The organism is uncultured Turicimonas sp. (assembly GCF_902477955.1).
Taxonomy (GTDB): domain Bacteria; phylum Pseudomonadota; class Gammaproteobacteria; order Burkholderiales; family Burkholderiaceae_F; genus Turicimonas.
This window is the reverse complement of the sequence record NZ_CABSJB010000011.1, coordinates 1-57,671: the sequence shown is the minus strand read 5'-3', so window position 1 is coordinate 57,671 and position 57,671 is coordinate 1. Positions and strand designations below refer to the sequence as shown.

At 42.4% G+C, this 57,671-nt stretch carries 49 protein-coding genes, 5 tRNA genes, 1 pseudogene and 2 CRISPR repeat arrays; of the genes and pseudogenes, 33 read left to right on the top strand and 22 right to left on the bottom strand.

Annotated features, from left to right (window positions below; genetic code table 11):
* Positions 1-73: 73 nt before the first annotated feature.
* The 6 genes from cas9 to RDK53_RS04840 all read left to right on the top strand — a co-directional run bounded on the left by cas9 (position 74) and on the right by RDK53_RS04840 (position 9,294).
* A complete protein-coding gene (cas9, locus tag RDK53_RS04865) occupies positions 74-3,298 on the top strand; it encodes a type II-B CRISPR-associated RNA-guided endonuclease Cas9/Csx12 (protein WP_308513543.1) in 3,225 nt (1,074 codons plus the stop codon).
* The gene (locus tag RDK53_RS04860) at positions 3,237-4,346 is read left to right on the top strand and encodes a hypothetical protein (RefSeq protein WP_308513542.1); all 1,110 of its coding nucleotides are present in this window, start codon (positions 3,237-3,239) and stop codon (positions 4,344-4,346) included. The genes cas9 and RDK53_RS04860 overlap by 62 nt, the downstream gene beginning before the upstream one ends.
* A gap of 61 nt (positions 4,347-4,407) precedes the next feature.
* Positions 4,408-5,814: direct repeats of the CRISPR family, unit length 37 nt; unit sequence GTTTCAGTTGAAGGATGTAAGTTTGTAGAATTGAAAC.
* Between the two features lie 388 nt (positions 5,815-6,202).
* Complete coding sequence (locus RDK53_RS04855; protein WP_066592701.1) at positions 6,203-6,466, top strand: FeoA family protein; 264 nt, start codon at positions 6,203-6,205, stop codon at positions 6,464-6,466.
* Positions 6,456-6,683 carry a FeoA family protein gene (locus tag RDK53_RS04850; RefSeq protein WP_066592699.1) on the top strand — a complete coding sequence of 76 codons (228 nt, stop codon included), beginning with the start codon at positions 6,456-6,458 and terminating at the stop codon, positions 6,681-6,683. Before RDK53_RS04855 ends, RDK53_RS04850 begins: the two co-directional genes overlap by 11 nt.
* A gap of 7 nt (positions 6,684-6,690) precedes the next feature.
* Positions 6,691-9,039: a Fe(2+) transporter permease subunit FeoB gene (feoB, locus tag RDK53_RS04845; RefSeq protein WP_308513541.1), complete on the top strand. Its 2,349-nt coding sequence runs from the start codon at positions 6,691-6,693 to the stop codon at positions 9,037-9,039.
* A 6-nt stretch (positions 9,040-9,045) separates the two neighbouring features.
* On the top strand, positions 9,046-9,294 hold the full coding sequence (locus tag RDK53_RS04840; RefSeq protein WP_308513540.1) for a FeoC-like transcriptional regulator: 249 nt from the start codon (positions 9,046-9,048) through the stop codon (positions 9,292-9,294).
* 87 nt (positions 9,295-9,381) lie between these two features.
* On the opposite strand, the gene RDK53_RS04835 is transcribed toward RDK53_RS04840, so the two are convergent.
* Positions 9,382-10,296, bottom strand: coding sequence for a folate-binding protein (locus RDK53_RS04835; protein ID WP_308513538.1), 915 nt, complete (start codon positions 10,294-10,296; stop codon positions 9,382-9,384).
* 235 nt (positions 10,297-10,531) lie between these two features.
* Between RDK53_RS04835 and mltG the strand changes: the two genes are divergently transcribed.
* The 3 genes from mltG to RDK53_RS04820 are packed head-to-tail and all read left to right on the top strand — an operon-like array spanning position 10,532 to position 13,187.
* Positions 10,532-11,542 carry an endolytic transglycosylase MltG gene (mltG, locus tag RDK53_RS04830; protein WP_308513537.1) on the top strand — a complete coding sequence of 337 codons (1,011 nt, stop codon included), beginning with the start codon at positions 10,532-10,534 and terminating at the stop codon, positions 11,540-11,542.
* Between the two features lie 2 nt (positions 11,543-11,544).
* Entirely contained in the window at positions 11,545-12,159 is a 615-nt protein-coding gene (gene tmk, locus RDK53_RS04825; RefSeq protein WP_308513536.1) for a dTMP kinase, read from the top strand.
* Positions 12,150-13,187, top strand: coding sequence for a DNA polymerase III subunit delta' (locus RDK53_RS04820; RefSeq protein WP_308513535.1), 1,038 nt, complete (start codon positions 12,150-12,152; stop codon positions 13,185-13,187). Before tmk ends, RDK53_RS04820 begins: the two co-directional genes overlap by 10 nt.
* Positions 13,188-13,191: 4 nt before the next feature.
* Here RDK53_RS04820 and RDK53_RS04815 read toward each other — a convergent pair whose 3' ends face one another.
* The 4 genes from RDK53_RS04815 to RDK53_RS04800 all read right to left on the bottom strand — a co-directional run bounded on the left by RDK53_RS04815 (position 13,192) and on the right by RDK53_RS04800 (position 17,100).
* Positions 13,192-14,757 (bottom strand): tyrosine-type recombinase/integrase, encoded by a 1,566-nt coding sequence (locus RDK53_RS04815; protein WP_066592676.1) that lies wholly within the window; start codon positions 14,755-14,757, stop codon positions 13,192-13,194.
* 529 nt (positions 14,758-15,286) lie between these two features.
* Positions 15,287-16,246 carry an Abi family protein gene (locus tag RDK53_RS04810; RefSeq protein WP_308513534.1) on the bottom strand — a complete coding sequence of 320 codons (960 nt, stop codon included), beginning with the start codon at positions 16,244-16,246 and terminating at the stop codon, positions 15,287-15,289.
* Positions 16,247-16,406: 160 nt separating this feature from the next.
* Positions 16,407-16,490, bottom strand: a tRNA-Leu gene (locus tag RDK53_RS04805).
* A gap of 52 nt (positions 16,491-16,542) precedes the next feature.
* Positions 16,543-17,100, bottom strand: a complete 558-nt coding sequence (locus RDK53_RS04800; RefSeq protein WP_308513533.1) for an NUDIX hydrolase — start codon at positions 17,098-17,100, stop codon at positions 16,543-16,545.
* Between the two features lie 178 nt (positions 17,101-17,278).
* On the opposite strand from RDK53_RS04800, the gene RDK53_RS04795 reads away from it, so the two are divergent.
* On the top strand, positions 17,279-17,512 hold the full coding sequence (locus RDK53_RS04795; protein ID WP_236578504.1) for a hypothetical protein: 234 nt from the start codon (positions 17,279-17,281) through the stop codon (positions 17,510-17,512).
* 317 nt (positions 17,513-17,829) lie between these two features.
* Here the strand turns inward: RDK53_RS04795 and RDK53_RS04790 are convergent, their stop codons facing one another.
* Positions 17,830-18,459 (bottom strand): Spy/CpxP family protein refolding chaperone, encoded by a 630-nt coding sequence (locus RDK53_RS04790; protein ID WP_308513532.1) that lies wholly within the window; start codon positions 18,457-18,459, stop codon positions 17,830-17,832.
* A 234-nt stretch (positions 18,460-18,693) separates the two neighbouring features.
* A complete protein-coding gene (locus RDK53_RS04785; protein ID WP_066592663.1) occupies positions 18,694-19,101 on the bottom strand; it encodes a DUF4332 domain-containing protein in 408 nt (135 codons plus the stop codon).
* A gap of 132 nt (positions 19,102-19,233) precedes the next feature.
* On the opposite strand from RDK53_RS04785, the gene RDK53_RS04780 reads away from it, so the two are divergent.
* Genes RDK53_RS04780 through RDK53_RS04770 form a run of 3 tightly spaced genes read left to right on the top strand, consistent with a single transcriptional unit; the run spans position 19,234 to position 21,159 of the window.
* The gene (locus tag RDK53_RS04780; RefSeq protein WP_308513531.1) at positions 19,234-20,136 is read left to right on the top strand and encodes a DMT family transporter; all 903 of its coding nucleotides are present in this window, start codon (positions 19,234-19,236) and stop codon (positions 20,134-20,136) included.
* 2 nt (positions 20,137-20,138) lie between these two features.
* Complete coding sequence (locus RDK53_RS04775) at positions 20,139-20,840, top strand: AzlC family ABC transporter permease (RefSeq protein WP_308513530.1); 702 nt, start codon at positions 20,139-20,141, stop codon at positions 20,838-20,840.
* Positions 20,833-21,159, top strand: coding sequence for a branched-chain amino acid transporter permease (locus RDK53_RS04770; RefSeq protein WP_066592655.1), 327 nt, complete (start codon positions 20,833-20,835; stop codon positions 21,157-21,159). Before RDK53_RS04775 ends, RDK53_RS04770 begins: the two co-directional genes overlap by 8 nt.
* 51 nt (positions 21,160-21,210) lie before the next feature.
* Here the strand turns inward: RDK53_RS04770 and pckA are convergent, their stop codons facing one another.
* Both pckA and RDK53_RS04760 read right to left on the bottom strand, forming a co-directional pair.
* The gene (gene pckA, locus RDK53_RS04765) at positions 21,211-22,827 is read right to left on the bottom strand and encodes a phosphoenolpyruvate carboxykinase (ATP) (protein WP_308513529.1); all 1,617 of its coding nucleotides are present in this window, start codon (positions 22,825-22,827) and stop codon (positions 21,211-21,213) included.
* Between the two features lie 196 nt (positions 22,828-23,023).
* A complete protein-coding gene (locus tag RDK53_RS04760) occupies positions 23,024-23,344 on the bottom strand; it encodes a hypothetical protein (protein ID WP_308513528.1) in 321 nt (106 codons plus the stop codon).
* 127 nt (positions 23,345-23,471) lie between these two features.
* Between RDK53_RS04760 and RDK53_RS04755 the strand changes: the two genes are divergently transcribed.
* Positions 23,472-23,900 (top strand): PaaI family thioesterase, encoded by a 429-nt coding sequence (locus RDK53_RS04755; RefSeq protein ID WP_308513527.1) that lies wholly within the window; start codon positions 23,472-23,474, stop codon positions 23,898-23,900.
* 380 nt (positions 23,901-24,280) lie between these two features.
* Positions 24,281-24,916: direct repeats of the CRISPR family, unit length 37 nt; unit sequence GTTTCAATTGTACAAACTTACATCCTTCAACTGAAAC.
* A gap of 11 nt (positions 24,917-24,927) precedes the next feature.
* Here the strand turns inward: RDK53_RS04755 and RDK53_RS04750 are convergent.
* From RDK53_RS04750 to RDK53_RS04740, 3 genes are all read right to left on the bottom strand, one after another.
* Complete coding sequence (locus RDK53_RS04750; RefSeq protein ID WP_308513526.1) at positions 24,928-26,220, bottom strand: TRAP transporter large permease; 1,293 nt, start codon at positions 26,218-26,220, stop codon at positions 24,928-24,930.
* A gap of 9 nt (positions 26,221-26,229) precedes the next feature.
* Positions 26,230-26,700, bottom strand: coding sequence for a TRAP transporter small permease (locus RDK53_RS04745; RefSeq protein WP_308513525.1), 471 nt, complete (start codon positions 26,698-26,700; stop codon positions 26,230-26,232).
* Positions 26,701-26,761: 61 nt separating this feature from the next.
* Positions 26,762-27,835 (bottom strand): DctP family TRAP transporter solute-binding subunit, encoded by a 1,074-nt coding sequence (locus RDK53_RS04740; RefSeq protein WP_277037572.1) that lies wholly within the window; start codon positions 27,833-27,835, stop codon positions 26,762-26,764.
* 441 nt (positions 27,836-28,276) lie between these two features.
* Between RDK53_RS04740 and RDK53_RS04735 the strand changes: the two genes are divergently transcribed.
* The 12 genes from RDK53_RS04735 (at position 28,277) to RDK53_RS04680 (ending at position 38,691) form a co-directional block, all read left to right on the top strand.
* Positions 28,277-28,858 carry a phosphoribosyltransferase family protein gene (locus tag RDK53_RS04735; RefSeq protein ID WP_308513524.1) on the top strand — a complete coding sequence of 194 codons (582 nt, stop codon included), beginning with the start codon at positions 28,277-28,279 and terminating at the stop codon, positions 28,856-28,858.
* Between the two features lie 13 nt (positions 28,859-28,871).
* Positions 28,872-29,564, top strand: coding sequence for a 5'-methylthioadenosine/adenosylhomocysteine nucleosidase (locus RDK53_RS04730; protein WP_308513523.1), 693 nt, complete (start codon positions 28,872-28,874; stop codon positions 29,562-29,564).
* Positions 29,565-29,686: 122 nt separating this feature from the next.
* Positions 29,687-30,781 (top strand): threonine synthase, encoded by a 1,095-nt coding sequence (locus tag RDK53_RS04725; RefSeq protein ID WP_308513522.1) that lies wholly within the window; start codon positions 29,687-29,689, stop codon positions 30,779-30,781.
* A gap of 126 nt (positions 30,782-30,907) precedes the next feature.
* Complete coding sequence (locus tag RDK53_RS04720) at positions 30,908-31,054, top strand: hypothetical protein (protein ID WP_308513521.1); 147 nt, start codon at positions 30,908-30,910, stop codon at positions 31,052-31,054.
* A 51-nt stretch (positions 31,055-31,105) separates the two neighbouring features.
* A tRNA-Gln gene (locus RDK53_RS04715) sits at positions 31,106-31,182 on the top strand.
* 335 nt (positions 31,183-31,517) lie between these two features.
* Complete coding sequence (gene tig, locus RDK53_RS04710) at positions 31,518-32,912, top strand: trigger factor (protein WP_308513520.1); 1,395 nt, start codon at positions 31,518-31,520, stop codon at positions 32,910-32,912.
* A gap of 75 nt (positions 32,913-32,987) precedes the next feature.
* Positions 32,988-33,623 carry an ATP-dependent Clp endopeptidase proteolytic subunit ClpP gene (gene clpP, locus RDK53_RS04705; protein ID WP_272894033.1) on the top strand — a complete coding sequence of 212 codons (636 nt, stop codon included), beginning with the start codon at positions 32,988-32,990 and terminating at the stop codon, positions 33,621-33,623.
* 15 nt (positions 33,624-33,638) lie between these two features.
* Positions 33,639-34,988 (top strand): ATP-dependent Clp protease ATP-binding subunit ClpX, encoded by a 1,350-nt coding sequence (gene clpX / locus RDK53_RS04700; protein WP_308513519.1) that lies wholly within the window; start codon positions 33,639-33,641, stop codon positions 34,986-34,988.
* A gap of 331 nt (positions 34,989-35,319) precedes the next feature.
* Positions 35,320-37,722, top strand: a complete 2,403-nt coding sequence (lon, locus tag RDK53_RS04695; protein WP_308513518.1) for an endopeptidase La — start codon at positions 35,320-35,322, stop codon at positions 37,720-37,722.
* A gap of 502 nt (positions 37,723-38,224) precedes the next feature.
* The gene (locus RDK53_RS04690; protein WP_277037551.1) at positions 38,225-38,497 is read left to right on the top strand and encodes an HU family DNA-binding protein; all 273 of its coding nucleotides are present in this window, start codon (positions 38,225-38,227) and stop codon (positions 38,495-38,497) included.
* A 38-nt stretch (positions 38,498-38,535) separates the two neighbouring features.
* Positions 38,536-38,611 (top strand) — tRNA-Val (locus RDK53_RS04685).
* 3 nt (positions 38,612-38,614) lie between these two features.
* Positions 38,615-38,691, top strand: a tRNA-Asp gene (locus tag RDK53_RS04680).
* 615 nt (positions 38,692-39,306) lie between these two features.
* Here the strand turns inward: RDK53_RS04680 and RDK53_RS04675 are convergent.
* Both RDK53_RS04675 and RDK53_RS12265 read right to left on the bottom strand, forming a co-directional pair.
* A complete protein-coding gene (locus RDK53_RS04675) occupies positions 39,307-40,542 on the bottom strand; it encodes a PLP-dependent aminotransferase family protein (RefSeq protein WP_308513517.1) in 1,236 nt (411 codons plus the stop codon).
* A gap of 39 nt (positions 40,543-40,581) precedes the next feature.
* Positions 40,582-40,827 (bottom strand): annotated as a pseudogene (locus RDK53_RS12265) (GntR family transcriptional regulator); the annotation flags it as partial.
* Positions 40,828-41,010: 183 nt separating this feature from the next.
* Here RDK53_RS12265 and ccmI point away from each other — a divergent pair.
* Positions 41,011-41,829 carry a c-type cytochrome biogenesis protein CcmI gene (gene ccmI, locus RDK53_RS04670; protein ID WP_308513516.1) on the top strand — a complete coding sequence of 273 codons (819 nt, stop codon included), beginning with the start codon at positions 41,011-41,013 and terminating at the stop codon, positions 41,827-41,829.
* A gap of 139 nt (positions 41,830-41,968) precedes the next feature.
* A complete protein-coding gene (locus tag RDK53_RS04665; protein ID WP_308513515.1) occupies positions 41,969-43,693 on the top strand; it encodes an ammonia-forming cytochrome c nitrite reductase subunit c552 in 1,725 nt (574 codons plus the stop codon).
* Between the two features lie 564 nt (positions 43,694-44,257).
* Here RDK53_RS04665 and RDK53_RS04660 read toward each other — a convergent pair.
* Together RDK53_RS04660 and RDK53_RS04655 are read right to left on the bottom strand one after the other, a co-directional pair.
* Positions 44,258-45,496 (bottom strand): YihY family inner membrane protein, encoded by a 1,239-nt coding sequence (locus tag RDK53_RS04660; protein ID WP_308513514.1) that lies wholly within the window; start codon positions 45,494-45,496, stop codon positions 44,258-44,260.
* Positions 45,497-45,526: 30 nt separating this feature from the next.
* Complete coding sequence (locus RDK53_RS04655) at positions 45,527-46,924, bottom strand: L-serine ammonia-lyase (RefSeq protein ID WP_308513513.1); 1,398 nt, start codon at positions 46,922-46,924, stop codon at positions 45,527-45,529.
* A gap of 145 nt (positions 46,925-47,069) precedes the next feature.
* On the opposite strand from RDK53_RS04655, the gene RDK53_RS04650 reads away from it, so the two are divergent.
* Positions 47,070-47,399 (top strand): hypothetical protein, encoded by a 330-nt coding sequence (locus RDK53_RS04650; protein WP_308513512.1) that lies wholly within the window; start codon positions 47,070-47,072, stop codon positions 47,397-47,399.
* A gap of 157 nt (positions 47,400-47,556) precedes the next feature.
* Here the strand turns inward: RDK53_RS04650 and RDK53_RS04645 are convergent, their stop codons facing one another.
* Genes RDK53_RS04645 through RDK53_RS04635 form a run of 3 tightly spaced genes read right to left on the bottom strand, consistent with a single transcriptional unit; the run spans position 47,557 to position 50,596 of the window.
* On the bottom strand, positions 47,557-47,880 hold the full coding sequence (locus RDK53_RS04645) for a hypothetical protein (protein ID WP_308513511.1): 324 nt from the start codon (positions 47,878-47,880) through the stop codon (positions 47,557-47,559).
* Between the two features lie 40 nt (positions 47,881-47,920).
* Positions 47,921-49,252, bottom strand: a complete 1,332-nt coding sequence (locus RDK53_RS04640; RefSeq protein WP_308513510.1) for a sodium-dependent transporter — start codon at positions 49,250-49,252, stop codon at positions 47,921-47,923.
* A 12-nt stretch (positions 49,253-49,264) separates the two neighbouring features.
* Positions 49,265-50,596, bottom strand: a complete 1,332-nt coding sequence (locus tag RDK53_RS04635) for a sodium-dependent transporter (protein WP_066595754.1) — start codon at positions 50,594-50,596, stop codon at positions 49,265-49,267.
* Between the two features lie 187 nt (positions 50,597-50,783).
* On the opposite strand from RDK53_RS04635, the gene RDK53_RS04630 reads away from it, so the two are divergent.
* Both RDK53_RS04630 and RDK53_RS04625 read left to right on the top strand, forming a co-directional pair.
* A complete protein-coding gene (locus RDK53_RS04630; RefSeq protein ID WP_374041564.1) occupies positions 50,784-51,011 on the top strand; it encodes a sulfurtransferase TusA family protein in 228 nt (75 codons plus the stop codon).
* A gap of 16 nt (positions 51,012-51,027) precedes the next feature.
* Positions 51,028-52,347 carry a M20/M25/M40 family metallo-hydrolase gene (locus tag RDK53_RS04625; protein WP_308513508.1) on the top strand — a complete coding sequence of 440 codons (1,320 nt, stop codon included), beginning with the start codon at positions 51,028-51,030 and terminating at the stop codon, positions 52,345-52,347.
* On the opposite strand, the gene RDK53_RS04620 is transcribed toward RDK53_RS04625, so the two are convergent.
* Both RDK53_RS04620 and RDK53_RS04615 read right to left on the bottom strand, forming a co-directional pair.
* Positions 52,348-53,184: a hypothetical protein gene (locus RDK53_RS04620; protein ID WP_308513507.1), complete on the bottom strand. Its 837-nt coding sequence runs from the start codon at positions 53,182-53,184 to the stop codon at positions 52,348-52,350.
* Between the two features lie 60 nt (positions 53,185-53,244).
* Positions 53,245-54,654 (bottom strand): anion permease, encoded by a 1,410-nt coding sequence (locus RDK53_RS04615; RefSeq protein ID WP_308513506.1) that lies wholly within the window; start codon positions 54,652-54,654, stop codon positions 53,245-53,247.
* Between the two features lie 441 nt (positions 54,655-55,095).
* On the opposite strand from RDK53_RS04615, the gene RDK53_RS04610 reads away from it, so the two are divergent.
* Both RDK53_RS04610 and RDK53_RS12260 read left to right on the top strand, forming a co-directional pair.
* Positions 55,096-55,392, top strand: a complete 297-nt coding sequence (locus RDK53_RS04610) for a hypothetical protein (protein ID WP_308513505.1) — start codon at positions 55,096-55,098, stop codon at positions 55,390-55,392.
* 629 nt (positions 55,393-56,021) lie between these two features.
* Positions 56,022-57,107 carry a hypothetical protein gene (locus RDK53_RS12260; RefSeq protein WP_374041563.1) on the top strand — a complete coding sequence of 362 codons (1,086 nt, stop codon included), beginning with the start codon at positions 56,022-56,024 and terminating at the stop codon, positions 57,105-57,107.
* 203 nt (positions 57,108-57,310) lie between these two features.
* Here RDK53_RS12260 and RDK53_RS04600 read toward each other — a convergent pair.
* A tRNA-Asp gene (locus RDK53_RS04600) sits at positions 57,311-57,387 on the bottom strand.
* Positions 57,388-57,671 lie beyond the last annotated feature (284 nt).

Genomic DNA, 57,671 nt, shown 5'->3' with positions numbered 1-57,671 from the left:
ATTTGATCCTGGGGGGTTCTTTTTTTTCTCTCCGACAGATGTCGCTATATAAAACTCATAACAAGGAGAAAAAATGGAATCTTCTAAGTATATTTTCCCTGTGGGAATCGATATGGGCGCAAAGTATACCGGCGTCTTCATGATTTCTCATCTCGACGGCGTCCTCCCAACCGCAGCTGACGCGACAGCAATGACGATTGTGAACTCCGATAAGATTCACTACTCTATGAAACATAGAACTGCGGTGCGGCACAGAGTCCGATCAAAAAAGAGATTTGTTCTGGCTCGTAGACTGCTTAATCTTATTGTTGACCATCAGTTAATGAAAGCAGGTCTTGTCCTTAGCGCTCAGGAAAAATCTCAGCTGACAGAAGCTTTGTCAGGATATTTAAAGAGAAGAGGGTATTCACGAATCGAGACAGAAATCGACCTTGATAGCTTGAATGATGTAGATCCTCTTGTTTTTGCCATGTGTCCTGGGTTTGAAGATTTCTTTAGTTCCGATATTGAACTTTTAACTCAGTGGAACTCTCTCACAGCCGATTTGTCCGAAGTAAATAAAATAAATTCAAATAAAAAAATTCCGGATGCAAGAACCTTTAAAAAATACGTCAAGGATAATTTTCCTGACTACAGTTCAAAAGAAAGTTTAGAAAGATATCTTGAAGCAAGAAAAACAATTATTGAGGCAGCTCGACAAATTTCTGAATTGACTTCTCTCGGCCATCTGCATAGAGAAAAATATTTAGATAATATTCTTCACGATATGGGCCGCGATTCTCGGCTGAAAAAGATTGAAGAAGCTTTCGGAGGCATAGGTAGGTTTTGGAACTTAATAGGAAATTTGTCAAATCTCCAGCTGAGAGCGCTTCGCTGGTATTTTAACGATCCTTGGATTGAGAAAGTTAAGCCTGTGAAGCCTGAAAACTCTCAGCCCTTGAATGAGCAAAAACTCAAGGATATCTGGGTTAGAGCTTATAAGTACTTTCATCCGGATCCTGAAAACAAGGCAAGAATTTCAGATGTGATTGGAACTCTTTCCAAAGCTGATGACATAATTGACTGCTTGTGTGAATTAGATTGCAAGAGCACAATTCCGCCGTATGAGGACCAAAATAATCGCAGACCTCCTCTTGACTACACTCTTTACCTTAACCCTGCTAAGCTCACTGAGGTCTATGGCGACTCATGGAGGAGCTGGGCTTCTCGTTTGGTTAACGCAGATTCTGATTTGCAAGACAATTTAGATGTTATTTTGCAAAATCTTGATAGGAAATCTAGGAGAACAACTCAAGACTCTTTGGATTTTCGACTTTCTTACATTCTTCAAAGAGCTTTAGACCGCTCCAAAGTAAATGATATTTTCGAAATAAGAAAGATACTTTCTAGCCCTACACTTTATTCTGATGCTGCCGCAAGAAATTTGCTGTTGTTTAAGACGTTGGAAGAGCAAAATTTTGGACCATTTTTGGATTTTGCCAGAAGATATTTCTACGAAGTAGCAAAGGCACAGAAAGGGTTGTGGAATGAGAAAGAATCCATTCTGGAAAGATCTGATTTGCATCCAAAACAGAAGAAAAAAGTTTTAGATCGTCTTGTAGCTAATGTCCTAAGAGTTGACGAAGAGACAGCAAAAAGATTTATTGCTGACGTTTGGAACGGAAAGGTCAAAGGCAACAGTACGGTAAAAAGTATTTGTACTCGCATAGAGCAATTAAGAAAAGATCGAGGTTCTGCTTTTAACTTAGAGTACCAAAGTGCCTTGACCAAAGCCGCCCTTGGTAATGAAAAATTAGATTCAGAAGAAAAAGAATATGTGAAGCTGAAGCAGGATGTTTTGTTGACAGCGGCTTTTATTGGAGAGAAGTTGGGACTGTCAGATGAACAAAAAACAAAATTTACGAATCCCTTCTCATTAGCACAACTTTATACGATTATCGAGACAGAAAGATCGGGCTTTACCAAAATCACTACTGCTGCTTTATTGGAAAACGCGTGGAGATTAACGTTTAAGAATGGTGCCGCCCAATGCGGACCACTACCCGCTGACTCAGTAAGACCGTTTGACGGGTATATGAGAAGAGTTTTAGAGAGAAATGCTCGCGAAGTAGGTAAACGTCTGATAGAAAAAATCAAGAGGGACACTCAAGATCAAGGCGCCGAGATAGTAGTACCGATTTTAGTTGAAGAGAATAAGTTCAATTTTACTGCCTCCTTGCTGGAACTTAAACGGTTAGAGTTATCGGATTCAAGACTTAAAAAGAAACAAGAAAAAATCGAAAAAGCCGGAGAGGTTCAGAAAAAGAAATGGCTTTCTAAAGAAGAAAGAATCAAAGATGATGCCAAGGGGATCTGCGCATACACGGGTACACCTCTGAATAGTGAAGGGGAAATAGACCATATTATTCCCAGAAGCAAAACTATCAAAAATTCTTCTTCAATTTTTAATTCCGAGGTTAATCTCATTTTCGTATCTAGGCAGGGAAATGCGGCTAAAAAGGAAAACCTCTACTTCCTTAAACAACTTAACCCATCTTATTTGACTGCAGTTTTCGGAACATCTGACTTTTCCGCTATTGAGAGCAAGATAGAATCAACTGTTCGACATCTAAACGAAAATAAACGACTTGGGTATTTAGATTTGTTAAGTCAAGAGGAAAGAAATTGTGTGCGTCACGCCCTATTTCTGAATCCTGGAAGCGATGCCAGAAAAGAGGTGCTCTCAGTTTTGGGAGCTCGCAGAAAAACAGTAGTGAATGGTTCCCAAGCTTGGTTTATACGATCTCTTAGAAGCTACTTAGAAAATGGCTTGCAGAATTGGCTAACAGAGACCGGCAACAAGTTATCTTTTGATGCATTTTCGATTCCAGCCGCCACTGTGAGTGCGTTACGTTCAAAGCTCGAGGAGCTTGAAAACTCCATGTTTAAAGAAGATATTCAATCCGTGTCCTCTCATAGTGTTGATGCAATGTGCGTTTATGCTGCTGCATGCGGGGATGCAAAAGCCGAATCTATTCTTCATGGTGATGTGTTATTGGCAGATCCGGATAGTTCTGAGAGTGTTAGACTCCTTAGGGATTTATACCCAGAATGCTGTAATGTTGAGCATATAACTCCAAGACCTTTCTCTAAGAAAGACAAGTTGAGTAATGTAGCTATTTTTAAAGATACCGTGTATAGCGAAAGGTTTTTAAATATTTATACAAAAGGGGAGAAAATATTTATTGGGTTTGACAATGAGAAAAGAGATTCGGAAAAAAAATCAGACTCAAGTCGAAGTCACTGGCAGAGATCCTAAGATACTACTAAAAATTTTAGAACCGTTTTTAGAAAAAACTATTTCTGTTAACCGAGAAGAAGCAACTTATAGAATCGAAAAACACAGAGCTTTCTCTTTTTTAGGCAAAACAACGTTAAGTGACTCATCCAAGCCGGAAGACCTTCAGAAGAAAATTCTTAAAAGTCTTCGTTACGTGACGCTAAAACAAGAATTTCTAAGTGAAATTTTTAACTTCAAATCTAAGAAATTTAGGCTAGATGAAGTCATCGGAGCAAAATTTCAAAAAAGGTTTGAGATAAATTTGACACTTACAGATAAAAAGAGAAGATTTTCTGCGAAAGGGACCCTTCTTTACCCTGCTTTTACGGAGTGGATGCGGCTTTCTAAACATATCCAGTTATTTATGAAAGAAAATCCTGAGGCTGGAATAAATGAAGTCACAGAAAAGTTGTTTTCTTTATGGAGTATTCCAGAAAAACATAGCATTAAACATAAAAAAACGAAAAGGGTATTGAGTTTGCCCATATTGGCTAAAATGTCCGGAGGAATGCGCATAAAGAGGAGGAGTTTTACTAACTCGATTCTGTACCAAGCTGTGGACACTAATCAGTTATATTATGGTTTTAATAAAAAGGATGGAGTGGTTGATTTCAATTCTCCTCTTGTCCATCCATGTCTTCTTAGCAAAAATCTTCATGTTCTCAGCGACTCTCATGAGCTTTCTTCCGATTTTATCAAGATGCACGAATGGGAAATCCAATATCAAAACGGAGAGATAAAGGTTGAGCGTGCGCCTGGAACTGGAAACCGCCGTTATATCCGTGCCACCATTCCTTTTTCTATTTATTTAAGCTGGGACAAAGAGTTGAGAAAAGCCAAAGATAAAAGTTCTTTAACTCTCCCAAGCAAAGTTATACGTGCGACAAAAGACTTTTTTGAGGAGGGCATTTATAAGAACGAAGAACTTAAACCGTTCTTTCCAAAACCTAGGGAAAATAAAAAGAAATTTACGCTGAATATTGAGCTTGTCGGAAGTACGGTTAAATTCTCTTACGTGACTGCATAAGTTATGAGACATCTAACAATTTCTGTGATAGGAAGCTTTGTAGGCTTGAATGGAAATTTACTTGACAATCATCGGATGTAAGTTTTTAAAATTGAAACCTCTTAACTTTTTTATGTCTTACTCTGCTCTTTTCGTTTCAGTTGAAGGATGTAAGTTTGTAGAATTGAAACGCTCAAAGAGCTCTTGAAACTTATACCGGCACTAAGTTTCAGTTGAAGGATGTAAGTTTGTAGAATTGAAACCGGTTTCCTCCTTAAAGGATGCGTAACTTGACGCTGTTTCAGTTGAAGGATGTAAGTTTGTAGAATTGAAACTGAATTTTTATTATTTAATCCCAAAACTTTTCTTTCGTTTCAGTTGAAGGATGTAGGTTTGTAGAATTGAAACCAACAATAAGAACCTAGCTGATTTGATGAAAAAGTTGTTTCAGTTGAAGGATGTAAGTTTGTAGAATTGAAACCCGGAGGTTCTGATTTGCAGATTCAAGGCAATGTGTTTCAGTTGAAGGATGTAAGTTTGTAGAATTGAAACTTTGAAGTCGCCGAAGCGTGTTTAGCTCATGTGGTGTTTCAGTTGAAGGATGTAAGTTTGTAGAATTGAAACTTCTGAGAAATCTTTTCCCAATCGCGTTTTTCTACAGTTTCAGTTGAAGGATGTAAGTTTGTAGAATTAAAACAACGGCTTCCTGAAGGCTACCAACAAGGTAATGAGTTTCAGTTGAAGGATGTAAGTTTGTAGAATTGAAACTAGTAGATGTTCAAAAACGTTGTAGTAGTTGTAGTAAGTTTCAGTTGAAGGATGTAAGTTTGTAGAATTGAAACTGTATAGGCTTCTTTCAAGTGTTCTCTGATCTCTTTGTTTCAGTTGAAGGATGTAAGTTTGTAGAATTGAAACAGTTTTGCCAGTTCTGCTTGCCTAAGCTGTTCTTGTTTCAGTTGAAGGATGTAAGTTTGTAGAATTGAAACCTTCCGAGCGCTCTGTAATGAGCTGTATCAAGACAGTTTCAGTTGAAGGATGTAAGTTTGTAGAATTGAAACGAAAAAATCAGTTTCTCAAGGTCTTTGTTCTTGATGGTTTCAGTTGAAGGATGTAAGTTTGTAGAATTGAAACCTTTGTTCGCAGAGGTTGCACGTTTAGGCGAGTACTGTTTCAGTTGAAGGATGTAAGTTTGTAGAATTGAAACAGAGAATCTGACGCCGCTTTATTTGACGATATCAGTTTCAGTTGAAGGATGTAAGTTTGTAGAATTGAAACGGTTTTATGTACGTCACCCAGTCAGGCGACACATGTTTCAGTTGAAGGATGTAAGTTTGTAGAATTGAAACTTGGATACCATTTGGATATGGTTTGGCATCTATTTGTTTCAGTTGAAGGATGTAAGTTTGTAGAATTGAAACTTTTTATCTTTTACGCACAAAGAGAGTTGAATCAGTTTCAGTTGAAGGATGTAAGTTTGTAGAATTGAAACCCTCAGCTAATGCTATGAAATTTAACAATTTTATTTTGTGTTAGCTGAGGATTTTTTCGAAACACTTCAAACTGCACGAAAAGTGCCGAAATTTTCGAAAATTTTGGTTTTTGGATGCGTTAACCCCTCCGCTTTCAATAAAAAATCTAAATTTTTCTGATTCAGGTGATTCTTCGTATTGAGCAATGTCTAATTACTTGTGCAATCTCTCGTCTTTTAACTACCTGGGTTTCCGTTTTACCTAACGCAAGTAGGAGGCTCCTTGAATTTTTCGAAATAAAAATCTCCTTAACCCAATCAAAACAGAGTTTGTTCATAACGGTTTTAATGTTGTTGATAATCGTTCTTATTTGCAATATAATCACCGGATTGAATAACGGAGATTCCGATGCCTCACGCAAATTTAACTCAAGTTTCATTGTGCGATGTACCTGTGAATCAGGTGTGCACTTTGGTCAAATGGGGAGCCCTGGACGAACCAACTGTCCAACGTTTGAATCAAACAGGTATCCTTCTCGGTGTCACCATCCGAGTTGCAGAACAAACTATCTCTGGTCCTGTCGTAGTCGTATTAAATGATTCAAGACTTGCCATTGGCACGGAAATCGCTAAAGAGCTTAAAGTTGTCTTGGGAGAAAGAAATGCTTCTTAAAAATATGCATCCCGGAGAAAAAGGTCAGATCGTCTCTTTTAAAAGAGGTTTGCCTGAATACAGAAAAAGATTGCTTGCCTTAGGCGCTTTGCCCGGCACAGATTTCGAAGTCACTAGAGTGGCTCCTCTTGGCGATCCTGTTGAAATCAAACTGAGAGGTTCATACATCAGCGTCCGAAAGGGCGAAATCGAAATTTTGGACGTTAAACCCATTTAAGTACTAAATGCCTATAAAAAATACTATTTGCGTGGTCGGTAACCCAAACTGTGGTAAGACCACGCTCTTTAATGGTCTGACAGGTTCGAATCAAATCGTCGGAAACTGGCCCGGAGTCACCGTAGAGAAAAAAAGCGGTGACTTTGTTTATAAGAACCGTCACATTACAATTGTCGACCTGCCTGGAATCTATTCTTTGCAACCGAGCTCTGCCGCTAGCATCGACGAAAAAGTCGCGCGTGATTACATCCTCCAAAACGAAGCGGAATTGGTTGTTAATATCGTTGACGCCAGTAACCTGGAAAGAAATCTTTATCTAACGGCACAGCTTATCGAAATGCGTGTTCCAATGATTGTAGTTGTGAACATGCTCGACGTTGCTGCCGCACATAAGATTGAAATTAATATTGAGAACCTTCAAAGAGATTTGAACTGCAAGGTTGTCGGTATTGTTGCTTCGAAAGAAGAAGGTCTTAAAGAGTTGTGTGAAGCCATCGATGAACAGCTCGATGACCTTAAAACTCCGCCTAATCCCATTTCTTTCCATGACGACATTACGGAAGCGATTAGACAAATTGGTGCTTTACTAGCTAAGCAGAATGTTGAAAAACCTCAGTGGGTTGCAGAGCAGCTTCTTGAAGGGGACGAAGAACTTCTCACTCGTCTTCATGGCGTTGACTTAACAGAAGCAAAAAAGATTATCGATGCTCTTAACGAGAAATATCAAGGTGACTTAGATATTGCGATGGCCGATGCTCGTTACAGCTTTGTATCTGAAGTCGCGGCCGATTGCATCATCAGAAAAGGCGAAGTCAATCAGAGCACTACGGAAAAAATCGATAAGTTCGTTCTTAACCGTTGGCTCGGTATTCCGTTCTTCCTGTTCGTGATGTATCTGATGTTTGTTTTCTCAATCAACATCGGCTCGGCATTTATTGATTTCTTTGACATCCTTTTCGGTGCAATCTTTGTAGAAGGTTTTGGAAATCTCCTTACTTCCTGGGGAACGCCGGATTGGGTAAAGACAATTTTGGCTGACGGCATTGGCGGCGGTATTCAAACTGTTTCTACTTTCATTCCGGTAATTGCTTGTTTGTTCTTGAGTTTGTCCTTCTTGGAAGACTCTGGCTATATGGCCCGAGCTGCCTTTGTGATGGACCGCTTGATGAGAACGTTAGGCTTGCCGGGAAAATCCTTTGTTCCATTGATTGTTGGCTTTGGCTGCAGCGTTCCTGCCATCATGGGCGCTAGAACGATGGAAAAGAGATCCGACAGAATTACCACAGTCCTCATGGCTCCGTTTATGAGCTGCGGTGCGAGACTGCCGGTTTATGTTCTCTTTGCAACAGCTTTTTGGCCGTTAGGCGGACAAAACTTAGTTTTCTCTCTTTACCTGATTGGTATTGTTGTTGCGATTATCACCGGTTTCGTACTTAAACGTACGGCTTTGAAAGGCGCACCTACAGCCTTCGTGATGGAGATTCCTCCTTACCATTTACCTACAATCAAGACATTGGCCTATCGTACATGGGATAGATTAAAGAGCTTTATTCTCAAGGCAGGTCAGCTGATTGTTATTATTGTGGCGGTTTTAGCCTTCTTGAACTCTTTAGGGACCGATGGTTCATTTGGCAACGAAGATACTGACAAATCCGTTCTTTCCAATATCGGTAAGACAATCGTTCCGGCATTTGAACCAATGGGTATGCAGCAAGATAACTGGCCTGCTGCTGTAGGCATCTTCACAGGCATTCTCGCAAAAGAAGCCGTAGTCGGCACATTGGATTCTTTATATTCCGGCATGGGAACTCGTTCTGCTCAAGGTGACGACAATGAAGTTAACACTGTTAAAGAACCTTCTCCTGCAGTAGAGGAAGAGGAAAAAGAATTCAGTATCTGGGAGTCCACAAAAGAAGCCTTTGCTACTATTCCTGAAAATCTTTCCAAGCTTGGTGATTTCTTAGTTGATCCGTTGGGCGTCAATGTAGAAAAAGATCTGACTGATGTTGATGAGCAGGCTGCAGAACAAGAAGTTGGCGTTGGAACCATCCACAACATGAAGAAGCTTTTTGACGGAGATTTAGGCGCTTTCGCTTATCTCGTTATGGTTCTTCTTTATATCCCATGCTGTGCTTCCATTGGTGCAATGTATCGTGAAATCGGCGCTAAATGGACCATCTTTGCAGCATTCTGGACTTCAGCTCTGGGCTATGGCTCTGCCACATTGATCTATCAGATTGGCCGTTTTGGCAATCACCCGGTCTATTCTTCCCTGTGTATTGCTGCAGTCTGCTTAGTGTTCATTCTGATCTTTGCCTATCTAAGAAAAGAAGGTAAAGGTCCGGTGATGGAGTAAAAGGTAATGACATTAAGTGAACTTAAAATCTTGGTGCAGGAACGGGGGCAGATTTCTCTGAAAGAGCTCTCCCTTCACTTCGGGTCTGATGAGTCTGCTATTGAAGCCATGATGGATCGTTGGATCCAAAAAGGACTTGTTAAAAAGGTTGAGCCAACAAAAGCTCAATGTTCAGGATGCGCCTTTTGCGGAGATGACGCACGTTTTCATTACGAATGGATTGGGCCTAGAGTAGTGAAATTTATGAATAAATAACCGAGTTTCGAATTAATCCTCCAAAAAATCGGCTGCTCAAATGACTTAAGGTTGAGCAGCCGATTTTATTAAAACAGCAACGAAGAGCTAGATCTTGCTTTCAGGCAAGGTAACTGTGTATGGGAAATCAGTGACCTTGACGGATTCTCCTTTAACGGTGAAGTCAGAGTCAAGATAATCAGCCCTGATAACGAAGAGGAAAGTATTACCAACGCATTGGATAACACGTCCCATCGGTTCGTTAATCATGAAAACTTCTGTCCCTTCATCTACGTTTTCGATGTTGGCCTGACCAAGAAGCATACGGCGTTTTACACGGCCGAGATGCTGAGTCTTGGCAACGACTTCTTGTCCGGTGTAGCAGCCTTTATTAAAGGAAATAGCACCAATCAAATCCAAGTTCAAGAACTGTGGAAGCCACTCTAAGCTTTCAGCCTTGTCAATCAAAGCGACGCCTTCTTCCATGAGTGCTTTAGGAAGCATATTTTCTTCGGTCTTGCCGGATTCCATCATGTCAGGCAGTTTGCCAAAAGCCACGAACTTGGCGGAAAAACCGTCGGCTGCCTTGCTTGGAAGACGTACTACGGTTACTGACTTTCCGCGGTAGGCCTTCATCGGTTCTGCTGGAATAGCGGGGCAGACGGTAATTTTTTCAGAGTCTTTTTCTTTTGTGGCGAAGAAAGTGATGGGAACAGACTCGATGGCGATGGTGACTTTACTTCTAAGAATAAACTTAGAGAGTCTTTGAACTTCTGTCTCAGCAATAGAGACAGGCATCATCAAACCGAATCCGTTTGGAATTCTGAAAATTAAAGAGGAAGAAGCTACACGCCCTTGATGATTGCAGCTGGCCGTCCATTTTGCTTCGTCTTCTTTAAAGTGATGAACATCTTGGGTTAATTGGCCCTGAAGAAACGATTCAGCATCGTCTCCGGTGACAGAGACTAAACGGTAGTTAGGTTCATTGCTGAATGTCCATAAATCAGAACTAGACATAGTCATAATTTTCTCCATTTCTAGATTTTGCTAGGTTACCTTCCAAGCAATGTACTGAATGGCATTGCTAAACAAATTAGGCAACGAAGGTTTTAAAGATTGTATCTAATGTTATGAGAAGCTCAAGACCTTAACGGAATTCAATCTCATAAGTAAAATTAATAGCTCCAAAAACTAAAGTCGGAAAGTGCTTGTATAGGTACACTTGAACTTCTGAACAAAAAGACTGTAGGAGATGATATTGCTCAAGATAATTAAGTATTTTGCACTTGCCGCCGCAGCTGCGGCAGCCCTCGCTGTCTGCTATGGTTATTGGTATGTTCAGGATCGGATTGTGCCTTTTCCGGAGGGACAACAAGAATTAGTTTTAAAGGTTCATAAGGGAGATACCACAAGAGTCATTGTGAGGGAAATGCAATCGGAAGGGCTTGATGTGCATCCTGACATATCCGCTTTAGCTTTTAAGCTGTTAGATGCAGATAAAAATATTCATGTCGGGCGGTACCTAATTCCTAAAGGCTGGACTCTTAATGAAATCATTGCTCACCTTAAAAGCGGCAAGGTGATTATGAGCAAGATTACCTTTATTGAAGGAACGGAAACAAAGAAAATTGTCGATAAGGTCAATTCAGACACTAACTTAGAACAGAGCACTGAACCGGTTACTATGGAGAATGTAATGAAGGTGGTTGGAGCACCTGAAAATACTCATCCCGAGGGTCAGTTTGCTCCGGATACATTTGTATTTGCCGCAGGAACTCCTGTGAATTCCATTCTCAAACAAGCTTATAACGAACAGCAAAAAAGATTGAAAAAAGTTTGGAACTCTCGCGATCCTTCCATCGCGGTAAAGAATCCTTATGAATTGTTGATTCTTGCAAGTATTATCGAAAAAGAGACAGGGCATCCGGAGGACAGAAATCTGGTCTCCAGCGTGTTTAATAATCGTCTGAAGAAAAATATGCTGTTGCAGACAGACCCGACGGTTATTTATGGAACGAAAGACTATCAAGGAAAGATCCTTCGCTCCCATTTAACTGCCGATCATCCCTACAACACTTATATTCACCCGGGACTCCCTCCAACTCCTATTGCAAATCCGAGCTTGGCTTCTTTAGAGGCCGCTGCGCACCCTGCGGACACCAAATATTTATACTTTGTGGCCAAAGGTGAAGGAAAATCTTATTTTTCTCAAACCTTACGGGAGCATAATGCGGCCGTACAGAAATATTTAAGAAGCAAAGGAAAGTAATCGTGAGTGCAAAACCAAGAGGACGTTTTATCACAGTAGAAGGCGTTGACGGCGCAGGTAAAAGCAGTCAAATAGATGTGATTGCACAAGCGATTCGGGACAGAGGAATTGAGTTAGTGATCACGAGAGAGCCTGGCGGAACTCCGACGGCTGAAAAAATAAGAGAAATTCTCCTGCACGATGAAATGTCTCCGAAGTGCGAAATGCTTCTTATGTTTGCTTCTCGTCAAGAGAATTTAGACAAGGTAGTTAAGCCGGCAATTGCTGAAGGGAAGTGGGTACTATGCGATCGCTTTACCGACGCTTCTTATGCTTACCAGGCCTATGGGCGTAATCAGCCCAAAGAATGGGTGGATTTGTTAGCTGACTTTGTTCATTCAGATATTTCTCCCGACAGAACAGTTTTGTTCGATATCGATACCGAAATTGCCGCAGCAAGACTTCAAAGAAAACTTGATCGTTTCGAAGCTGAAGAGAAAGACTTTCATAGAAGGGTCCGTGAGGGCTACCTGACTCTGGCAAGAAACGAACCGGAAAGATTTTTAGTTATTGATTCTTCTCAGCCAAAGGAAGAAATAAGCGCTTTCTTAAAAGAGGAGTTTTCTAAATGGGGCTAGCTCCTTATCCCTGGCTCCAGAAGCCTGCAGAGTTATTGGAGTCCTTCACAAAGAAACTCCCGAGTTCGATTCTTATTCACGGTCCCCGAGGCAGCGGAACGTATGAGCTTGGAGAAGCCTTTGCTAAGTTAATCTTATGTAGTTCTCCTATAGACGGACACGCTTGCGGACAATGTGCTGAATGTAAGTTAATTGAAGCAGGCAACCACCCCGATTTCAAACTGCTTCTCTCAGAAGCAGAGGAGGCGATCCATCCTCTGCCATGGCAAAAAGAAGCTAAGCCGGTCACGGGCAAGAAAACTATATCCAGAACTATTTCTATCGAACAGATCCGTGCATTAAGCGACTTTATCGGAATCAGCTCTCACCGAGGAGGGCGAAGAGTTGTTTTGGTATATCCCGCTGATACCATGATGGCGGATCAAAGTTCAGCTCTTCTTAAAACTCTGGAAGAGCCGCCTCCAAGCATGGTTTTTATTCTCGTGTCAGACAACTTGGATAGGATGCTGCCGACGATTCGTTCAAGATGCCAGCTTGTGAGAGTTGCACCTCCGACACAGGAGCAAGGAGTTCAATTTTTAAAAGAAAAGGGTGTTGAAAATCCCGTCGAGGAACTAGCTAAGCTTGGCGGAATGCCTTTACTTTATTTTGAGCAAGATCAGAAACTGCGTTTAGATCCGGAAAAAGAAGAAAAACTTTTAGACCTACTGGCAAAAGGACCTGCTTTGGATGCCCGCAGCATAATTGATCTTTCTTCGGCGGAATATTCTTTGGTGCCTTTAACTACGCTTCTGCAAAGATGGTGTAATGATCTGGTTTTAGTTTCTCAAGGACTTCAACCGCGTTATTTCTTAAGAAGAGCAAATCAAACAAAATCTATAGCGTCGTCAGTTAATCTCAAAAAGCTGTATGCATTTTGGGATGACCTGAATACAACCAGACGCCACCTGCAGATTGCTTTGAATCCCAGGATGATGACGCAGGATATGCTCTTTAAATATAAAGATATCTTTCCAAAAAGACGGTAGTTTTTTATAGGTCTGGTTTCTTCTTCAGAGCCTCTACGATAGTCTGTTCATCCGGAATAATGTACTTACTGGTTGTGCCGACTGAAGCATGCCCAAGAGCAGTTTGTACGACGTTAACCGGCATGACTTCCAAACTTGTTACGGCAAAGGTGTGTCTGAGCCAGTGAGTGGAACTGGTGCGTAGTTTGGCCGCGTCCAATGGACGTTCCTTTTTAATATGGTCAGCGACATCGCCTAAGAAATTAGAAAGGATGACGTAAAGACCTGAACGGGTTACGCCGCCTTCTAAATTCTTTTTAGATTTCCTCATAGAAGCCAGAAGCAGGGATTGAGAACCGGCTTCATCTCCCAGTGGCGGAAGATTGCGGAGTTCTAAGTAATCGGAAATCATTTTTACTTGTTCATTGGACAGAGGAAGGCGTCTTTCTTTGTCTCCTTTTCCAATGACGGTAATAAACATCACGCTGCTGCCGCCGATGTTGCGAGCTGCAATCCAAGAAGAGCGGGCGTTAATCATTTCGCTGCAGCGCATGCCCAGACCTTTTCCTAGAAGCAGAATAACTTTTAATCTTGCTTTTTGAATGGACTCTGGCATCGCCTCAAGATAAGCAAGGATCTCGTCCCATTGTTCTTTAGACAAAGATCGATCAGCATATTCTTTCGGCTTTCCTTCCCCCGGAAGAAGCGGTATTTTGGGAGATATCTGATCGAAAGGATTCATTTTCAGATATCCCGTTTTTTGCAAGAAGGAAAAGAGCTGACGCACAACGGTCATAGCAATTTTTCTGCTGGAATAAGACAAAGCCGAGCTAAAAGGGCGCCAAGCTCCGGACGATCGAGTTGTATTCTTTGGTCCGAGCCAGGTACTTTGAGGCTGGTTCCAGCGGGCACCCCACGTTTCATCGCTTGAGCGCCCAAGCATTTCTAACCAAGTTAAGTATTCTGCGCAGTCTTCCAAGGTAAGGGAGGAGAGGGCAGTTCTTTTTTCGATAATGGCCCAAAGAAGAAATCTTTCTGCTTCTTTCTTATAAGCCGCTTGAGTATTTTGATTTTTTCCTCTTGCTTTCAACCAAGAATGAATAGCCTGTAGGTCATCCTCAGCGCTAAGTTGACAGTTGGCTTTGTCTCCGCGGTTTGTTCCTTCTCTTCCGTTAAAAAGATCAGGTACCTTAAAAGATTCGAGAGGAACAATTTGTGAGCGCTCGGAGTGCATGAAACCAGCGCGTTGCGGAACTTTTTTGAAGTGAGTTTCAGGATTAACGACTTCAGTAAATTGGGCTCCTGCTACAACACCGATTTTATGTCCGTAGTAAGGCTTGGTAAGTTCGATAGCCTTTTTTAAAACAGAATCCGGAAGCTCTACTCCTTCTAGGCGATGGTCATACAACCATTTAAGGATTCCATTCGCCGTTTCCTTTTCAAGATGGACGGATTTCCACCAATTATTGTCATTGATATAAATTAAGTCCATTAAGTCATCTAGGTTGTATATTTCGTTGGACTTAAGGTGTTCCGAGACATCTTCAAAAAAGTACTGTGAAAGGGGAGCATCAAAATCTAATTGGGACATAACAATATTGTTTTTTCAGCAAGCTTAGGTTTTGGCCTGTGTTGTGTTCGATTATGGTTCCAAAATTCTTCCTCAATAATAAGACGGAAATCAGCAGAAACGAGAAGGTAAGAGTTCAATTGTCTTTTGAGAAAGAGAAAATTTCCTCAATGTAATTTAGTTCAAAATTTTTGGGATGAGTATTACCCACTGCAATTGAAGCTTTGATTTACTAAATTTTATATATGAGAGTTTTTTATGCGTTGAGTCGCAAGGAATCATCGGGATATAGAAGAACCTCTCACTTTCGGAGCAAGCGCAATTTTGACAGCAAATTGTTTAGCTTCGGAACGAGTTTTTAATCCATCTACATAAAACTGCACTCTATAGCTGTCGCTCGGTAACTTTCCTTGCCATATGAACCTCTATCCATGTTTCTCTGCGTGTCTATGCGTCTTGAAAGGTGCCTATTTTTTTGCTAACATCTACTTAACGCGCCCTTCCTCTGGTTTATTTGTCCAATTGAAGACTGATAGACTTTCGAGGAAGGTCATTTTTTTATATTGTCAATGAAGTTTTCCCAATCGGGGATAAATCCGAGTGTCTCTAACGTTATGCCAAGCGGATAGGATGTTGGGAATTTCGTCATGAATGCCTTCATCTTATCTGCCCACTCAGATTCAGGCTCAATGAATCGTATAAAGTGCACCAGTCCACAGAGATAAAAAAAGAGCTTTCTTTTTTCCGTTTGTGTGAAATTAGAACTCCACCTGATGGGAGAGAAAAGATCTTTGCCACTAGGTGTTTTAGGTACGAGCGAAAATCTTCTGTTCCACAGTCGAGAGTGATGTGCGCATATGTTTCTCAGTTCATTAAAACATTTCAACCAAGATAAAAAGGCTGGCGCTCCTTTAAAACCATACTGTTGACTGACTATTTCCACCCATTCAGAGTTTAGAAGTTGGAGCAACCATGAAGCTTGCCCAAAATCCCAAGTCTGGCATATTACCCAGACAGGAATATTGTCTTCACCGTAGAAACGTAAATAATGGAGGATACAGTCTTCTTTGGATTCTTTTATCTTTTTATTTAATTTTTCAAGCCAAAAGAGATATCCCTTACACCTACATTCCTTTTTGAAATTCTCTGGTTTGTCGTAGAATTTTGGATCTCTTTGACCGAGATGATAAGAAATTGAGGATCTGAGAGAGATTTCAATTCTTTCAATAGCGTCTAGTAAAAGTAATCTTAGACGTTTATCAAATTCGTAAAGTTGGATGACGTAATCAAAAGACGCGCCTTTTTTAAAAGAATTAAGTTTATTTTCTTCTTTAGAGATAAAGTAGCTTTCCCTCAGTACGTAAGAATATCCACTTAGTCTGTAGTAGCCAAATTTTTTTAAAGATGTCTCAGCGGCTTGAATATCGGAAATGATGAGTCCTCGGGATTGCATCAGTTCTATTTGTTGTTCGGTACTTAGCCAAGGCTTAGGAGGATAGTTGCACGGCATTAATAAAAGCTCCAAAGCATTTATTTAGTTTTTAATTTTAAACAAACATGCTTTAAAACATGCTCTATTTTTGCTAAATTCATGTGCCTATATATGCTTTTACGTGTTTCCAAAAACACGAAAAGCCTGCAGGTGCGGGCTTGTGTAAATATGTATGTCTTGGTGCGAGAGGTCGGACTCGAACCGACACGTCTAAGACACTAGAACCTAAATCTAGCGCGTCTACCAATTTCGCCACACTCGCTTTTTTGAAGAGCCGTAATTCTACTACAAAATCTAAACTGAGTCTTTTGAAATTATTTTTTAGAGAAGTCCGCGCCGGCCAAGTATTTCTCTAGCCAAAGAGAGCCAATGATGGTTTTTACATCAGTAATCTCGCCATTCAGGGATTTTTTGACAAGTTCTTCCCATGGAAAAAGGGAGAGTTCTACGAATTCTCCAGGATCAAGATGTTGTTCTTTTTTAACAAGATCTTTGGCGAGGTAGATCCAAATACTTTCGTTTGAATAGCCAATAGCATTATTGATCTTTCCTAGGAAGACCCAGTTTGCGGCTTCGTAGCCGGTTTCTTCTAAAAGTTCGCGTTTGGCACAGACAAGAGGATCTTCATTTGGGTCCAATTTCCCGGCAGGAATTTCTAAAAAAGCTTTTCCGGCTGGGTATCGCCATTGTCTTTCTATAACAACCTGGCCGTCATTGGTCAAAGGAATAATTGCCGCTGCTCCGGGATGTTTAATATATTCTCTTGTTGTTATTTTTCCGTCCGGAAGTTCAACTTTGTCTCTGTAAATTTTTAAGAAGTTGCCTTTGTAAACTTCCTCAGTTGAAATTTGCTTTTCTTCGAGAGAATCCATTTCAAGTCCTTATAGCTAGTCACTTTTGACGAATCTCAGAAAGCTTATCACGTTGGTATGAGTTTTCTAAGTATTTGCCTTAATGCCTAGAATAGGTTCAGGGACTTTATTCTTCCTTATTAACTTGCAATAATTTACAAAGGAAGGGGGTGCAAGAAAAACCCCAAAAGGAATTACGATGAGCACAAACACTATACCTTTAAGAACTTCTCAAAGTTTTGTTAACTGGTTCTCTATCTGCTATTTTGCATGCGCAATCGGCATGTTCATCTACCTCTGGGCTAACACTCCGGTTATTGCAGATTTATGGACAAGTCTATTAGATTTCGCCTTCAACATCATGTATGTTGTAATCGGTGCTCTTTTATGGCCCGGCACTCTGTTGGCCATGTTAGTAATGGGCTTTTATTAATTTTTAGAAAAAACGAACGTTTAGGCTCCATTGAGTTCTTCTCTTTGGAGCTTTGGTCGTTGCTTGTCATTTTTTTTAGTATTTCGTACGAAGCGGTTCTGAATGGACCGCTTTGCCTTTTCAGGAAAAGATTCTTCATTTTTTTACGTTTTGCAGTTAGGCAAATTTAATCGCTAAGATCTTTTTCTAAACTGTGTCTGTTTTCAGAAACTTAGAAAAGAAAAGGCTGCAAACACATGTTATGTTTGCAGCCTGCGTGGTTAGAATCTAAAAACTGCGCTTTTTAACTTCCGGCAGTTTCTTCTAACAGTTTCCTATTAGACCGGAGCTTTGGGCATAGGAGCCGGAGCGCCTTGTGGACCGAAACCTTGCGGTCCGAAGCCATGATGGCGTTGCGGAGCAAATCCATGATGACGTGGTCCTCTATGGCCTCTGAAGTGGCTCTTGCTTTCGAGAGCTTCTAAAACTTTAACTTGTTCTGGAGTCAGAACCTTAACAAGTTCAGCACGAGCCTTGATCAGGTTTTGAGTAGCCTCGAGTTGCTGCTGGAGTCTGGTAACTCTTGCTTCTAAACGCTGTTCTTGGCTGAGCTGCCAGCCCGGAGCTTGCTGGTTTGCATTTCTCTGAGCATGAAGAGCGTCGATAGCAGCGGAATAGTTATTCCAAGCGGGCTTCTGAGAATCGTTCAAGTTAAGAGAGCCAAGCAAGTAAACTTTTCTGTCCTGATAGCCGACTGCTGGACCGCGCATTTGATTGCCCGGGCCAAAATAGCAAGGAGCGCCGTTGTAAGTGCCGTAACAAGGAGCGCCGCAGTTAGGACCAGGGCCCACCATTCCCATACCGCAGCCGGGGCCTGGTACCCACTGAGCAGATGCGGCAGTTGCTAAGAGTGCTAAGGAGCCGATAAGAGATCCCTTGAGAAGGAGCTGAGATGCTTTGTTCATCATGGTTTCCTTTGATTGAATTATTGGAGGTATGGAGCTTCTTGCTCCATGCATACAAGATACACAAAAAGCCCGATATGTAACATCCTAAGTGTTAATTTGATTAACTGAGCGTAATAATTCGTAATACGCAGGGCAATTTATTTACATTTCTCATGCAATAGGTAGCCATTATTAGCTAAGAGAAAGTCCTGAATAGAAAAGGCCCGAATTTTTCGGGCCCGAAATACTAACACATTAATAAGTGAGAGCCGGTTTTAAAGTTTTGGCTTCTTCGACCCATTTTTCTACATCTTTCAATGTTGGAGAACGTTTTGCAAGATGCTTTTCTTCGTTAATTTCAACAACCTTTTTAGCTAGATTTGCCGGAACACGGTTTTTCAATTCGTTAACTGTATCTACTCCTGCACGTTCAAGAATCTCAGCGTACTGGGGTCCAATGCCGTTGATGCGAATTAAATCAGCATGGTTGGCGAACTTTAGGATCAATTTCGGAGAAATCTTTGTTTCCTCTGCTAATTTCTTTCTTAAGGCCGGAGTTGCGGTTTTGGAAAGATATTCCGAGGTAGTAAAAATACCAGCGTCATTGAGTTTTTTTGCATATTCCTCACCGACACCTTCAATATCTAAAACTTTATAATCCATAAACTCACCTTAGAAAAAGAGATGTACATACCTTGGAATATAAAGGGTTTGCAAACTAACTAGGTTCCTAATACCCCAAAATAAGTTCCGTTTTCAAGGTTAAAAACAATAAGATCAAAGTAGTTAAGTATCATGGCTAGTAACAAAGTAGCCCTCGGGATATCATTAGCTCTCGGAGCGGCAGTCAGCTGGGGTGCGATGGGGATCGCTGCCCAATATCTTCTTCACTATTGTCGTTTTGAAGCAATCGATCTCGTTTCTATCCGTCTCGTGTCGGCCGGAATTCTTTTGCTGCTTATCTACCGAATTCTAGGCGGTACAGACGTCATGTCTCCGTTCTCTTCTCGGTGGGCATTTACGCAAGTGGCTATTGCAGGCGTTACTATCCTTGGTTCCCAACTGACATTTATGCTGTCTATCAAAGCTGCAGATGCGGCGCTGGCAACTATTTTATTTACCGTCATTCCTTTGATGTGCGCCGGTTATTACTGCGTTGTGGACAAAAAGTTCCCTTCTCCGGCAACTTGTCTTTGTTTTGTCCTAGCCTCAGCCGGCGTTGCTTTGGTCGTGACGGACGGAGACTTCAGCAAGCTGAACTTCTCTGTTGTGGGGTTGCTATGGGGACTGTGTTCCAGTGCTTTATGCGCTTTGTACTCCATTCAGCCTCAGAAAGTTATAAAGAAATTAGGAGTATGCCCGGTTGTCGGATGGGCCATGATAATCGGAGGACTTGTTGCTTGCTGCTTTAATCCTCCTTGGACGCTTCAGGTTGACTGGAATCTTAATTCGATTGCGGCTTTCACTTTTATTGTAACGATCGGAACCGTTTTATCTTTCTGGTGCTATCTTTCCAGTGTCAAATATCTTTCAGCAGTTTTAGTCAGTCTGATTGGGTGCATGGAACCAGTTACGGCTTACATCCTGTCTATCATGTTCTATGGAAAATCCGTTGGTCTTTATGAACTGTTAGGAATTCTTTTTGTATTTGCAAATGTAATGATCATTTCTGTTCAGTCAGAGGAGAAAAAGAACTAAAAATGGAAGAAAATTCCCGGTCACAAGCAATTAAGTGGGCTCTAAAAACTTCTGTCCCCGTGTTTATGGGATATATCCCATTAGGCGTTGTTTTTGGATTCTTGTTTGTTCAGGCAGGTGCTGAGTGGTGGCTTTCCCCACTTGCTTCAATCATGATTTATGGAGGAGCAGTTCAGTACATGATGATTCCGATGCTGGCGGAAGGGCTTCCGATTTCCGCCATCGCTTTTGCTACTTTTGTTGTTAATCTCCGCCATGTCTTTTATGGTCTCTCACTGATAGATACCGTTCCGAAAAAAGGTCCGGCTAAGTGGTTTTTGTCTTTTCTGCTGACCGACGAGACATACTCTTTATTAACTACTCTTCCAAAATCGGTTCCTCTAAGCAACCGACTCTTTTTAGCTTTCTTTAATTATCTTTGGTGGATTCTTGGAAGTCTGATTGGCGCTCTTTTAGGGCTAGGGATCAAAGTCAATTTAGGCGGTTTTGATTTTGTGCTGACAAGTTTGTTTGCGATGCTCTTATGTGAGCAATGGAGACAAAGAGACTCTTCTTGGCCGGTCTGGATTGCATTGGCCTCTTATGGAGCAGCCAGATTAATCAGCGTTGAACATTGTCTGGCCTTGGCTATTGCGTTCTCCAGCATTGGAGCATTGCTGCTGATGCTGCCGCGCAGAAAGATGAAGGAGAAGATTTATGAATGATTACGGTTATCTTTTTGCGACATTTTTCGCAATGATGATTATTAGTTTCGGGGAGAGGGCGTTGCCTTTTGCTGCCGGAGAATGGCTGCAAAAACAGAAGTGGGCAATTGTGCTGGGGAAGTTCTTGCCGCTGGCTATTATGTTTTTACTGGTTCTTCATTCTTCTACAGGAGCCGCATTAGCTCACGGCGGATTGCCGATCCCAGAGTTGGCAGCGATTGTTGCAACTTTAGTACTTCAGTGGTTCTGGAAAAATGCGTTGCTTTCTATTTTTACCGGAACTTTAGTATACGTTGTTCTGTTTAACTCTATGTTTTAATTGTGAAAAACCCGGATAGGTCCGGGTTTTTCTTCGACTCAGTCAACTGAGCTAAATGTGAGGACCGGATTTCTCAAGCTTCTTGCATTTCTCGTTTGTTGCCGCAAATTTGGCGAAGTTAGCAATGAATTTAGAAGCGAGTTCCTTAGCCTTTTCGTCCCAAACTGCAGGGTTCTTGTAAGAGCTCCTTGGGTCCAAAACGTCTTTTGTCACTCCAAAGACTTCAGTCGGATATCTCAAATTGAAGAAGGGAATAACAGCAGTCGGTTCTTTCAAAATGGACTGATTCAGAATTGCGTCAATGATTGCTCTTGTTTCTTTAATGGAAATGCGTTTTCCAGTTCCGTTCCATCCGGTATTGACGAGGTAGAACTTGGCATTACTTTTCTCTGCTTTTTTCACCAGCTCTTGTGCATACTTGAAGGGATGAAGAGTTAAGAAAGCTGCTCCGAAGCAGGCAGAAAATGTCGGCTTCGGTTCTGTAATTCCTCTTTCTGTTCCAGCTAATTTGGAGGTGTAGCCGGATAAGAAATAGTACATCGCTTGATCTGAATCAAGAATGGATACCGGAGGAAGGACTCCGAAAGCATCGGCCGTCAAGAAGATAATGTCTTTAGCGTGCGGACCTTTTGAAATTGGTTCGACGGTATTTTCAATGTGGTAAATCGGATAGGAGACGCGAGTATTTTCTGTAGCTGAAGAATCAGAAAAATCTATCTTTCCGTTTTCGTCGACGATGACATTTTCTAGCAGAGCGTCTCTGCGGATGGCTTTGTAAATATCGGGTTCGCTTTCTGCATCGAGATTAATTACCTTCGCGTAGCAGCCTCCCTCGTAATTAAAGACACCTTCATCGTCCCAGCCGTGTTCGTCGTCGCCGATGAGAAGGCGTTTGGGATCAGCGGACAGAGTTGTTTTACCTGTTCCGGATAAACCGAAAAAGATGGCAGTTTCTTTGAGCGATTTATCGGTATTTGCCGAACAGTGCATAGAGGCAATTCCACGCAATGGATTTAAGTAATTCATTACGGAGAACATACCTTTTTTCATTTCGCCGCCGTACCAAGTATTCAAAATCACTTGGATTTTCTTTTTGAGATTGAAAGCAATAGCAGTTTCGCTGTGTAAGCCGAGTTCTTTGTAATTTGCTACTTTGGATTTGCTGGCAGTTAAAACTACAAAGTCAGGTTCTCCGAATTCTGCTAATTCTTCAGGTGTGGGACGAATGAACATATTGGTGACGAAGTGGGCTTGCCAAGCCACTTCCATGACAAACCGAACTTTCAGACGAGTATGTTTGTTGGCTCCGCAGAAGGCATCAACAACGTAAAGTTTTTTGCCTGAAAGTTCTTTGACGGCTTGTTTTTCTAATTCTTCCCAAGTTTCCGGAGTGATAGGCTTATTGTCGTTGGGATATTCCGGAGTATTCCACCAAACCGTTTCTTCCGTTACTTCATCTTTGACAATGTACTTGTCTTTGGGAGAGCGGCCCGTGTAAACGCCGGTCATTACATTGAGAGCACCTAACTCAGTTTTGAAGGCTTTTTCGTAGCCGTTTAGTTCAGGATGAGTTTCTTCTTCGTAAAGTTTGTCGAAGGATGGGTTGTAAATGATTTCTTTAACGTTGGTAATCCCATAGCGGGAAAGGTCAATATTTTTATTATTCATCTTAGCCTTCTTACTTTCTTGTACCTTTTAGAGGCTCAAGGACGTGGTTGTGTTACAAAATTTAACTGTTTAAGGTTACTACTTTTTGCATTCCATGAAAAGAAAAATTTTGAATGAGAATTAATAGCAAGATTGAACAAGTCTTAAAAAAAATCCGGTGACGGCTTTCGCTGCACCGGACAAAAAGGTAGGAGGATTATTTAACTGTTGATTTATCGCTGGAGAATTTGAATTCTTTTAGATCAGACTTCAAATTGGAGGCATCGTTTTTGAGATTCTCTTTGTTTTGCTGAAGAGATTGAAGATCTAGCGATTTTGCATTGTCTTTCAAAGAAGCGGCATGTTCCTTTGCGCTTTGGTAATCAGAGACGAAACCATTGGGACCGTCCTGAGGAAGCACTGTTTCAGCAGCAGGTACAGAATTGCTCGGTGTTGGAACTTCGAGCTTATCAGCTGCTTGTGCACCGAGAGCGGAAAGTCCTAAGATTAAAGACGAGATCACTAAAATCTTTTTCATGTTGTTTCTCCTATAAATAGAAACAAACTAATGATATAAGGGTTTTATCCTATTTTAAAAATAAATTTTGTAAAGAATGTAAGTGTAAATTAATGCCTTCATTCAACAAATCTATAAAGAGCTAAGAATGCAGGCTAAGTACTCGGATAAATATTCTCTCGAACATTCTATGATTGGCTATTTGGGCATTGAGCTCATCAGTGAGGAAGAAGGACTTGTAAAGGCCAGGATGCCGGTCAACGAAAAGACTTCTCAACCTTTCGGTGTTTTGTGCGGGGGCGCATCCTTAGCTTTTGCCGAAATTATTGCCGGTTACGGTTCTTTTCTGTATTGCGGTGAAAATGAGATACCGGTTGGGTCATCTGTTTCAGGAAATCATATTTCTTCCGTTAAGACCGGAGATGACGTGTGGGTCTATGCTGTTGCAAGGTGCTTGCATCATGGACGTCGAACTCACATCTGGAATGTAGACATCTTTAATAAAGATGAGAGGTTGATAAGTACGGTCAGAGTCACCAATTTTATTGTTGAAGATAAGTCGAAGAGCTGGAAATAAGAAGGAGCTTTCCTAGCTATTTCGGGAAAGGAGACTCAAAACACTGGGTGGTGAAAAACTCTTGTGAATGATTCTTTCTTATTGTTAGGAAAGATGTCAAACGGAAGCTTAGCTTCTGGTCTATCTCATTCTTGGGCAGAAAAAAGATTTATTTTTTCTGAAATCGACAAGTTTGAGTATTTTTCAATTAAAAACCAAAACTAACTCGGCGGGAGCTCCTGATTGATAGGGAGGGGATTTTATAGTTTAAAGGTAATATAGGGAGGGTGAATATAAAATTTTTCGAAAAATTCGGCACTTTTCGTGCAGTTTGAAGTGTTTCGAAGAAATCCTCAGCTAACACAAAATAAAATTTATAAATTTCATAGCATTAGCTGAGGGTTTCAATTGTACAAACTTACATCCTTCAACTGAAACATGTCGTTGCTCTTCTGCTTCTTCGGCATTAAGAGGTTTCAATTGTACAAACTTACATCCTTCAACTGAAACTCTACATTTTATTCAGCAAGAACCGAAAGACTGGAGTTTCAATTGTACAAACTTACATCCTTCAACTGAAACAACAATGAGCCAATAAAAAATATTGTTAGCGCAAAGTTTCAATTGTACAAACTTACATCCTTCAACTGAAACAACATTTACCCGGTAACAATCACGTTAGAAGCTAATGTTTCAATTGTACAAACTTACATCCTTCAACTGAAACGTTATAACCACAAGTCGTTTGCAAGAGATTTAAGGTTTCAATTGTACAAACTTACATCCTTCAACTGAAACACGGGGAGCCGCAAGAAACCCTTGAAGAGTATTACGTTTCAATTGTACAAACTTACATCCTTCAACTGAAACCTCTCGTTCTGTTTTCTTTTCCCACTCTCTGGCCTGTTTCAATTGTACAAACTTACATCCTTCAACTGAAACTGAGGTGTCTCACTCAAAAGCGCTGTCGGAGGCCCTGAGTTCCCGGGGCGTAGTTTTCGTCTCAACAGTAAAAAACTACATTCTTCAACTGAAACTTTAACAACGTTTATAAGCCCCAAAGTACTGGCAAGAATGTACTGAACCAGGGTACGTAAATGATCAGTATCAAAGCTAAAACCGCAGCTATCAACAGCGGAATTACCGCAGGCGTAATTTCTTCCATCGTTAGTCCGCTGATCTGAGCTCCCACGTATAAGTTAACCGCCACGGGAGGAGTAATCTGGCCGATGGCCAAGTTAACCGTCATCATTACGCCGAACCATACAACGTCCCAGCCGAAGTGCCTGATCAATGGGAGTAGGAAGGGCAATAAGACGTAGTAAATAGAAATCGCATCTAAAAGCATGCCTGCAAGTAACAGGATGACGTTGATAAGCGCAAGGAGAACCCAAGGATTATCAGACAACGCTAATAAGAATTCGGCGCCTTTTTCTACTAAGCCAACAGTACTTGCAACCCACGCAAAAAGCCCCGCACAGGTCACAACAAACATAATAACGGCGGTCGCTTTGACAGACTCTACTAGAACTTCTAATAAAATTTCAAAAGAATTGAATGTCCTATAAATAAAGACACCAACAAAAAGACCATAGAAAATAGCCACAGCAGCCGCTTCGGTTGGAGTAAAAATACCGCCGTAAATGCCGCCCAAAATCACAACTGGAGTCATGACGCCCCAGAAGGCGTCTTTGAACGCTTTCCAAATAGGAACAGAACGAGGCAGACCTCTGTAGCCGCGTTTCTTTGAAATAATGTAAACGCAAATCATCAGGCAGCCGGCCACAAGCAGACCGGGAATGATGCCCGCAGCAAATAGAGCCGGAACGGAGGCATCGGCGATACCGCCGTAAACGATAAATGCGATGCTTGGAGGGATAACAATCGCTAAGCCAGAGGTCACGGAGACATTGGCTGCTGCAAAAGGTTTGTCATAGCCGCTTTTAACCATCGCAGGAATCAAAATTAATCCCAACGCAGCTACCGTTGCGGGGCCCGATCCGCTGACTGCACCCCAGAAGGTTGCTACGGCAACGGTTGCAATGGCCAATCCGCCGGTCATGTCTCCTACAAGGGTCTCGACTAAGGTGACGATGCGGGCTGCAATACCGGCTCTCTCCATGATGAATCCGGCAAGAATAAAGAAAGGAATTGCTAGGAGAGGAACTTTTGCCACGCCTGCAAAAAAGTTGTAGGGCAGCATGTCGATGCCCATGTCGTACATCCACGCAACAATCGAAGCACTAAGCCCTAGACAGATAGCAATAGGGACTCGCAGAGCAAGCGGGATAACAAAGAGCAGAAGAAGAACCAGTGCCGGATCTTGAAAGAGTTCTGTCATTTCTGCCTCCTACACTAGTCCAGACTTAAAGTCACTGATGACTTTCTGGATAATGCGCACAATGATTAAAAGGGAAAATAGAGGAGTGGCCATGGTGTAAAGCCAGACCGGAATGTCCAAAGACTCACTGGAAACATTCAGAGAAAACTCATCCCAGACTTCAATGGAGCCGAGATAAACAAGAGCAGCAAAAAAAGCAATGCTGCAGACAACACCAAAGATGTACATCCCTTTTCTTAAAGCAAGCGGACAGGCGTTATAAAGTAGGTTCATGCAGAAGTTGCTTCCATCTCTGAATGCTCTGGCGGTTCCAAGAAGGACAATCCAGACAAAGAAGTTGACTGTCAACTCTTCGGAGGCGGAGAAAGAGAAGTTTGTGCAGTACCTAACAATGACATTGATAAAGGATATGCAAGCCATTAGCCCTAAGAGAAAGGCTCCCAGTATTTCTTCAAACCGGGAATTTAAAAAATTCAGCATCTTTTTACTTCTATTTTGAAACGGGCGGCTTTTGCCGCCCGTTAACTACTCAATGGTTCAATTACTGAGCGGCTTTCATGTCTGCTTCAGCGGCTTTCACGAGTTCAGGACCAATCTTCTTTGTCCAGTTGTCGCGAACTTGCTGAGTTGCTTTGTAGAAGGCTTGAATTTGTTCGGGTGTGAAGCTTGTTACTTCCATACCGTTCTTCTTCAATTCAGCATTAGGATCGCTGACGGCAGGAACTTTACCGATCTTCTGCAAGTAAGCTAAGGCTTCGCCATTGTCAAAGCCTAAGCGGGAGAGGGCTTTGCCGTAAAGTTCTGCTTCAGCTGCGCATTCAAGAATGATTTTTTGGTCTTCTTTGGAGAAACCGTCCCAAACTTTCTTGTTTGCTGTCAAGAAGAGTGGGTCAATCATGTAATGCCAATCGGTCATGTGCTTGTGCCATGTCCACATCTTCATTGGGATGTTGATGCCGTTGGTCGGATTTTCTTGACCGTCAACAATGCCTTGTTGGAAACCGGTAACGGCTTCAGACCAGTTAATAGCCTGCGGATTGGCGCCTAAAGCTGTGAAAATATCAATGAAGATCGGGGTGCCGCAAACGCGAAGCTTCATGCCCTTCATATCTTCAGGTTTGTTGATTGGACCCTTGCTGGTTGTCAGTTCGCGGAAACCGTTTTCGGACCACCCGATGAATTTAACCCCTGTTTTTTCGATAGCGTCTTGAAGCATCTTGCCCGACTTTCCGGCTTCGATGGCATCCATAGCTTTGTAACGGTTAGGATTGTTGGCTACAAAGAAAGGAAGGGCAGTCAAGTTAAGTTCTTTGATCTGCGGGGACCAGTTAATTGTGGAGGCAAGAGCAAAGTCGATGGCGCCGCGGCGAACCAAAAGAAGCTCGGATGTTTGTTTGCCTGCCATCAGCTGAGCGCCGAAATAAGGCTTAATGTTGACTCTTCCGTCGGTTTTGTTTCTTACGCAGTCAGCAAAGAAAGTTGCTGTTTGTCCCCAGCCGGAAGTGGCTCCTGGAACGACGCTTAATTTGTATTCTGCTTTATATGCGGCGGATACGGCTGTCATTAACCCTGCACAGGCGAGGGTAAAAAGCGCTTTGCCGAACAAGTGCTTCATGTTGAATCTCCTATTTGTGTGGATTGAGTTTTAAAAATTAGAGGCAATACAAAGCCGCTAGTCTTTCTTAGTTTTTATAACTTCACGGCTTATGGCTTCCATCTTGGACAATGGATGTGCAGTTAGGAAAAGGAAGCTTTGTGGGTTCCTTTTCCATTGTCAATATGTTAACAATAATTTCTGCGGTTCTTCAAAATTGGGGCACTGAAAAACAGAAATAGATGGAAATTACTTAGGTGGGAGTTGGTCTGCGAGATTTTTCGAAAAAAGAAAAGTTCCGTTTTTCTAAGTTTTGACGAGCAAAAGAGATTTCTTTGGTCTCATTAATGGGCAGAAATCTTCTCTCTTTCCCCCACTTGATCCAATAATGACTAATCCTGCTTGAGTGCCTGAGCGTTTATTTGGTTTTTAGGCTATTTTTGAAGTAGGATTAACCCATATTTGGTTGAATTTATCGGTGTGATGGTGAAAACATACAAGATTAATATTGCAGGTATGGAAAGAGCATTGCCTCTTTGCGCAATTAATGATGATCTTTACATTGGAGCTTTTATCATTGTTGGAGACCCTTCGCTTTCTGAGCATTGCGCCCGAGAGCTTCTTAAGATTGCTCCTGAATTTGATTACGTTCTTACTGCAGAGACCAAAGGTATCCCTTTAGTCCATGAAATGGCAAGACAAAGGGGAGATGCTAAATATATCGTCGCCAGAAAGAGTAAGAAACTCTACATGGTTGATCCTTTCTTTGTTGAAGTTCAGTCTATTACCACAGCCGCTCGGCAAAGGCTCTATTTAGATCAGCTCGATGTCGAAACCATGAAGGGGAAGAAAGTATTAATCGTTGACGACGTTATTTCAACCGGGAAATCTTTGGAGGCATTAGAAGAGCTGGCTGAAAGATGCGGAGCTAACGTTGTTGGAAAGATGGCTATTCTTGCTGAAGGGGAAGCGGCTGATCGCGACGATATCCTTTTCTTAGAAAAATTGCCTCTTTTCAATGCAGAAGGCGAACCGATTTCTTAATTAAGGAAAAGCAATGATTGGCATTATTGGAGCAATGAAAGTTGAGGTTGAAGGCCTCAAAAAAGAACTGAAAGATCTGAAGGTAACTACTATCAGCGGCATCGAGTTCAACCAAGGAATTTTGAACGGAACTCCTGTTGTTATCGCTGAGTGCGGCATCGGGAAAGTCTTTGCAGCTATCTGTGCACAGACAATGATTTTGAAGTTCGGCGTGGACAAAATTATTAATACCGGTGTGGCCGGAGCTCTTTCTCCTGACTTAGAGGTTGGAGACATGGTTGTTGCTACCGCAGTATGCCAGCATGATATGGATACTTCCGGCTTAGGGGATCCTATCGGAATGGTTTCGGGCCTCAATCAGATTTTCTTTGAAACCGATAAAGCTCTTCAAGAGCTTGCTCTTGAAAGTGCAAGAGATAAGGACTTCAAGTGCGTAACCGGAGTTATTGCGACCGGCGATCAGTTTATGAAAGATACCGTCAAGGGAGAATTAATTGCAGCAACCTTTAAAGCAGTTGCCGTAGAAATGGAAGGCGGTGCCATCGGCCAAGTCTGCGCGGTAAATAAGATTCCATTCTTAGTTATTAGAGTAATGTCTGACTGCGCCGACGACGGAGCGAACGTAGATTTCGCAGTATTCCTGGATGGAGCGGCTAAAGAATCTATGGAAGTTGTCAAAGGAATAGCTGAAAGCTACGCATCATAATTTCGTTTTTTCAACGTAAAGAGCTCGCATATCGCGGGCTTTTTTTTGTTAGAGCAACGCGATAACGGCGTGTCCAAAGATTATTATTCCTGTATCTCAACTCAGCTCTCAAGGATTTTTTTATGAATTTCATTTGCAGCAAATGTGGGAAATTAACGCCGACACATACTCCTCAAGCTTCATGCTCTTGCGGCGGATTGTTTTCTCTTCCTAATGAGTTTCCCAAATTTGAAGAAAAGCTAATCGATAAAAATGAATGGAGTCTTTTCCGCTATCGGGCTTTTATGAACATCGAAGGGGAGAGCTGGCGCGATGTCACGATGGGAGAGGGCAGAACCCCGATCATCTCTTTTGACAAGGATGTCATGGTCAAGATGGATTACATGATGCCGACTCTTTCTTTTAAAGACAGAGGCGCAGCCGCACTGGTTGCTCATTTGAAAGAAATCGGTGTCAAAAAGTGCGTCCAGGATTCCAGCGGAAATGCAGGTGTGGCTGTAGCTGCTTATTGCGCAAGAGTAGGCATCGATTGCGAAATTTATGTGCCGGAAGGAACAAGTCCTAAAAAGATTTCTATGATTGAGGCATTCGGAGCTAAAGCGGTCGTTGTACCCGGAACCCGAGATCATTGTGCGGATGTATGCAGAGAAAAAGTCGTTACTGAAGGAGCCTATTACGCCAACCACGTTTTTAATCCATTCTTCTATGAGGGAACAAAAACTTATATCTACGAGACCTATGAGCAGTTGAAACGTATTCCGGAAAATATTTTTATTGAATTAGGAAACGGAACATTGTTTATCGGAGCTGTGTTGGCTTTAGAACATCTTTTGGCTTCAGGTGTTATATCTCATTTCCCGCAGGTTATTGCCATCCAAGCAAGCGGTTGTGCACCTTTCTTTGAAACTGTTGAAAAACAATTAGATCATCTCGCTGAAATTACTCCTGTCCCCACTTTGGCCGAGGGAATTGCGATTGGCAAGCCAGCAAGAGCAGAGGAGATCATGGACATGATTAAACGGCATAACATTCGTGTTGTGACGGCACCGGAAGAAGAAATTCTTCCCGCACGCCGCAAACTGGCTGCTAGGGGCATTTACGCCGAGCATACAACGGCGGCGGCTCTGGCTGCCTATGAGCAATACTGCAAAATTTATGGGCACACCCCGGACTCCCTACTGTCAATGTGCGGAGCAGGTATTAAAAGCGACCACTAATAGCCGATTCATGTAATCTATTTGAGCAATTGAAAAGACCAATATAAGGAATCGTTGCAATCTTCTAAGTGGAAATACTAAGTGGATATTGGTAAAATCCCTATAGAGAAACTTTGGGGGTAGATTATGAGATATCCGAAAGAGTACCAAGCTCAAGAAAGAATTGAAGCTAGAAAAGATTTACAACTTATTGAAAAAATGATGAAAGTTAATTTTGTATTCTTATGTGCAGGATTTCTTCTCATGCAGGTCATCGGTCTTTTGACAAATTAAAAGACGATTTGCAATTTTTTTTAGAGTTGTGTAATATCACGCTTCACTTGCAGGGGAATCGCCAAGCTGGTTAAGGCACCGGATTCTGATTCCGGCATTCGAGGGTTCGAATCCTTCTTCCCCTGCCAGCCTCTTTCAAATCACTGGCTTCAAAATACGAAGCAAAGTTCTAAAGCATATTTTTTGTTCCAAAGACGTTCACGGATGTTTTTTCAATCTTTTTCTGCTTTCTAGCAGGTTTTGCGTTGTCTAACTTCGTACTTTTCAACACTTAAAGAAAAACAAGAAAAGATTCTTAACATTGATAGAAAGTTTTTAAGCAACAAAATTGTGTAATTCAAGGAAGTCGTTATAATTAACCGTTTACTAAATGGCCTAGTGATTTTTAGGCCTCTTTATTGATACTAAAGAATATTTTTATTTGGACGGCTCGGCTCTTCCGGGTCGAGAGGAAAAACAGAAAATGACAGAAACAAAAGATCAAGTTGAAGCAGCTCCAGCCGCTGAAGAAGTTAAAGCTGAAACCGCAGTTGCTGAACCTGCCAAAGAAGAAGCAGTTAAAGTTGAACCGAATCCGCTTGAAAGAAAGGTTGAAGTCTCCGTTTCTCGCGCTGACATTGAAAAAGAAGTTCAGAAGCGCTTGAAACAGTATGCCAAGAAGGCAAAATTCCATGGTTTCCGTCCAGGCAAAGCTCCGATGAGCATGGTTGCCGCCACTTATGGTTTCGAAGCTGAACAAGAAGCTATCAACCAGTTGGCTGTTGATGCAGCTTCTAAAGCTTTGCAGGAAGGCAAGTTTGAAATTGTCGGCCAGCCCTCTATCTATCCGGCTGAAAAGCAGGACGAAGAAGGCCTTGTTAAGTTCGAAGTTGCTTTCGAAGTTTTCCCGGAAGTTAAAGTGCCTGACCTCAAAGGTGTTAAGGTTACTGAATACGAATGCGCTCTTACTGAAGAAGACGTAAACAAGACATTGGACGTAATGCGCAAACAGCGTACAACTTACTCCAAAGTTGAAAGACCGGCTCAAGATAACGACTTGGTTACAGTTGACTTCGAAGGCAAGCTTAACGGTGAAGTTTTCAAAGGCGGCAAAGCTGATAACTACAAGTTTGTTCTCGGTGCAGGTCAGATGCTTCCGGCTTTTGAAGATGCTATCAAGGGCATGGCTATCGGTGAAGAAAAGACTTTCCCGCTCACATTCCCTGCAGAATACCCTTCTCAGGAATTGGCCGGAAAAGAAGTTTCCTTCACGGTCAAACTCACTGGAGTTGAAGAGCCTCATCTTCCAGAATTGAATGATGAATTTGCTGCTTCTTTGGGTATCACTGAAGGCGGCGTTGCTCAGTTGACAGCTGATGTTAAAGAAAACCTTGAACGCGAACTCAAGAACAGATTGACCAACAAGACAAAACAGAGCGTTATGGATGCTCTCTTGAAGGCCACTGAATTCCCTGTTCCTCACGCTTTGGTTGAAGAAGAACGTTTGAAGATGGTTGAAGCTCAGAAAGAAATGCTCAAGGCCCGCGGCCTGACTCTTCCTGACACTGTTTTCGCCAACAAGGAATTGATGCTTGATGCAGCTACTAACCGTGTTCGTTTAGGTCTCCTGATTCAGGAAATCATCAAGGCAGAAGACATTAAGGCTACTCCGGAAGAAGTTAAAGCATTGGCTACAGATATCTCCAAGAGCTTCGAAGATCCGGAAGAAGTTATCAACTGGTACTTGAATGACCCACAGCGCAAGTCCGAATTGATCGGTGTTGTTCTTGAAAACAATGTCGTAAATTGGGCATTGAAGAATGCTGATACTCAGAAAGAAACTGTTAAATTCGAAGATTTGATGGCTGCACAGGCTTAATTCAAATTCTTGATTTAGGTTTTTAATTGGGCGGGGGCTGCAAAGTCATCGCCCATTTGTCTTTAGGAATAAAACATGCAAGATAAGATTTTCACTCCTCCTACTATGAACAATTTGATCCCAATGGTAATCGAGCAGAGCGGAAGAGGTGAACGCTCCTTCGACATCTATTCCAGACTGTTGAGAGATCGTGTGATTTTTCTTGTTGGACCTGTGACTGAACAGAGTGCTAATTTGGTCGTTGCTCAGCTTCTTTTCTTAGAAAGCGAAAATCCTGATAAAGACATCTCTCTGTATATTGACTCTCCGGGAGGGAGCGTCTACGCCGGTCTATCTATTTACGACACTATGCAGTTTATTAAGCCTGATGTTTCAACAATCTGCTTAGGTATGGCCGCCTCAATGGGCGCTTTCTTGTTGGCTTCTGGAGCCGCAGGTAAGCGTTATGCTCTCCCGAACTCCAGAATTATGATTCATCAGCCTTCCGGCGGTTCTCAAGGTACCGCAGCTGATATCGAGATTCAGGCCAAAGAAATTTTGGAATTGAGAAGCCGCTTAAACGGAATCCTTGCTTCTCATACAGGTCAGACCATCGAAAAGATTGCTAAAGACACCGAGAGAGATAATTTTATGAGCAGCTTGGAAGCTAAAGAGTACGGCATTATTGACCGTGTATTTACAAAACGTTCAGAAATCCAGGCTAAGGCTTAATTCCGGGGTGAGACAATGAAGTTTGGAAGCAAAGATCCTGTGTGCTCCTTCTGCGGAGCCAAGAAAGGGCAGTACGAGGCGATTTACAAATCCAGCGAAGGGGACAGCTATATTTGCAAAGACTGCACTCGCCAGCTGGCTGAATACTCCGGCGTTATTGCCGAAGCAATGAAGCAATCCGGTCTGTCTGCTTCTTCTCCTGCGTCTGCAAAAGATTCTGAGGCAGCCGGAGCTGCAGCAGTAAGCGAATCTATCCTGAATAAGAAGATCCCGACTCCAAGGGAAATTTGCGAGAACCTTGACCAGTACGTGATTGGACAGGCAGAGGCTAAAAAAGTTCTTTCCGTTGCCGTCTACAACCACTATAAGAGGCTGAAGAACAAGTTTCAGGGGAACGGTGACGGCGAGGATCTGGAAATTCAAAAGAGCAATATCTTGCTTTTAGGCCCGACAGGTTCCGGCAAAACACTTCTTGCTCAGACAATGGCAAAGATGCTGAATGTTCCCTTTGCTATTGCTGATGCAACCACTTTGACCGAAGCCGGCTATGTGGGAGAAGACGTAGAAAATGTGATTCTGAAGCTCCTTCAGAGTTGTGATTTTGATGTTAAGAAGGCCGAGACCGGCATTATTTACTTAGACGAAATTGATAAGATTGCTCGTAAAAGTGAAAATCCTTCCATCACCAGAGATGTTTCCGGTGAAGGCGTTCAGCAGGCACTTCTTAAGTTGGTAGAAGGCACCGTTGCTTCTGTTCCTCCCGGAGGCGGAAGAAAACATCCTAACGGAAAGAATATTCAGGTCGACACTACAAATATTCTTTTTATTTGCGGTGGTGCATTTGAGGGCTTGGATAAGATTATCCGCAGAAGAACAGAAAAGAGCGGTATAGGCTTTGAGGCTGAAGTTCGCGGCGAAGACGAAAGAAGTGAAGGAGAGATCCTTCACGATATCGAAGCCAAAGATTTAGTGCATTTCGGTTTAATTCCGGAATTGGTAGGCCGACTTCCCATCATCACAACCTTGGACAATTTGGATGAAGATGCTCTGATTCGTATTTTGACCGAACCGAAAAATGCGGTTATCAAGCAATTTGCCAAGTTGTTTGAAATGGAAAATGTGATTTTGGAAGTCAAACCTGAAGCGCTCAAAGAAGCTGCTTTACTGGCTAAGGAAAGAAAGACCGGTGCCAGAGGTCTTAGATCGATTATTGAAAAGGCATTGATGGCAGCCATGTACGAAGTGCCCGACAATAAACAAGTTAAGAAAGTTGTAGTTACGGCCGAGACAATCAGAAATGGAAAGGCTGAGTATGAAGAGTTTTTGGATAGTGAACCGAATCCAAGAATTTCGTCAGACTCATAGTCTTTAAGACATTACCTGAAAGGCCTTGGCAGAGATGCTGAGGCCTTTTCCGTAAAAAGCACGTATGGCTGGAGTTAAAGGAAGGATTATTCAGGTATTGAGCTAGAAAAGCGCAAAAATTTCGATAAATCGCCGTTTTTGTTACTCATTTTCTTTTCTTCTAAGGCCTTCAATTTCTAAATGTCGTTTTATACTCAAAAGTAAGTTCAAAGAAATACAGAGGGGTGTATTTGAAATACAAAAGTGAGGAACTGTAAAAGTAGACTTGAATAATTTAGGAAAGCCCCCATCTGGACATTGTGAAATGGAAAAAAATAACGTTAGGAAATCAATGACAAATAGAGTTTCAAAAGCAATTCCTGTTTTGCCGTTAAGAGATGTTGTGCTTTTCCCGCACATGATTATGCCTCTTTACGTAGGAAGGCCCAAGTCATTGGCAGCTTTACGTAGAGCAACAGAAAGCAGCACAGGAAAAAATAGAATTCTTCTTCTCTCACAGAAAGAAGCTTCGACAGAAGATCCAACTGCTTCTGATCTTTTTGATGTGGGAACAGTTGCAAGAGTTATTCAGACATTAAAACTTCCGGACGGAACTCATAAGGTTTTAGTGGAAGGACTTTTCCGCTGTAAGGTTAAAAACTTCAGAACATTAAATGACGGAGCTTTAACTGCAACTTATGAAGAAGTCCAAGAAATCCCTGTAGATGATCCTTCTTTCGAGGCCGTTAGAAGGGCATTGCTCTCAACATTTGATACTTATCAGAAGAACAACAAACGCATCACTCCGGATCAATTAAACAAGATTCAAACGTTGTCTGACGGACACCAGCTGGTCGATATGATCGCCCAGCTCCTTATGATTGCCCCGAACAGAAAACAGACTCTTCTTGAAGGGACGAATGCAGTTAAGAGAATGGAAACTCTTCTGACTCTTCTTGAACAAGAGTTAGATATTCAGCAAACTGAAAAGCGCATCAGAGGACGCGTAAAACAGTCAATGGAGAAGAGTCAAAGAGACTACTATCTCCATGAACAGGTTAAAGCCATTCAGAAAGAACTTGGTCAGAACGAACAAGAGTTCACTGAATATGAAGAGAAGATCGCTTCGGCCAAGATGAGCGAAGAGGCTACTGAGAAGGCAAATTCTGAACTCAAAAAGTTAAGAATGATGGGTTCGAATAGTGCGGAAGCCAACGTTATACGCAACTATTTGGATACTATGCTCGGATTGCCATGGTCCAAGAGAAGCAGGATTAACTGTAATTTAACAAGAGCTGCTAAGGTTCTCGATGAAGATCATTATGGCTTGGAGAAAGTCAAAGAAAGAATTATCGAGTATTTAGCAGTTCAGAGCCGCGTCAAAAAAGTCCGCTCTCCAATTCTTTGCTTAGTTGGTGCTCCCGGTGTTGGAAAGACCTCCTTAGGTCAGTCTATTGCCCGAGCAACAGGAAGAAAGTTTGTTCGTATGGCTTTAGGCGGCGTGAGGGATGAAAGCGAAATCAGAGGTCACAGGAGAACTTACGTTGGCTCTATGCCCGGTCGTATTTTGCAGAGTATCAATAAGGCCGGTGTAAATAACCCATTATTCCTTCTTGATGAAGTTGACAAGATGGGAATGGACTATAGAGGAGACCCTGCGGCGGCTTTGCTGGAGGTACTGGATCCGGAACAAAACAGTACTTTCCAAGATCACTATTTAGAAGTCGAGTTTGACTTGTCTGATGTGATGTTTATTGCCACAAGCAACTCTATGAACATTCCGGCTCCTCTCCTGGACAGAATGGAAGTTATTTTCCTTTCCGGCTATACAGAGGATGAAAAGGTTCATATCGCTCAACGCCATCTTATTCCTAAGCAGGTGAAGCTTAACGGCGTAATGGCCAAAGAGCTAAAGATAGAAAAGGATGCAATCGTTGATATTGTTCGTTTCTACACTAGAGAAGCAGGCGTTCGTGGTTTGGAAAAAGAGATCAGCAAGATTTGCCGTAAGGTGGTCAAAGATCTTTTGTTAAAGAAAACTTCCGGCAGAACTGTAGTTACGTCAAAGAACCTCGGAGATTATTTAGGGGTTAAACGCTTTAACTTCGGCATGAAGAATAAAAAAGACTTGGTAGGTCAAGTTACAGGTCTAGCTTGGACAGAGGTCGGCGGAGATCTTCTTACTATTGAAGTTGCCACAATGCCGGGCAAAGGAGTTATTACTCGTACCGGCTCTCTTGGCGACGTCATGAAAGAATCAATTGAAGCCGCTCGCACAGTAGTTCGTTCAAGAGCATCTCGTTTGGGAATCTCTTATAAGCAGATTAGCGAAACGGACATTCACGTTCACTTCCCTGAAGGAGCTATTCCCAAGGATGGACCAAGTGCAGGTTCTGCGATTACTTTAGGTTTAGTTTCTGCGTTGACCAGTATTCCCGTAAAAGCCGATGTCGCCATGACCGGTGAAATTACACTTCGCGGAGAAGTCTTGCCGATTGGCGGTTTGAAGGAAAAACTTCTGGCTGCATTAAGAGGCGGCATTAAGACTGTTCTTATTCCGGAAGAAAACATTAAAGATCTGGAAGAAGTTCCGGCTAATGTCAAAGAAGGTTTGAACATTCTTCCTGTTCGTACCATCGACCAGGTATTAGAAAATGGTTTGGAACATCTGCCGGAACCTTTGAAAGAAGAACCGACCATCCAGCCAATAACAGTTCCTGAACCTTTATTAAGTCGTTCGACTTCGCACGTCTAATTTGTTGAACTATTAACCTCCTTGGAAAAGTCCGGGAGGTTTTCTTTTGCTCGTTTGTTTAAACCACAATAGTCTTCAAATTTCTTGCAAAAATCATCAGAAATGCAGTTTGATTTCTATGCAGATATGGATCTTTCAATATTGAAATTTTTCAGTCTTTTTCTTTTGAATAATTAAGAAATCGATTGCGAGAGAGGGGATATCCCTTGTTTTGGGTATTTTGACTCACTTGTTTTGTCATTTTTTGAAAAAATTTGAGATAAAACCCAAAAAGAGATCGAAAAAGCATTGATTTTCAGTCAAAAAATCATCATTGTGGTAATTTAACAACGTTCAGATAGTTATAATTACCGAGATTGCTTTGGAGCACTAAAAAAGCACTTTTTCATATTGTTAATAATTGTAAAGAAAACTCTGTTAAAAGTGTTTTACAACAGACAAGATGAATCCTGCTTTGCGCCAAAATTTTGACAAGTAGTTTTATTCCTAAAGGGAGTTTAAATTGAATAAAAGCGAAATGATCGAAGCAATTGCTTCTGAGTGCGATATCTCTAAGGCCTCAGCCCAAAGGGCTTTGGACGCTTTCACCAACAATGTATTAAATGCTTTGAAGAAAGGTGATGAAGTTGTTTTGGCCGGATTCGGTACATTTTCTGTTGCTGAAAGAGCTCCAAGAAAAGCAAGAAATCTTCACACTAATGAAGAAATTGAAATCCCAGCTAAAAAAGTTCCTAAATTTAAGGCTGGCAAATTTTTAAAAGATGCTGTAGAATAGCGTTCTGTTGTTGATGAGAACCGAGTTGTTCTCGCAACGGATGCTTAGCTCAGTTGGTAGAGCGGCGCCCTTACAAGGCGTAGGTCGGGAGTTCGAGACTCTCAGCATCCACCAAATGGAGTGGTAGTTCAGTTGGTTAGAATATCGGCCTGTCACGCCGAGGGTCGCGGGTTCGAGTCCCGTCCACTCCGCCAAAATTCTGGTCCGAAGTCAGAAAGTGATTTCGGACTTTCTTTATGTTGCTGTCCCGCCTAAAACCTGAATTTCCACTCCGAGATTACAAGCAAGAGGGGCGGGTTCGATTCCCGTCCACTCCGCCATAATTCTTTTCCGAAGTCAAAAAGTGATTTCGGACTTTCTTTATGTTGCTGTCGCGCCTAAAACCTGAATTCCACTCCCAGATTACAAGCAAGAAGGGCCGGTGTTTCGACTCCCAGCTTCTCTATATCGTTTCAGCTTTTATTGCTAATAGTGAGTGACGCATATTCTTCTACATCGTGGCGGAACAAAACGATGCTGTTCAGTTCATCCATAATTTTTGGCGTATCCCGCGGATTTTTCTTAGTTTGTTTTAATCGCCTTTGAAGAATCAGGATCAAGCACAGAGATAGATGATGAATACTTTGCTGCCTAAAGAAATTTCTTGACATCTCATTCTTCTGCCGCCGCATTTATCTTTGATTTATCTTTGTATTTGTGCAATGGCATTTCAACGATCTCTGGTTAAACTCAAGTTTGTGAATATTTGAAAAGAAACTAATCTTAGTTTCGAGAATTCAGGGGTCAACGACAGAACTTTTAGCTTAACCTCAGTAAGGTAAAATCTGAGAATAACTCGGAGTGTTTTGAATAAAATCTACTATTCCTTTCTTTAAAACACCAACTGCTCGGATTAATGCCTCCTCTGAAAATCCTGAAAAGCCTAAGATAAAACCAAATTTTTTATCATTTGTCAGATACTGAGGACTCAGAGGGCGGCAAACAATGCGGTACTTTTGTTTTAAAAAAGCTGATAAAGTGACATCGTCAATAGATTGATAAAATTCAAAACAAATATGGCCACCATTTTTAGGAACTTTCCATTTTCCGAAAATAGTCAAATTCTTTTCTAGCTCAGCTAACAATACATTTCTTCGTGAATTTAGAGTATTCCTGAGCTTTCTTAGATGCGATTCAAAATTTCCTTCATTAATGAAGTTAGCTAGTACAACTTCATGGTTTTCACAGCACTGGCGATCGGAAAATAATCGGGCTCCTGCAAAAGCTTTCACTAAAGACCTGTTCATAACCATATACCCAAGTTTAAAGCCCGGATAAATTGATTTTGAAAAAGACCCTAGATGGATGGTATTCGTCCAGAGAGGATCGAATACCGCTATTGACGGGGAAGGGTATTTTTCATGAGAAATATGGCCGTCGTAATCATCTTCGATGATCCAACAGTTTTTTAGGTTAGCCCACTCTTCCAGGGCTTTTCTAGAATTTTCACTCATTACCGCTGTAGTGGGAAACTGATTGTTAGGTGCTACTAAGACTGCCTTGGGCGGTTTTTCAAGACTGAACAAAGTTGTCAAATCTAACCCGTTATCGGTTACAGGAATGGGGATCAATTTCAAGCCATAGAAACGAAGTAAATTATGATGAACTTGATATCCTGGATTTTCTACGGCAATCTCATCGCCTGGCTCAAAAAGAAGCTGAGCACAAAGGGCTAAACCTTGCCTGATATTGCTCACTGCAACAACCTGTTGATAATCACAAACAATTCCACGGTGTTCTTTTAAAGTTTTTGCTACAGCTTGACGGTAATCAGGAATACCCTCTGGCATAGAGAAGCCGTTGTGACGCCAAGGAATTTTTTGGCATCGAGTAACAAGTTGAACCCATTTCTTTCCCGGGATTGTTTGGAGATCGGGGCTCATTAAAGAAAAGGGAAGTTCAGGATCAACTCCTATCCGATATGTACTCTCTCCCACTTCGGCCCTAGAATTTAAGGCCATCTTTGGATGTCTAACGAAAGAATCATCATGGGATTTTTGTTCCACAGAAGTTCTTTGAAGGAAGGACTCTGAAATACGTGTTCCGTGCCCTACCTGAGAGTAAGCAAAACCTTCCTGAACAAGCTGCTGATAGGCTCGGACTACCGTGTTTCTCCCAATGCCAAGCTTTACGGATAAGTGACGAGATGGTGGAAGAAGATCTCCGGGTGCCAGAAAGCCTTTGGAGACAAGATCTTTAATTTGAGCATAAAGCTGTTCTGACAAAGGAGCCGCATTGGCGTGTCTGGAAAGGAACAAATTCAAAAAAATTCCATGCTGCGATGTTTTCATGCCTTAGGTAGGGTTCATTTATTAATCTCTTTTAACTTTAAACCAGATGAGAAAACAAGTTAATTTTTCATTTTTTTTAGTAAGGGTTCCCTCTATCCCTCTCCTAGAGAGTCGATTCTCAAGTTTTTTATCTGTGCAATGCAAATTTATACTTTGTCAAATCGATAACAGAGGAGTTCTTTTATGTTCTGGGGGATTTTTTTCTTAATGACGTGTTTTCTATTTTTGGTTACTTCCCTCTGCTTAAGAGAGCGAAAAAATGAGAATAATTCAAACAGTAATTTGCTTATTCACAGGAACAATTGGACGGAGTTGAATAATCTCAAAGAAAACGGATTGCTTTCACAGAAAGAGTTTGAGTCCCAAACTGAAGAACTGCATCGGCGAATTTTAGAAGAGAACAGTGAAGTTGATGCCTCTAAAACATTTTTCAGCAAAAAAACTGAAAAAAGGTTAACAGTTGCAATTCTTGCGACATTGACAATTTTTGCTGTTTATCTTTACTTTCAATTAGGTCATCCTTCTCTTTCTGACTATTCCTCCTCGTCTCAGCCCTCGGAACTTTCAGAGGATCGAATGGTCAGTTTTTTAAAGGAGTCTCCGAATGATTTAAGAGCACTCCTTGCGTACGCTCAAAATTTGAGCCGTCAGGCACGCACTGAAGAGGCGATTGAAGTGATGGATAAGGCGTTTAATGTAGGAAAGGATAAATTGACCAACGATTCAGCCTTTCTTTTAGAACGTGCTTCTCTTTTAGCTTCTTCAACAAATACTCTTCACAATTTGCGGGCCGAACAGGAGTTTATTCGTGCAACAATCGTTGATTCTCAAAATCCTATGGTCTGGTACTTGGCAGCTCGATGGTTCCTACGTAACAATAAATTTGAAATGGCGGCTATTCACTTAGAAAAACTCCTTAGTTTTTACCCGTCAGGAACACGAGAGTTTTCCTACGTTTCTTCATTGTTGGAGGAGGCTAAAGACAATTACTTACTTCAATAAACCTACTTAGTGATAAAAATGGTTCCATAAAATAATTTCAAATTGGATGCTTTTCCTACCGTTAGTGCCAAATTGGTCCTTCGTCTTAGAACTTCAGATGTTTTAATGAAGCCTATGTTAAATCACCAAGGAGAATAAAATGCGGTGGAAATTTGTTGTCTCATTACTCTTTGCGGTTGCATCTCTGAACGTTTACGCACTAGGAACCAACCGCGCAGCAGGAACACCCGTCGTTCAACCGAAAAATCCTGTAAATAATGAAACTTGTCTCGCTTGCCATCAGACTATAAATAAACTTCATAACCGGGGAGCCCACAAGAATGTTAACTGCGGAAGTTGTCATACGGTTCCAGCGGAACATATGTCAGCACCGGGCCCAAAGACACGACCTGCTACTAATTTTGCTTATGAAAGCTGTTCTCAATGCCATTCTCAGGAACATAAAGATCTTATGGATCCAAAATATCACTATGCTTGGGCTAGAAAGGGAGGGAATAATTCATATGCTTTCATAAGAGATACTGAGGACGGCTGGCCGAGAATCCTTCAGCAAAAACTTCCTCGATTCCATTCTGGACTTATGGTTGATCTTGTGGCAAATCGCGCCAATGGAAGGTTCAAGTACGATTCTAAAAAAGAACAGGCTGTCCCACAAAATAAACCATGGAATGTCTTATCTGACACTGCTCAGGAAAACACAGATCAAATGCAGGGTGATACTATCGGTATAGGGTGGCGTCCACACAAAGGGCGTGAAACCAGCCAACTTTCTTACTGCATGAGATGTAAGACAACAGACAACATTCTTGAATATAAGTATGAGATGGGCGAAAACCCTGGTGGGTTGCAAATTGACAGTCCTGTAGTCCCGCTTATCAAGAATATTAAATCCGGTTTCAACTGCAACTTCTGTCATGACCCACACTCAGCAGAACCCAGGATCATCTTTGACCCTTTGATTGAGTCAATGACAGGTAAAGATGGAAAAGACAATATCTACCAACAAAATGTCGGCTCAAAGGGTATGACACCAATTGAAGTAGTTGAGATGGGAGTAAGAGGCTATAAACGCAAGATTGGTATCTTGAAAGACTACAATGCGAACTTCATGTGCGGAAACTGTCACAACGCAGCCAACCGGTACTTGACCTTCTCAAAAGTATCCGACGGTAAAAAAGTTACAGAGGAGGATCTTAAAAAGGCCGGCGTCAACTTTTATTCGACCGAGTTCCACTCTGATCCGATTTCTAGCTGGAAATTCTTTAAAAAATTAGGTTGGTATGACGGGATCGACAAAACAACTAATGTAAAGCAGGTAAAAGGTAATAATCATGCACACGTTGAGATTTTAATTTCCAGCAAACACGGAAAAGCTGGCGTGACTTGCACAGATTGCCATTTTGCAAAAATCGACAATAGATTCGAACACCAACCGAGCCTTCCAAAAGAAAAGGTACAAAATACGTGTATGAGAAGCGAATGTCATGGTCCTGGCTCTAAAGATAATTGGACCGATTACGGACAGGCTCTCTACACAATCGAAGCTATTCAGCAGGAATACCGGATCCGTACACAGAAAATGGAGATGGAAGCTAAGGTTGCACAGAAACTTCTGAATCGTGTCAAAGAAGGGGAAATTGAGATTCCTGAGCCTCAATTAAAGAACCTTAAAAACGCTTATGAAAAGCACTTGGCAACCAGAGATTTCTATTTAACCGACTATTCCCAGGGCTTTCATGATCCTGAAGGTTTTAATCGCACAGCAAGTCAAGTTGTGTGGGAATTCAGGAAAGTTAATTCGGATGCCCAGAAGGTTATGAAGAAACTCAACTCTGCAGCAGTAAAAACAACTTCTGGTAAGTAAAATTAATCCCCTAGAATAGTTTTTTATGTTTCGGCTTCCAAAACTCTTTCTACAACAGCATCTACGCTAGGTTTTAAATAATTTCTGAGGCCGAGAATAATCCTGCATGCTAATTCAGTCCTTGTCTTTCTTAGGCAAGGACTTAGTTTATGGTGTGCCCATCAGGGTGCTTCTCTACTGCGCACGGTAGGTGAGATATTTAGTGCAGGGCTGTGGTTTAGCGGATAGGGCTACAATCAAATAGTGGGGCCTGCTGGCTGAATAAAGCCGGCGGTAAACCATATTCAGGCCCATCCGGACGATGGGCGTGCAAACGAATACAAAGTCCAATACCTACTTGGAACTCCGAGAGATAAATTTATCACGTACATGGAAGGAAAGTCCTCGTGCTAACTCATAGAATTCTCTAGGTTGGAACGAAACATAAAGCAAATTGCTGTACAAGTGCAGAAAGCCGATACGCTAGGCAGATAAAGGAAAAAGAAAAGAAGGTTTAAGCCTAGGAATATAGAGCTCAAGCATGTTCGGAAGAGCTTTTCTTCGAGTTTTTATCCCCTGATAACGTTAGGTTTGCGAACCAGCATGAGAGGCTGAGAATATCTGAGCAATAGGAGTGTTAAGCCATTGGTCGTTCAGACCGGATTCAATCCAAACTCTTTCAGATTCATCCGAGGTCAGCAAAGAATTGCTCGTATCAACGGCAAATTCTTCAAAGACCTCCTTGAGGGTGGCCTTGTTTCCATCTACCAACAATGCCCAGCTCACGGAGTATTTTTCCCCGATTCTTACGACATAGTGTTTAGCTAAAAGACGAGAAAGAATATGGTCGACAGCATTGGGATAACTCCCCGATTTATCGGCAAGTTCAATGTCTGTCATGATTGGATTGCCGCTTTGCTTGGCTTCGTATAACAATTTAATTAAAGCCACCGCAGACAGAAGTTTATTCCCGGTTTTATTAAAGTCAGAGTATCTAGTGGCACGCAGCATCGGTAAAGTTGCTGTTAAGGCAGCTCCGCCAAGTACAAGCATCCACATAATATACATCCAGGTCAAAAGAACAGGGATAGCAGCAAAGGCTCCATAGATTGTCGTGTAAGACCCTCGGAGGATGTATACCCCAAATCCCCACCGGAATATTGCCATTACAGTGGCTGTCACACAGCCGCCGATAATCGCGTCCTTCCACAAAACTCTGCAGTTAGGGACGTATTTATATAGACAGGCTAAGATAACTCCTTGAATAAGGGCTTGAACCGGCTGATAAATCCATTGGAATTCCGCTGTCAGTTTTCCCATGACAGCTAAACCGGTGACATAAGAGGAGGCGGCTAAGCTCATGGCTAAAATGACGGGCCCAAGAGTCAGAAGCGCCCAGTAAAGCAAGAAACGGCTTACCCAGTTTCTGAGGTGCTTAACTTGGAATGTCCTGTTTAAACCTTCGTCAATGGTGGCGATACAAAGAATTGCTGATACGCCGAGACCGATTACACCGAATATCGTCAAGCCGGTGGCTTTTTCTGCAAATTCTTTGATATACCCCATTATTTGTACGCTGTATTGTTCCGGAAGAAGCGTCGAAAAAAGAAACTGCTCCAGACTTTCGCGGTAAGTAGCAAACAACGGGAAGGCGGCAAAGGCCGCCATAATGACGGCAATAGCGGGAACAATCGAAAGAATAGTCGTCAGCGTCAACGTTGAAGCAACTTGCTTTAACTGTGCCTCTTCTATTCTTCCGGTTACAAACTTATAAAGCTCAAATAACTTTGATTGGTGTTTTAATTTTTTTAAGATACTAATCATGTAACCTCCTGCTACATGTTAGTTATAACATTAACACTCTACAATGCACACAGCTAAGCCGCCTAAACTAGTCTCTTTGTACTTTGTCTTCATGTCTTTACCCGTGGCCAACATGGTCTTGATGACTTGGTCAAGACTAATATAGTGAGAACCATCGCCTTGAACAGCAAGACGGACGGAGTTCACTGCTTTGACGGCACTGACAGCATTACGTTCAATACATGGAATCTGCACTTGGCCTGCGACAGGATCACACGTGAGCCCAAGGTGATGCTCCATAGCAATTTCTGCTGCATTTTCAATTTGGTTATTTGTTGCGCCTAAAGCTGCCGCAAGTCCGGCTGCGGCCATTGAACAAGCGACACCGATTTCTCCCTGACATCCGACTTCTGCGCCCGATATAGATGCATTTGTTTTGTACAGAGCTCCAATGGCGCCTGCAGTGAGAAGAAAGTTCCTTATTCCCTCTTGGGAACTGCCTTTAACAAAGGTTCTGTAATAGGCTAAAACAGCTGGGATAACACCGGCGGCTCCATTTGTCGGAGCAGTGACAACACGGCCTCCGGCTGCATTTTCTTCACTGACGGCAAGTGCAAAAGCATTTATCCAGTCGATAATTTGAAGAGGATCCTGGTCTAAAGAAAGACGGCTGTTTTTAAGCTTTTCGAAAAGAGTCTTAGCTCTTCTCTTTACCTTTAACGGTCCCGGGAGGACTTCCGAGTTTCTAAGTCCTCTCTGCAGACATTCGTCCATAACCGAAGCTATGTAATCTAATTGTTTGTCGATTTCTTCATTGCTCTTTCTTGAGAGCTCATTTTCTCGAACTAATTCAGCAATAGTCTTGTTGTGCTGCTTGCATAAGTTGATTAGTTCTCTGGCAGTTGAATAAGGATAGGGGACTGATACTGGTTCCTTGTCCATTGTGTAGGACAACTTTTTGTTCTCTGCTTTAGCCTCTTCTTCGGTTTCAATAAAACCGCCGCCAACGGAATAGATCTTTTCTTGCAGAAGAATATTTCCTTGTTTATCGAATGCTTTAAATAACAATGTATTCGTGTGGTAAGGATCTTCAACGGTCGGTTTAAAGACAAGATCTGTGTCGTAATCAAATTTAACCTCATGCTGCTTTGCAAGGTTAATGATCTTATTTTCTTTAATTGACTTAATTGTTGCTGGGATACTGTCAATATCTACTTCAGACGGGCTTTCCAACATCAAGCCAAGAAGTACTGCCTGATCCGTGGAGTGGCCGATACCGGTCGCGGCCAAACTTCCAAGTAAATCGACTTGAAGCCGCTGAACTTTGTCTAGAAGCCCGTTCTCGACCAGACGGTTTGCAAATTTTCGGGCAGCTCTCATTGGGCCGACGGTGTGAGAGGAAGAAGGTCCAACTCCGACCCGAAACATATCAAATATAGATATCGTCATTTCTTTTAGTTCAATTAAGTTAGAACGCTATTTTAGTTGAAGCTTAATTTTTAATGAAGAAGGCTCAATATAGGAGAAAACCAAGAAATAAGACGAGATGAGAACTATGCTCATAAATGATATATGCTTTGGCTTGGAGGTATCAATGTCAATCAAACTACTCATTAGCAGTTTCTTAGCCACAGCCATTATTTCTACATCCGCCGTTGCTTCAGAAAACCTAATCTCTAATATTCTTACGGATCCAGATCAGACAGTTAAGGGGGAGTGGATTGTTCAAACAGAAAAACTTCTTCCTCAAAAGAATATAGACTTGCTTGATATGGAAAATAATCCCATTCGAGACAATCCCTGCGTAAAAATTAATCTCGTCCGTGAACAAAAAGGTTCTTTGTGGATTCAGCAAGTTGTCATTGAACCGATAAAGAATCCGGAGTTCTGCACTATGGAAGCAAGTGCGCTGTTAGGTCGTTAAGATCAGTTGGTTGAAACTACGGTTCACCTTTCTCCCAGCGCTGGGCTCGAACGTTAACGCTCTCACATTCAAAATATGGTTTAGTTTTTATTTTTTGTTAACTTTCGAATAAAAAATCCCGCGCTTTTCGGCACGGGATCTCGAAGCATTTTTGAAATTATGCTTTCATCTTGTCTGCGATGTAATCAGAAAGTTCCTTTGCAGCGAGTTTTGCTCGATCATCTGAACCAACAAAAATCTCCGAAAGAAGTCTTTCGCTTACAAGTTCCGGATTGTAGGTAATATGTAGATCATTGCCTTTAAGTTCGCAGCTGTTAAAAGCTGAGTCTGGGCTGCATTGTTCCGCGATTTCTTGAATCTTCCCTTTGGCCAGCATGGCAACAATTGGATTCTTAAAGGTGAGTTCAATGTGTTCACCTGAAATATTCTTCAGATCCACAAAATCTCTTGCCTTAAAAAGATTTTCAATGCTCAAAGACATTTTGTTTCCTTTAATCAAAACTTGTTATGCCGCAAGTTTACTAAATTAAGCCGGCGATCATAATAACCAGCACTAAAGCAGGACAAAAGACTCCGATAAGAATACGTAACCATTTCTTCCAGGCCGGATAGCCTTCTTTGGTGGGCCATTGTGTATGTACTTTGTCCCAAGCAAACCAAGCAGCTAAGATGGCAGAAATAATGCCGCCGACGGGAAGGGCAAGGTTAGAGACGAAGAAGTCTGCTAAATCGAAAGGAGTTTTGCCGAATAACTTTGTATCCGCGAGAACTCCGAAGGAGAGGGCACACGGAATACTAAGGACGAGCATAAAGAGCAGGCAGATGACTACTGACTTCGGTCGGGAAATCTTAAGCTCTTGAACCATCCAAGTAATATCAATTTCCAGCATTGAAACAGCAGAGGTCAAAGCTGCAACAATTAAGCAGGCAAAGAAAACAACTGCAAAGAATTGTCCTCCCGGCAGCTGACTGAAGATAGCCGGCATCGTAATAAAAGTTAGGCCCGGGCCTGCGGTGGGATCCATTCCGAAAGCAAAGTTTGCCGGAAGAATCATAAGGCCTGCCATTAAGGATACTATTAAGGATAAAGTGATAATCCAGAAGCTGCTGTTGATGAGATCTGTTTTGTCATCAAGGTATGCTCCATAGGTCAGCATGCAGCCGGCACCGACGGAATAAGAGAAAAACACCAGTCCCATCGAGTCAACAAGAGCTTTAAAGCTGAATTTGCTGAAATCCGGATAGAAAAGATATTTCACTCCCTCCCAAGATCCTTCTTGCATGAGCCCTGTAACAATGAGAACGATCATGAAGAGAAACAGCAAAGGCATGAGTATTCTGGAACAAAGCTCAATTCCTTTACGAATTCCGCCGCCGACGACAATTCCCACTAAGGCGAGGAACCCAACCTGCGCTGAAACAGCTACGTAAGGAGAAGAAGATAGTTCTCCGAACAATGCGCCTAAAGCGGCAGGAGTGGCTTCCGGAAACCCAATCACTGCTTCGTAAAAATAAAGAAGGCACCATCCGCCGACTACTGAGTAGAAAGAGAGAACAACGAAACCGATTATGATTCCAAGGTAACCCAAAAAGGCCCAGAAAGGTCCGCCAAGGTTGCGGTAAGCAGTGACTATGCCTCCTTTGCCGGCTTTACCCAGCGTAATTTCCGCTAAGAGAAGACCTAAGGCCAAGGTAAAGGAAAGGATGACATAAGGAAGCAAAAATGCTGCGCCTCCCTCAGCCCCGGCCATGTACGGGAATTTCCAGATGGCTCCCAGACCTACGGCAGCACCAACGCTGGCTAGAACAAAGCCTAATTTGCCGGTCCAAGAGTTAGAGGGTTGCGAAGACATTCTGAAAAACTCCTACATTAGGTTGAAGACCGCAATGACTGCGATAAAGCAAGGTGCTACGAAAGCCAAAAGGAATCGGAAAACCTTCATCCATGTTTCGTTGCGCTCTTTAGTTAAATTGACTTCATATTTTGATTTGTCGAAGAAGAACCAGCCGGTAATTGCAATGACAAACAAAGCAGAAACAGGCATGAGGATGTTGCAAGCGACAAAATCGGCAAAGTCAAAGAAATTTTTCCCGAAAATCTTAATATCTGACCATGGACCCATTGCAAGCGCACAAGGAATACTGCAGATAGTCAAAGAAACAAATAAAAGAATTGCGGCAGATTTGCGTTTTAAGTGCCATTCGTCCATGAGATATGCCAAAGGTACTTCAAATAAGGAGATCATTGAAGTAAGAGCGGCCACGAACAAACAGCCGTAGAAGCAAAATGCAAAGAAATTAGGGAAGGGAAAATTTGCAAAGACTGCAGGCATGGTAATGAAAGTAAGTCCGGGACCTGCACTTGGATTTAATCCGAAAGCTAATACCGGCGGAATAACCATTAAACCTGCGAGCAACGCTGATACCAAGGCAAGGAAGGCAACCCAAATAGCAGAGGAGGGAAGGTCTTCTTTATGGCTGATGTAAGAGCCGTAGGTAATCATAATGCCCATGCCCAAAGACAGTGAGAAGAAGGTAAAGCCCATTGCATTCAGCAAGGAGTTAGCTGTTACCTGATCCCAGCGAGGTGCAAAAAGGAACTTAAGACCCTCTGTTGCGCCCGGAAGAGTCAAACCTTTGACAATGAGAATGATCATGAGCACGAAGAGCAAAGGCATGAGAATCTTTGAAATTCTTTCAATACCTTTATTGACGCCGAAGATCAAAATGCCGGCGGTAATAGCCAAGAACAAGGTTTGATAAATAATGGCAGACAAAGGCGTGCTGACAGTGTCAGTAAAAGTCTTTTCAAGAAGAGCCAAATCAGTAGATGCGGCTTTTCCCATGACGGATTCGAATAGATAAGTTAAGCACCAGCCTCCTACATTGCTGTAGTAGGTCATGATTAAGAAGGCGCAAAAGACGCCTATGAAACCTAAAGGTGCCCAAAGAGGACCGGCAATTCTTTTGAAGCTGGTGACGACGCTGCCTCTTCCTGCACGTCCGATAATGAACTCTGCCAAAATCAGAACCACTCCCATGGTAAAGACCATAAGAATGAAGGGAAGTAGGAAAGCACTTCCTCCATTTGCACCAACCATATATGGGAACTTCCATATGGCGCCCAAACCTACCGCCGAACCGGTAGCTGCAAGAATAAAGCCGAGTTTTGAACCCCAATTACTTCTATCGGACATTTCTAACTTTCTAAAAACGTAAATATTGTTATAAATAAACTGAATTATTGAGTTTACTGTTGGATTTTCAAAAAAAAGAAGATCTTGATGGAAATTTGACCTAAAAATCATTTCTCGAGTTCTTGAGAAGTAAAATCTGACATAAGAACTAATTAAATGGCATTCAAGGAAGTGAGATATGGAAGATTTGATTGTTAATTCTGAAATAGACACAAAAGGGACAAAATGCCCGATGCCGATGTTAAAGACGAAAAAAGCTTTGGCAAAAATGCTATCCGGTGAAGTTCTAAGAATATTAGCAACAGATCCTCATGCAGAGATTGATTTAAAGCAGTTTGCTCAGCAGACAGGACATGAATTTATCTCTTCGAATTTAGAAGACGGTGTTTACGTTATTTTGATGCGCCGCAAATAATCCAAGGACAGATTTGATGGAAAAGATTATGCAAGACAGAGATAGGATGCTGAACGTCTCGGAACACGCCCAAAAGGTAGTGAGAGCTATTTACGGGACTGAATCCGTACAAAAAGCCTTGGAGATGGCCAAACTCCAAGAACCTTATGCCATTGAAGAACAAATTGAGATCTGCGAGGTTCCCGCCCCTCCGATGAAAGAACTCCAAAGGGGAGAACTAATCAAAGAAAAAATGCGTGCATACGGACTCGAAGCAGAAATGGATCCTGTAGGAAACGTCATTGCCCGCTATAAAGGGAGTTGCTCTGAAGCACCTGTCTGCGTCATTACGGCCCACTTAGATACGGTTTTTGGAGAAGAAGTAGAAATTAAGGTCAGAAGAAAAGAAGGACGTCTTTATGCTCCTGGAATTTCTGATGACACACGTGGTCTCGCCAGTATGCTGCAAGTTATTCGCTGCTTGGTAAGCAACAATATCAAGACGCAGGGAGATATTCTCTTCGTAGCTACCGTGGGAGAAGAGGCTGAAGGAGATCTCCGAGGAGTAAAAAGACTTTTCTATACTTCCGGAATTCATATTGACGGAATGTTGGCTCTGGATTCGGCTGACCCTGGACGACTTTTATGGGGATCAACAGGCTCCAAGAGATACAAAATCGAATTCACGGGCCCCGGAGGTCACAGCTATTTGAACTTCGGTCAATGTCCAAGTGCTACCCAAGCCCTTTGCAGAGCGGGAAGTCTTCTTGCGGAATTAGAAGTTCCCGACAGTCCGCGGACTACTTTTACGATAGGCACAATGAAAGGCGGTACATCCGTCAACTCAATAGCTGAACACGCTGAATGCGAAATTGATTTGAGAAGTACTGACAATGAAACTCTCTACAGTTTGGTCGACTCAGTTCTTCCTCTTTTTTCGGAAGGTGCCGAGTTAGAAAACCAGAGGTGGGGCATTACTCAAGAGGAGCTGAAGGTTAAATGCAAAGTAACTCCTCTCGGACATCGTCCGGCAGGTATGCAGGATGACTCAAGTTCAGTTCTTCAAGCTGCAGGAGCGGCAATGGAAGCACTTGGCATCGAACTGACTAACTATACTAGCGCTTCTACCGATCAAAACGTACCCATGTCAATGGGTATCCCGTCAACGACGCTCGGTACAGGTGGCCGAGAAGGGCTTAGTCACTCGTTAAACGAATGGTACGAACCTTATCGCTCTTTCGAGGGTCCGCAGCTTGCTTTGCTGACGGTTTTGGCTTTAGTCGGAATTGAAAACGGTCCGGCTCCAATGCTAGGAATTTATTCGGGCCAGTCTCAGCACCACTATAAATTTCAATAATTAGTTGACAGTATCAGCTTGCCGGGTTTGGTCGCCCGGCATTTTTTCTTGAGTTTCCAAGATTACAACTTCTTCAAGGATGTCCGGTTTTTCTGACGATGTTTTCTTTTGTGTTTTTGTAATGAGATAAGGAGTTCCCGGCTCGTTGAAGAATGCGTTTAAGTTGACGGTTTCTTGGATCTTGAAAAGGGCTCTTTTAAGAAGTTGTTCGTTAAGTTTATCCAGAGCAACGGATTCGCCTTTTATGGTGTAGTCCAAACGCGGAACTTCGAAAGGCTCAACTTTTTCAGGGCTGCTTGGTGAGTCAGCGAACAAACCTGACTGGACATAAACATCGCCTTCAACGATTCGGGAGGTCACTTCCTCACCGTTTTTATTTCTGAAGGTTACGCGAAGTTTGCCAAACTTTCTTTCTGTCAGCCGGATAGCGCCGATATAGGGCAAGAAGCGCATGCCTAAATTTTCCATTGTATTAGAGGCTTCAACGTATATTTCTCCGTCTAACCCTCGATCGTTAATAAGAGCAAAATTATTTCTTTCTAAAAACTGTGTTATCTGGTTTTTAAAGTTGTCTTCAAAGAACATAGACACGGATTCTTCCATTATTCCTTCACCATCGGCGTCTACCCCTTGAAGAATATATCTGGTTGAGAGAGAAAGGTTAAGAGGGGCCGGCGTCGGCTTTATTTCTTCATCTTTTATATAGGGTGAATCGGAAGGAAACCAACCATGCTTTGGTGTTCCGATAGAAAGTCCTGTGGAGGCGACTCCAATGACAGTGCAGCCCGTATTCAGACAGGCCAGGACAAATAATAAAAGAAGCGTAATAAATCTCATGGCTAAAAATAAGGCGCCCGTTCGGACGCCTTATTTTAACCTAGGTTGGGTAATTTGAAATTAGTATAAACCGATGACCTTCCACCAAGCCATACCAATTGTGAGCCAAATCACAACGTTGATAGTGCAAATTACGAAACCGTTTCTCCACCATTCGCTCTGAGAGACATAACCGGCACCGAAGTAAACAGGACCGCAGCCGTTACCGTAGTGAGTAAGGGAGATCGGGCAGTTTGCGAAGAAGCCGAATGCCAAAGCGACTAACAAACCCGGAACGCCGCAGGCTGCAGCAACAGCGATGAATGCTGCATACATAGCGGAAATACGAGCTGTGACGGACGCAAAGCAATAGTGAGAGTATGTGTAAATAAGGGTGATAGCGATAAAGGAAGCAATCCAGCCAAGATTTGCAGCAGCGATTGCTGTGCCGATAATCTTAGCGATCCAAGCAATAAATCCGGATTTTGCTAATGCGGTTGCTAATGCGACCAAGCCGCCCATCCAGAACATTGCGTCCCAAGCACCTTTTTCAGAAAGTATGTCTTTCCAATCCAAAACTTTGAAGACCAGCATAATTGACACAGCAAGCATAGCGACAGGTGTTGCGCCGAGCTTTGTCCAACTTCCGGTTGCCCACAGGATAAGGCAAAGAACGAAAACAAATGCCAAAACCTTTTCTTGGAGAGTCATTGGACCCATATTTTCGAGTTCTTTAACGGCCAAATTATGAGCGTCAGGCATTGCTTTGAGTTCCGGAGGAGAGAGCTTGAGCATGACCAAAGGTACTAGGAACAAAGAAATCAAGCCCGGGACAATTGCGGCAACAGCCCAACCCATCCAAGTGACTTCTACGCCTAAAGTGCTTTCAGCTAATCCTACGCACAAGGGGTTGCCGGCCATAGATGTCAAGAACATCATACAAGTGACGGCGTCCGTGTGATAACCGACTTGCATCAAGTATTTACCGATTTTGCCGGCCGTCGGTCCCGGGGAGGAGCCGAAAGCGTTGCTTAAGGACTGAACGATCGGATAGAACACACCGCCTCCGCGAGCTGTTGCCGAGGGCATAGCCGGAGAGATAACTAGTTCTGAGAGAGCAATGGAATAGCCCAAAGAGAGAGAGGAGCGGCCAATGTATTTAATGATGACGAAAGCGATTCTCTTTCCAAAGCCGGTCTTGATAAAGCCTCTGGAAAGGAAGAATGCGCAGACGATCAACCAGATGGTGCCGTTACCGAAACCCATCAATGCTTCGCCGGTCTTAAGAACGCCGGTTAAAGCACAGAATGTGAGAGCTAAGAAAGCAACCGCACCCATGGAAATAGGCTGCAGGATAAATCCTGCGATGGTTGCAATAAAGATGGCAAACAGATGCCATGCTTTAGGAGTCAAGCCTTCCGGGGTAGGACAAATCCAGACGATCAGTCCTAGTCCTAAGACTATGATCCAGTTCCGTAATGTTTTACTCATTTTTTCTTCCTGAAAGTTTTGAGGTTGTGTTACTTATTGAGAACTTCTTAACAATTCGTAACATGGACAGTTTATTCTTAGCGACATAAATAAGCCAGTAAAAAGTATTAAGGGTAAACGATTGGTAACGATAAAAATCAAATAGTTATTTACGTTTTTGGAGAGATGAAAAACAACAAGGAGATGATTCTTTGTTTTGAAAAAATAAACAGTGAAAGAAGGAGGTGAACGGAATCGGTTCTAATTTGTCGTTACCTCTATTTTTGCAATGGCTGATTCCTCAGTTGGCTTTTAACATATTGACGAAGTGGCAAAGCGTAACGGCTTAAGCACTTCTCTCTAAGCGATACGGTTTTAAATCGGATTGGTTTTGCCGAGAACTCAACGGCTTTATTTTTCAGCACAAAAAAATTGCAAAGGCCAAAGAGAAGGACTTCTTCGTTGAGATACAGCTCACTCTTATCTCGTGAGATTCCAGAAGTTGCCGGCTACCTATCCTTCAACGGCGAGCTCTTTGTAGTTGAGGCAACCGCTCAAGACCAAGGGGTTCGGCAGGCGGTTGCTCAAAGACTGGAGGACTTACGCACTGTAAACTCAGAACTCTTCAGAACTGAGGTATCTGCGTTCACAGCTGAAGGCGGTGCGCAGATTCTCAAGGCTACCGGAGATGAAGATGAGCCCAGTCTCTTCAAGCCGTCATCGTCTCGTTCGTGGCCTCTATCGCACTTGACCTTGTGATGAGTCCCAAACAGTTTTGGCAAGAGTACGGGGCCCGCATTCTTGGCGAGTTTGATGTATAACGTGAGGCAAAAGACAGTCTTACCGAGGTTCAAGTCAAGGCACCTAGTCAACGAAAAAACCGACGCCTTTAAACAATCGTGGACGGCATGGGAGATTCACGTCGGTTATCCTTGAAACTCCTAATAGTTTTAAAGGTAATTATGACGACTTAGCGCTTTTAATTGAACGTCTGCGGGGGAAAAAGCTCAAGTTAGGAGAGTCTGGAACTTCCACTCTTAGCTCATACGCCGGGAAACCTCCGTCCGAAAGAACGGGGAGATATCACATTGGGTTCAAAAGAGTTACGATAAAGACTCTACAGAGAAAACTCCTCTACAGCCGAAACCGTAGAGGAGGGCACAAGCGGACTACCCGAGGGTCTTCCGCAGGATGGATTCACATTAACATCGATGAATCCAGAAGTGCAAGGACTAATTGAAGCATTGTATTGTTTAGGCCACGGTTTCCTCTCGCAAGTCTCCAAGGGAGTCTGGTACGTCGCCACTAGGTGTTAATGGAATAAAAGACTTTGCAAGAAAACATAAAGTAAAGTTGGCGAAGAAATTAAGTCGAGGTGGCCAACGTTTATGAGATACTGGCCCGGTCTATTCTTAGCTGGCTCCAGAAAAAAAGGGAGGAGTCTCATCCATCACGTTGAAAAGCGTTTTGAGGTTGTTTGTCAAGGAAAAGTTTACGGAATAAAAATAACTTTACGCGTAGTGGCTGAAGATCAAGGAGGAAAGAAGCTTTATGAAGTTGATACGCTCGAGGTAGATTCTCTAGAGGACGCAAAAGAATGGGTTAACGCGGCTTATAACAGAGAACCTAAAAAGACAATCTCCTCCGCAACCGAGGCTACGAAGGAGGGCATGCGAAAAGAGCCCGAAAGGGATAGTCGCAACTTCACTCTAACACCGATGAATCCAGAAGTGCAAGGACTGAATGAAGCGCTGTATTATTTAGGCCACGGTTCTTTCTCTAAAGCCTCCAGAGAGGACTTCTATCCCGACTTGAAACTTATCGCACGCTGGAAGTCTGTTTACCGCTCTACTCTTTTGCACGAGACCAGCCATGTGTTCTTAGAAGCAAGAATGCAGGCTTATGCGGATTTGCTCAAAAGAGGCGGTGCGCAGACTCTGGGGGAAAAGCACTTTGAGCAGAATATGCAGGCGGTGATGAAGTTTGTCGGAGTCAAGAGTGTCGAACAATGGCAGGCTTTAAGCGTTGACAAAAAGAGAAAAGGTCACGAAAAGTTCGCACGCTCTTTTGAAGCTGGGCTCATGGAAGGAAAAGCCCCGAGCGAAAACTTAGAAGGCGTCTTTGCTAAGTTTGCCTCCTGGCTAAAGAAACTTTACGTCTGCCTTTCCGGTATCCCGGGAGCTAAGTTTGACTCGTCAGTCCAGGAGATGTTTTCCAATATGCTCCTGGCAGAGGCTCAGATTAGAGAAGCCTCAATCCGTCATAACGAGCAGGTTCTTTTTACTTCTGCTGAGGAAGCTGGAAGGACTGAGGAGGAATTTGCAAGCTACAAGCAAGATGTCCAAGATGCTATCAATGAGGCTGAAGCCGAGCAGACCGAACGTAATAACCGTCTGTCCGAGCGCATTAACTCTTTACGGCGCAGTGCTCTCAGAGCTTTGCAAGGTGCAGTAAAGGATCATGGGCTACCATAGGCCGATAGGGTCTTTCAATATCGGAAAGAAGGGCGAGGTGGCTGAGAGAAAATACTTTAAAGAATCTAAATTTCCGCACAAGGATTAACACGTAAATTTCTGCGGAAAAGTCCAACACGTAAGAATCTGGGGGTTGCAGGTTCTTTTTCTACGGGTGGACAGAATTAATATTTTGATTTAACGTATTGATTCTAAAAGAAACTTGGCGGAGTGGACGGGACTCGAACCCGCGACCCTCGGCGTGACAGGCCGATATTCTAACCAACTGAACTACCACTCCTCTCTGTCGAAACGAATTTTTGATTGCTTCGTTTTGCGAGAGAAGCGCATTGTACAGACTTTTTGAAATACTGCAAGTCCTATTCCCAATTTTTTTAGGTTTGTTGGATTTTGAGATTTACAGGACATGTAAGTTTTTGTTCTGAGAAGGGGTAATAAAAATCAGATTGAAAAGAACAAACAACGAAAAATGAAAAGGTCCGAACTTATTTATAAATTCGGACCAAAATCCTGAATTCCCGTTAATCTAGGTGCATATTTAACAATTTCTTGCTTATTCTTACT

Bases quoted from the DNA above. Each gene is read 5' to 3' on its own strand.
- cas9 (WP_308513543.1), top strand. From the start codon at position 74: ATGGAATCTTCTAAGTATATTTTCCCTGTGGGAATCGATATGGGCGCA.
- RDK53_RS04860 (WP_308513542.1), top strand. From the start codon at position 3,237: ATGAGAAAAGAGATTCGGAAAAAAAATCAGACTCAAGTCGAAGTCACT.
- RDK53_RS04855 (WP_066592701.1), top strand. From the start codon at position 6,203: ATGCCTCACGCAAATTTAACTCAAGTTTCATTGTGCGATGTACCTGTG.
- RDK53_RS04850 (WP_066592699.1), top strand. From the start codon at position 6,456: ATGCTTCTTAAAAATATGCATCCCGGAGAAAAAGGTCAGATCGTCTCT.
- feoB (WP_308513541.1), top strand. From the start codon at position 6,691: ATGCCTATAAAAAATACTATTTGCGTGGTCGGTAACCCAAACTGTGGT.
- RDK53_RS04840 (WP_308513540.1), top strand. From the start codon at position 9,046: ATGACATTAAGTGAACTTAAAATCTTGGTGCAGGAACGGGGGCAGATT.
- RDK53_RS04835 (WP_308513538.1), bottom strand. From the start codon at position 10,296: ATGACTATGTCTAGTTCTGATTTATGGACATTCAGCAATGAACCTAAC.
- RDK53_RS04820 (WP_308513535.1), top strand. From the start codon at position 12,150: ATGGGGCTAGCTCCTTATCCCTGGCTCCAGAAGCCTGCAGAGTTATTG.
- RDK53_RS04815 (WP_066592676.1), bottom strand. From the start codon at position 14,757: ATGTCCCAATTAGATTTTGATGCTCCCCTTTCACAGTACTTTTTTGAA.
- RDK53_RS04810 (WP_308513534.1), bottom strand. From the start codon at position 16,246: ATGCCGTGCAACTATCCTCCTAAGCCTTGGCTAAGTACCGAACAACAA.
- RDK53_RS04800 (WP_308513533.1), bottom strand. From the start codon at position 17,100: ATGGATTCTCTCGAAGAAAAGCAAATTTCAACTGAGGAAGTTTACAAA.
- RDK53_RS04795 (WP_236578504.1), top strand. From the start codon at position 17,279: ATGAGCACAAACACTATACCTTTAAGAACTTCTCAAAGTTTTGTTAAC.
- RDK53_RS04790 (WP_308513532.1), bottom strand. From the start codon at position 18,459: ATGATGAACAAAGCATCTCAGCTCCTTCTCAAGGGATCTCTTATCGGC.
- RDK53_RS04785 (WP_066592663.1), bottom strand. From the start codon at position 19,101: ATGGATTATAAAGTTTTAGATATTGAAGGTGTCGGTGAGGAATATGCA.
- RDK53_RS04780 (WP_308513531.1), top strand. From the start codon at position 19,234: ATGGCTAGTAACAAAGTAGCCCTCGGGATATCATTAGCTCTCGGAGCG.
- RDK53_RS04775 (WP_308513530.1), top strand. From the start codon at position 20,139: ATGGAAGAAAATTCCCGGTCACAAGCAATTAAGTGGGCTCTAAAAACT.
- RDK53_RS04770 (WP_066592655.1), top strand. From the start codon at position 20,833: ATGAATGATTACGGTTATCTTTTTGCGACATTTTTCGCAATGATGATT.
- pckA (WP_308513529.1), bottom strand. From the start codon at position 22,827: ATGAATAATAAAAATATTGACCTTTCCCGCTATGGGATTACCAACGTT.
- RDK53_RS04760 (WP_308513528.1), bottom strand. From the start codon at position 23,344: ATGAAAAAGATTTTAGTGATCTCGTCTTTAATCTTAGGACTTTCCGCT.
- RDK53_RS04755 (WP_308513527.1), top strand. From the start codon at position 23,472: ATGCAGGCTAAGTACTCGGATAAATATTCTCTCGAACATTCTATGATT.
- RDK53_RS04750 (WP_308513526.1), bottom strand. From the start codon at position 26,220: ATGACAGAACTCTTTCAAGATCCGGCACTGGTTCTTCTTCTGCTCTTT.
- RDK53_RS04745 (WP_308513525.1), bottom strand. From the start codon at position 26,700: ATGCTGAATTTTTTAAATTCCCGGTTTGAAGAAATACTGGGAGCCTTT.
- RDK53_RS04740 (WP_277037572.1), bottom strand. From the start codon at position 27,835: ATGAAGCACTTGTTCGGCAAAGCGCTTTTTACCCTCGCCTGTGCAGGG.
- RDK53_RS04730 (WP_308513523.1), top strand. From the start codon at position 28,872: ATGATTGGCATTATTGGAGCAATGAAAGTTGAGGTTGAAGGCCTCAAA.
- RDK53_RS04725 (WP_308513522.1), top strand. From the start codon at position 29,687: ATGAATTTCATTTGCAGCAAATGTGGGAAATTAACGCCGACACATACT.
- RDK53_RS04720 (WP_308513521.1), top strand. From the start codon at position 30,908: ATGAGATATCCGAAAGAGTACCAAGCTCAAGAAAGAATTGAAGCTAGA.
- tig (WP_308513520.1), top strand. From the start codon at position 31,518: ATGACAGAAACAAAAGATCAAGTTGAAGCAGCTCCAGCCGCTGAAGAA.
- clpP (WP_272894033.1), top strand. From the start codon at position 32,988: ATGCAAGATAAGATTTTCACTCCTCCTACTATGAACAATTTGATCCCA.
- clpX (WP_308513519.1), top strand. From the start codon at position 33,639: ATGAAGTTTGGAAGCAAAGATCCTGTGTGCTCCTTCTGCGGAGCCAAG.
- lon (WP_308513518.1), top strand. From the start codon at position 35,320: ATGACAAATAGAGTTTCAAAAGCAATTCCTGTTTTGCCGTTAAGAGAT.
- ccmI (WP_308513516.1), top strand. From the start codon at position 41,011: ATGTTCTGGGGGATTTTTTTCTTAATGACGTGTTTTCTATTTTTGGTT.
- RDK53_RS04665 (WP_308513515.1), top strand. From the start codon at position 41,969: ATGCGGTGGAAATTTGTTGTCTCATTACTCTTTGCGGTTGCATCTCTG.
- RDK53_RS04660 (WP_308513514.1), bottom strand. From the start codon at position 45,496: ATGATTAGTATCTTAAAAAAATTAAAACACCAATCAAAGTTATTTGAG.
- RDK53_RS04655 (WP_308513513.1), bottom strand. From the start codon at position 46,924: ATGACGATATCTATATTTGATATGTTTCGGGTCGGAGTTGGACCTTCT.
- RDK53_RS04650 (WP_308513512.1), top strand. From the start codon at position 47,070: ATGTCAATCAAACTACTCATTAGCAGTTTCTTAGCCACAGCCATTATT.
- RDK53_RS04645 (WP_308513511.1), bottom strand. From the start codon at position 47,880: ATGTCTTTGAGCATTGAAAATCTTTTTAAGGCAAGAGATTTTGTGGAT.
- RDK53_RS04640 (WP_308513510.1), bottom strand. From the start codon at position 49,252: ATGTCTTCGCAACCCTCTAACTCTTGGACCGGCAAATTAGGCTTTGTT.
- RDK53_RS04635 (WP_066595754.1), bottom strand. From the start codon at position 50,596: ATGTCCGATAGAAGTAATTGGGGTTCAAAACTCGGCTTTATTCTTGCA.
- RDK53_RS04625 (WP_308513508.1), top strand. From the start codon at position 51,028: ATGGAAAAGATTATGCAAGACAGAGATAGGATGCTGAACGTCTCGGAA.
- RDK53_RS04620 (WP_308513507.1), bottom strand. From the start codon at position 53,184: ATGAGATTTATTACGCTTCTTTTATTATTTGTCCTGGCCTGTCTGAAT.
- RDK53_RS04615 (WP_308513506.1), bottom strand. From the start codon at position 54,654: ATGAGTAAAACATTACGGAACTGGATCATAGTCTTAGGACTAGGACTG.
- RDK53_RS12260 (WP_374041563.1), top strand. From the start codon at position 56,022: ATGAGATACTGGCCCGGTCTATTCTTAGCTGGCTCCAGAAAAAAAGGG.